Genomic DNA, 48,333 nt, shown 5'->3' with positions numbered 1-48,333 from the left:
CAGAAAATCCCAACGCACCGCGAAGGGGGGGCCAAAACTAGCCGTCACACTGGGGCCACTTCAAGTTGACATTGCCAGAAGCCGGCGGTGGCGATCCACGCCCGCAGCGATGTTGCACGGCGACACGGTAACCCGCGTCCGGTCGAACCAAGATATGCCGCGCCGTTACCGAAACGAATGAATTACGTGTTCATTTCGAATCGCGAAGCCAAACCGGCATCTCTCGGCCTCACCGATCGCGCACGCCCTCAACGTTTTCGACGGTGACAACGCCTGCAGTCTTACGAGGACCAGCCTTGACCACCCAGCCACAGCGGCGGCTCCTCGCCGTTGTACATGCTCTTGGGCCGCCACCGCTGCCTGCGCAACAGTCGGCCGGCGTGGTGCTCGGCCACGTCCTTCAGGTACTCGACGTCGTCGCTCGTACACGGGTGCTGGCCGGTACCGTCCAACCACCACCTCGGCTGGCCGTCCTGTTCGTACCGGGTTATCCGGTAGCGCGAGGCGACGTGCCTGCCCTTGGCATCTACCTGCCAGTCCAGCAGCCGCGGGCGGATGGCCTCTGGCACCGGCTCGATGAATTCCCGGGGCGGGGTTATCCGAATCTCGACGAACTCGCCACCCATGCATCGACCCTACCGCCGGCCCGCGTTTAGTGCTTCTACCTGCGGGGATGGCGTCTTTGTGATCATGCCGGTGGGTCATTTCCGAGCGGCGGGTGCTCGCCTGGGTGATAAAGCTGACGCGACTTCGTCGGACCTGCATAGCCGCTCCGGTGTCGGCCACACCTGCTAACTTTGGCGTGTGAGCTTGGGACATCGCAGAGCTCGGGACTCGGTGGAGACACCGCAGCCCCTGTCCGTCCTCATCCAGGGGGTAGCGGGCAGGGGCGTTAAGTCCCCTGGAGGCTCTGCCTTTGTCCCGCACCGATGCTCATAGTCCGCTCTGGGTTCAACTCGCCCGCGGCGATCTCGCTGCCGCACCTTTGCACGCATCTGATCACGCCGTCTGCGACCTCCCCGGCCGACCTCCGGCCAAATGGGACCGGTGGCCGCCGGCCACACCGTGCCACTGGGTTTTCCGCTACACCGGCACCAATGTCTGCTCCTGCTGGATGTGCCATGCCGGTCCGCAACACCGTCAGGAGAACCGGAACCATAGACACCGTGACCGTATAGCCCTGCGCACCGCACTTAGCCGCTGGCGTCATGGCGATCAATCGGCCTTCGATGATCTCGCGCCGCCCTCCCGTACTCATTACTGGTAGCGATATTGCCTCTGGTGAAAAAATGGAACATCGGAATCGGGTGAACGCGAAAAATCGGTAACGCACCCACGGCTCAGCGCCGCCGCGTCAGCTGCGGTTTGGCTGCTCATGCCAGAGCGGACCTCCCGGCTCGGTTGAGCCAAGGGCGTGGCCCGCCAGCCACAAGCCGTAATCCGTCTCGTACCAGTCAACCGACCCCTCGGGCACGTCGACTGCCGGGTACGGATTGCTGTCCTCGGGCTCACCACGGTGTGCGGCGGCCCGGCCAATGCAAAACGGGCACTCGTCGTGGTCACCGAGGAACTCCAGCGCCTTGCCGGTGATCCGCAACTTCCTGCCATCAGGCAACTCAAGGTGCTCGTCGTCAATGTCCTGGTCGTCGTCCATCCCGCTGTCGTCGCAGCCACCGCCGACAGGCCGGCAGAATCGATGCGACGATCACCGTTCACATCCGTTGCGTCCCGCGGAGCCTGGATCGTTACCTTGACTCTTCGCGGATCACCAAAAGCCAGAACGACGAGACCCCAGCCGCTGACGGAATTCCTGTAACTCGGAATATCACGGCTCCTTCACCCAACGACCTCGCGGACATCGGCCGTGTCACAGGGGTACTCGCCGGCGGGCAAGATGGCTGCGCTCCACTTGCCCCCGCGTTTCGACACTGTCAATTAGGCGCCGCGCGGCGAGGGCGTTGGCGCTCGTCTTGAAAGCGAAGGCCGTCCATCGACCGTCCGGGCAGCCGTGGCCGATCCAGCGTAGGACCTTGATCTGATGTTAGTTGACGAAATCACAACTGCCACAAGGCATTCCACTATTTGCTGCGCGGTGACGACGACATCAGCTCTGCGAGTTCAGGATCCGGTGGCTTGCGAGCTTCGGAACTCTTGCATCTGGTGCGCGACATCCGCGAGGATGCTGCCCCGCGCCGCCTGCTAAAGCGGCTCCTGCGGTGGCCGTTCCACCGGCTGAGGGGCACATCGTCGAAAATCGACACTCCGGCAAAACCATGAACATCGATATCTCGTACCCGTCCGGCCCATTGGGGGCGCCGCTGGCGCAGTGGTTCCTCATTCCTGAGCAAGCCAATCAACGCTTCGCCCTCGGTCGCCTCGACGACGGTTATTAGTCGAATCCGGGTGACCACACGAACACGGTCCTCGACGTCGGCAGCGTGATCAGCCACCACTTCGACCCCGACAAAGACTACTGACGCAACCAACAGAAAACCCGGCCGATGGCCGGGGCGATCTGTAGCCGATGACGCGACTCACTTGATCGGTGGGACTATCAGGACACAATTCAAAAAATAATCAAGCCCTGCTACGGCTCCTCATGTGTGACCCGGGCCAACTTTACCCGGATGATCGGCAAATTCAGCCAGTCAAAGCGTTCCAGACGCAGCGGCGTCTTACCGATGCGGAGCAAGCCGACCTGATTACAAAGTACAAGACCGGAAGCAACATGCTGCAACTTGCGCGTGAGTTCGACGTTCACCGTCGAACGGTCCGGGCGATACTTGATCGCCACGGGGTTGAGCGACGGCAGCGCGTTCTCACCAGCGCGCAGATCGACGAAGCAATCTCCATGTATCAGCAGGGCGTCTCACTTGTCCAAGTCGGCCGCCGCTTCGGTGTCGAGCACTCCACGATCCGCAAGCACCTCATCACGCGTGGGATTGCGCGGCGGGATACGCATGGTCGGCCAACTTAGGTGCAAAAGTGTGGCTCAGATCGCCGCCAGATGGCTTCGGAGTTCCTTCGGCAGCATCGCGCCGACCTCGAGCTCGGACACCACTGTCCGCAAGTTTCTCCAAAGCTGGATACGAATCATCTCTTTCGACAGACCGTGCATGGTCGCCAGAGCCATCTCGACTTCACCGACCTCGCCTGGCCGACGTACCGAGTTGGATCTTCGATCTCCAAATGGGTGGTCAGTCTCAGTGAGCAGCCGATCGAGCGGGATCGATCCGAGAACATCGTCGCGCTTCAGCATCGCCGCGTTGACCGAGAAGTAGCACCCGAGGTCGACCGCACGAATCGTCTCTATCGGCGAACCCAGCCACCAGTGCAAGACGATGCCCAGCGGCCGGACTTCGGCGATCAGATCTAGCACCTTGCCTGTCGCCGAGTAGCTGTGGACGGTGGTTATACGGGGCTTGTCGCGCAGGATCTCAAGGAGCGACCGAAACGTCGCAACCTGCGTCGTCATCGCAACCCGTGACTTCCCGTCCAGTCCTACCTCTCCTGCGAACGGGGTGGCATCCAGGAGGCCTGCGAACTTTTTGGCCGAGAAGTCCCGTTGCGCAACAACCAAGCCAGGGTGGCATCCGACACCCCAAACCGTCGTCGGGTCGTTGCGCCGCAGCGCCGCCTCTGCCTCGTCTAGCGACCGAGTAACCGCGAACACAGCGGCGTCGAGTGCGGTGAGTTCATGCGCCGCAATGGCGGGTTCGATATGGGCGTGGAGATCCAGCGCCGGCAGCGTCCTCATGTGAAGTAGTTCTCCAACTCAGCACATGCCCGCCGACACAACTCAGCAGCGGCCGAAGTCGGGTAGCTCGGCGGCAGGCTCATGGTCGCGAGGTCACGGGTTCGCACGCCGCGTCGCAGGAAGCCTTGCATGGAGCGCTCGACTGAGTTCTTTGTCAACCAGCCCTTGACCCTGGTGCTGGTGTCGAGATCGATGTAGGCGGTGGCGTCTTGGAGCCCCGCGGCCTTGAATGAAGCTCGTCGCACGACGCACCCGAAACAAACGCCACACTGTTTCGTTACCGGCACCCCAAACGCTCGCTGGCCGGTCAGGCCGCACGAGTGGGTCGCGCTCAGGTACGCCGCCGCCTCGTCGCTACCTACCAATTCGGCTGCCTTGGCAAACATTTCACCTTTCGTCATCTCGGTGAATGGGTTGTGAATCTCGCCGTGGGCTCCAACACCAGCCAGGACGTGCGCCAGGCCCTCCAGAAACGCGGGGTGCGTTGTACGGGTCGACAGGCTGCCGCGTCGGTTGGGATCGAGCGGGGGGTTGAGCGATGCGAAGCCATTCTCAGGGATCCACAGCGGCACTCTGTCGATAGATGCTGCCGCCAGACCTAGGCTAAGAAACAGTAGCGACCGCGACCGGCTGGAAGGCTCGTTGGTAAACGAGGAGCCGTCGATCTGTTTGCTGCTGCGGCGCAAACCAATCTGCAAGTGCGCTTGCGACAGGCCCGGTATCAACTTCTCGGCTATCGTGGCCACCTCACGTTGGATTGGCGCCAGGTTCTTCGCGCCGACATGCGATAACAAGAGGTGTCCTTCGTCGGCGGCCAGTTGCGAACGCGAGAGCAACGCACCAACGGCAGAGTCTGCACCACCGCTCAGGAGGACAACCCGCTTCGGAGCGACCAATGGCAGCTGCTTAGCCACGGGCTCCTTCGGTGGACGAGCGCGATAGAAGTCCAACGTCCATGCATCGCCCGTCAGAAAATTGAGCAGGTGTTCGAGCTCGGCCCTGGCAGCGAGCCACTGCTCCGGATTTCCAACAGGAACCCGCAGCCGAAATCCTCGCTGTGACCAATTTGACCCGCCGCCCGACCGCGGCGTTGTTCGGTCGGCCGCAAACACAAGCAGTGCCAACCTCACGAAGTCGGTGTTCTCTGTGCGAACTGGTCCTAGCTTGCCCAACCGAGGCCCGTACGGCCCCTCGAATGATGATGGCCCGTCTGCCGTCCAGTAGAAGTTCTCCCTCAGCTCGGCCGGCTTAGGCTCCGCGGGTACAGACAAGCGGAGTGTGAAGTCAGGCATGCTAGCTGCTCACTCCGTAGATCTGCTCCAGTGTGCCAATGCCGTCCTGGATAGCCTTCGACAGTTCGGCTTCGGTGGCCCCATTCACGGATAGCTCCGCCTTGCTGGCAAGTACTTCGGCCGCCTCGAACAACTCCGCCTCGGCCACGGCGGCGACTTCATCTGGCCGCTCGTTTAGCGCTTTGTTCATCTCCGTGACGAGAACCTCAGCAACAACCGTGGCAATCGAATGCCGAGCAATATCCTCAGGCGTGGGAGGGCTGCCTCCGTCCGCTTGTTCGAGCACCCACTCGGCGACACTGGCAGCGACATAGCGCTCTTCGTGCTCTTCCAGGGTTCCGTTGGCCAACGGTCCACAGGCGGCCTCGACGATGCGGCGCGTTACCTCGATCGGATCACCGAGCGCCCTAAGGCTGTCGAAGTCGAGCCCCAGCGCGGCTAGGCCGGCTCGGTCGCCGGTGGCGTAGGCGTATGCCGCCGCACCGGCTCGTCCGGCTGTACCGGCAGCACGAGTTGTCGAACGTCGCAGTCCACCGCTTCGGCCGCCACCACTACTGCCTGATCCCCGCACACGGCCGCCGCCAGACATCCCGCCGACTCCACTGCCACCACCGCTAGGGGCTCGTGGACGCAGCTGCGCCAGCGCACCAGACACCAACTGAGGCGGTAGCTCGACTACCTCCTTGCCATCGCTGCCATCAGTAGTTCCATCAGTATCGACACCTGTGCCGTCACTGGCATCCCCGCCGGTGAGGCTGTCGATCCACTCGTCGGCGCCAGCCGCCACATCGCGACCCGCTTTACCCCCCGCGCCGCCGTAGGCCCCACTAGTGCCCATCTAGCTAGCTCCCTGTGTCGCCAAGCCGGCGATAGCGTTCTTGAGCGGCTGATCGGACGTGCGGCTTGACCAGTCACTTAGCACTGCAGCGAACTGGGTTGCGGGCTTGCCTCTGAAAAGCAAGATGACTGGTGGACGAATGTCCGCAACGGGCAAACCCTTTAGTGCCTTCTCAGCATTGTTCACAGCGGCAGGCACGACGTTGGTGATGCGCAAAATTCCCCCGACCGCACGGCTCATCTCGGTCGGTCGGTCGCGGGCTATCCGGCCTAGATGCTCGATCAGGGTGACGGCATCGGTGCCGCCAAGCGCCCGCAGGTCGTCATCGGTCACTGCCTTTTGCTCGATGCGCGAAGAAGAGAGGAGGTTGGCCGCAATATCGCGTAGCCGCTCCGGCAAGCCGATGTCAATAAGCGGCGTACTGCCAAACGATGCGGCCAGGTGAAGGTAAGGGCTGAGGTCAATGCTCGCCATTGGGGGTGGCAACTTGGCCCACCGAACGAAGTTATCCGAAAACTCCTCGGTCTTCTCCTTGGGTGCTTCCTGGGGCGTCTTGCTGGCCGCTGTCTTCTTGCTTGCCTTTGGGGTTTCAACGTTGTCTTTCGACTCAGCCGCAACGGCTTCCTGTTCGGTCGAGGGCCCGCTATCAACCCGCCCAGCCAGACGCTCAAGCTCGGCCAGCCTGTCACGCAGCTCGCCGCGGGCCAGCCAGTCCAGGACCTTGTTGAACCCGTCCCGCAAAAGCAGTTCCAGCACCATGAGTTTCGCCACCACAGCGATGTCGAGCTCAATACCACGACGGCGGGCAATTGACGCTCGGACGTTAAGGTCATTGAGGAAGCGCTTGACCCGACGCGGGCTACCGCGCAGCTTCTCGTAGAGTATCGGTGTCAGGCGAGTCGCGAACTGCCGCTCACCGGTGATGTCGAGACCGGTTGGCACTCTTAGATCATCGAGCGAGCCCGCCTTGGTACGCAGTTCGGTGCAGCCGCTCAGGATGTCGGCAAAAGCGTCGGGGCTCAAGTCAGCCTGTGGGCGGTTCTGCAACTGCAACAGCAACAGATACGCCTCGGTGTCGAATCGGCTCAGCGCTGGCAGTTTCAGAGTTGTCTGGACGATCTTATGGAGGTAGAGCCGAGCCGGCTCCTCTTCCTCGTCGCTGGGTTCGCTTCGTGGATAGCGATCACGGAGAGCGTCCGCGACGCGGTCCTCGTCCGCCGCAATGACGAACGACATTTTGGGAACGGACAGGAAGAGGCGCATTGTTTCCAAGGTCTCGACAACCGTTTCCGGCAGGCAGCGGTCGAGGTCGTCGACCAGGACAACCACACGCTTGACGTGAACGAGTGCGTCGTCGTTGAGAAGTTCGGCGAACTCGGTCCTGAACTCGTCCAGTGTCTTGCTCTCACCCTCGTCACCATCGACAGACTCTTCGTTGATGAGGCCGCTCAGATCATCGAGGTTTGGCAACTGCAGGGTGATCGACGACCTCGCTGCAACTTTCAACGCTTTGACCCAATTGACGCGCTTGGCGAGCTTCTTTAGGAGGTTCTGTGCCTTCTCCGATGCGCCACCCTTGCGCTTCAACTCCTCCTGAAGTGCGGTCAGCACCTCGCTTATAAGCGTTGCTTTGGCCCCGACTGAGGGGTCGTAGCGCCACGGATCGCTCTGGACTACGAGAATCTGCTCGTTCTCGTGAGGGGTGCTGCGCTGTTTCAGGTCGCTCTCGATGAGCCGGAGCACCGTACTCTTGCCGCTCCCCCACGGGCCAGAAACACCAAGCGCTATCGGATCGAGGGTGTCATCGAGCACGGCCTCGACTGCCGTCTCAGCTACCGCGCCGAATGCCAGTAAGTCGACCGGCGAAGGCTCATCAGACCAGAGGCGAACAGGCCGGACGCTCACGACAGCTCTCCCGAACCGACTAGCTCCCCGCGGAAGGCTTTGGCGAGGACGGCTTGGGAGCTGCGGTCGATGATTTTCGATGCTGACCGAAACCGTCCTTCGATTCTGTCGGCTAGATCGAGTGCAGCATCGAGCCGAGACATGATCTCGGACCTCGTTGCCGAGCTAGGAAGTGGTACGGGGACCGTATTCAGCACCTTTTGATTGATCTTTGGCATGTTCCCAGCGGATCCGGTAGCACGCTGTCGCAGGTACTGTCTCGCCTGAGGCGCGAGCAGCATGTACCAGACGAAGCGTGGGTCGATGTCCTAACGAACTCGGGCTCGAATCATCAGGTCGGGATAGATGTATGCGTTCGGCTCGCCGTCGTATAGTGCTGGCACGCCGACGTATTCCGCCGTGTTCCCCCGTTGGATGACAATGTCGCCTGGCTTCAGCCAGACCGGTGAGTCTTGCGGGAATGACTCATCGGTGTACTTAAAGTGCCTACCGTCGAAGTAGCCGCTTGTGGTCGCCGTCAGCGTGAGAACACGAAAGGGGGTCTCATGGCTGACCGGCCGAGCCGAGTAACCGTTCTTGAGTGGCTCTCGAAGGATCGCAGCGAGTGGCATTAGGCCTTCGGATGCGTCGTCCTCGACCGCTCTTCTGTATGCGGTGGCGAGGACGGCTTGACGAAAGTGCTCGACCGCGCGATGTGCTACTGCGAGATGTGTCGCCGAGGACTGCCGCTTCGCCTCGATCGCGCGTACTGCTCCAGCAATTAATCGTTGCTGTGCTAGCGGAGGTATAGGCAGAAGAGAGTCGTTGAGCTTCGCCTTTGTGATGTGAGCTAATCCGACTCCCCCCTGGGCCTGCTCAATGTAAGCCCGTGTGTTTACGTCGAGGGCCAGCTTTAAGAAATCGCGGTCAAACTGCTCATCGGAGAAGTCGACACGAAAGATGTGCTGATTGATCCACGCGTCTGGGCCGTCCCAGATATGCGCACCGAAGGACGTACCCGGCGTTCCGGACCATGCGTAGAGCAGATCGCCACGCCTAGCAGCGAACTTCTCCGGTAGTACACCGTTGAAGTGGCTGAACGTCGCATCTGGTGACTTGAGATTCTGGATTCGGATGATAGGTCGTCCGTCGGACGTCCACTCATTTGCTTTGAAGGCCCAGCCATTTTGAAGTCTGAGTGCGTCACCCACACGAACGTGGTGCCATCCTCCCGGGAGAGTGTTCGCGTCGATTACGTTCACGCTGGTCCTCCGTTGCCGTTGCCTTCCAACACCTTTTGGATGTCGGCAAGGTCGTCGAGAGCAAGGTGGAGTTCCTCCATCGCCCCAGTGATGAGTTCCTCGGGGTCGAGCAGCTCGTCGGGGTCGTCGAGTTCCTCGTCGCGGATCCACTTGAAGGCGTCGAGTTTGTAGTGGTGCTCCTTGACCTCGTCGATAGTGAAGCTGCGCCAGCGCCCTTCCGCAGACTGCTTCTCAGATCGCTTGCTTAGTCCGTTGGGGTCGTCGCCGTAGCACTTTTCGAACTCGGCGAAGTGCTTGGGACTAAGCGGCCGACTCTTCTTGGTGATCTTTGGCACGTTGGAACGGGCGTCATAGATCCAAGTGCGCTCGGTCGGCCTGCCTTTGGTAAAGAAGATGACGTTGGTCTTGGTGCCCTCGGTGTACGGGCTGAATGTGCCTCGCGGACAACGCAAGACGGTGTGTACGTCGCAGTCCTCCATGAGCACATGGAACACCTCCCCAGCCTGCTGGGCAAACAGCACGTTGTCGGGTACAACCACAGCAGCGCGGCCGCCCTTCTTGAGGGTGGTCAGGATGTGTTGCAGGAAGTTGAGTTGTTTGTTGCTCGTCTGGACGACGAAGTCCTCTCGGTCTGGAGCCTGGGCCGCCCCCTTTGTGCCGAATGGCGGATTCATCAGGATGACGTCGAAGCGCTGGTTGCCCGGTGTCTCATAGATCGAATCGCCAAGCGTGATGTGCGGCTCGACCTGGTGCAGGTAGAGATTCATCAGCGCCAACCGACGAGGGCGTTGCACAAGTTCGTTGCCGTAGTAGGTCTGGGTACGGATGCGCTTGGCCGTATCACGGTCGAGCGCACCACCTTTGGTCTCAGCCTTCAGCCACTCATATGCAGCGATGAGGAATCCGCCCGTACCGACGGCCGGGTCGCAGATCTTGAAGTCCTTGCTCAGGCGAGGGTCGGGCTTCATGCAGCGCACCATCGACTGAATGAGGATGCGCGGGGTGAAGTACTGACCGGCACCCTTCTTGCCCTCGCTGGCAGCCTTCTCTAGTAGCCCCTCGAACGCTGCAGCCTTGACGTCGGTATCGATGGCAGTCCACTCGGTCTCATCGATCAGGCCGATGAGCTTTTTCAGGTTGACCGGATTTCCGAAACGATTCTGCGAGCCGGAGAAAATGTCGCCGAGAATGCCGTGTTCCTTGCCCAACGTGCGCAACGCCTCGACATAGGCGTCGAGCAGGTCACTGCCGGACTGCTTACGCAGATATGGCCAGTCGGTGTGCTCGGGTAGTTCCGCACCGCGCTCGTCCGCCATCTTGATAAACAGCAGATACGTCAGCTGCTCGATGTAGTCGCCGTAGTCGACGCCATCGTGACGCAGGACGTGGCAGAAGCCCCAAAGTTTGTTTACGACATCACCAGTTGTCATGCGGCGACAAGCTCCTTATTCAGTTCTTTGATCAGTTCATCAAGTTTTCCGTCGAACACTCGATTAGCTCGTCCCCATCCACCGCGTGCGGACAGGATGGGGATGACTTCGAAGTCCTCCCGCTCGATGCTGAGGTTTTCCACCAGGTGTTGGCGGATGTATTCCAGCCACTTGGTTTGATCGTCAGTCAGCTGACGACCGGCGGCGACTTTGGCTACGGCGGCGTTGACCCTTTCCTCGGCTGTCAGCAGCGGTGACTCGTCAATGGCTGCGCGCTTGACCATAGAGATGATGTCGACCAACGCTTTGTGATGGGTCGCTTTGAACGCCCGTTGTAAATTGTCGTCGGTGAAGTGTTCCGGCGCCTGACTCAACGCGTCTCGCAGTTCGCGTAGAGCATCCGCACTCCAGTCATTCGGCCGACCAATCAGAATCTGCACCGCTTCGATCTCGCGCTCGTGCTCCTCGACGAACCGGACGAACAGTTGCAGATAATCCTCGGGCTTGTACTCCTTGCCAATACCGGCTTTGATCATGACCTCGGATTCGACAGTGTCGGTTACGCCAGAGGCGATAACGAAGTGTGTTCTCGCGCGCGGATACTCGACACAAAGCTTGAGGAAGTCGGCGTCACGCAGGATCTTCATCGTACCCGCGAAGTCGCCGCGCAGCTTGGCGGGTAGATCCTCTGCGAAAGCAGCGACGTCGCCATCAGGGATGAAGCGGGCAAACAGCTCCCGGGCCTCGCCGCTCATATTCTTGTCGATGCGCTGCAGGCGCTTGACGAGGCGTTTGGTGTTGTAGTCGCGGTCGCGGTTTTGCCAGATGTCCTCGACGATCTGAGCGATCGTCTTGCTGTCTCCCTCGGGCGGCTCAACTGTCATGCCGGTGGTGGCCCGGAAGTACTCGAGCAGGGTGCCGTCGAAACAGTCGAAGACGACGAAGTTCGTCTTCGGTGGCAGCAAGTCAGTCGAGCGGCGGGTGCCGCGGCCGAGCATCTGCTCGAACAGGATGCGGGACTTGACCGGCCGCAGGAACACCAGGAACTCAAGATCGGGTATGTCGACGCCCGTCGTCAAAAGGTCAACCGTGACAACGATTTTCGGGTTTGGCCGATTACGAAACTCACGGATCTTCTGCAGCGGCCGATCAACGCGTCCGGTGATCTTGCCCGCGAACGACTCGCCCCGGCCAAACACATCCTTGGCCAGCTCCACCAACTGATCGGCGTGCGACACATGCGGCAAATCGTTGGCGGCAAAGATAAGCGTCTTTGGAAAGCGACCGGTTTCGGCTTCGTGCGCTTCGGCGTACTTTTTCAGTTCGGCCAGCACCTTGCGATTGCTGTCGGGTGCCGTTATTTCTCGCTCCACCTTTGAGGCGTCATAGGCACGCTCATCCTCGAGCAGATCGAGTTGCCGGGCGCCGGAATCAGGGTCCACCTGGTCGACCTGCTCGCCCTCGTTGAGGAAGACCCCGTTCATGCGTACATCGCTGCGCACGCGTACGACTTCGTAGTCCACGAGGTAGCCCTCGCGGACTGCACGCTCGTAGTCGTAGCGATAGACCAAGTTCTCGAAATAGGCCATGGTGTGGGCAGCCGGCGTTGCCGTCAGCCCAACCTTGATGGCGTCAAACCAATCCAGCGTGTCCCGCCATACCGCGAGCTCCTTGGCCGAGTATCCGCGGTGGCATTCGTCGGCCACGATGAGGTCGAAGGCGTGGATAGGGATGTCGAGCTTGTTGGCGTCCTCGTCGCCGCCGTCCCCTTCGCCAAAGTGAATCCCGGCGTCGCGACCGAACAGGTTGATACTCATCCGCTGGATGGTGCTGACGTAGACAAACGCGTCACCGAGTTTCGGGTTCGTGAGCAGTGAATTTGGCATCACGTTCGGGTCGAACTTCTCGTCCTTATCGAAGTCATTCTGTTGGAAACGCTGCGAATAAAGTGGGTAGAGCTTGTCGAACTTGAGACCCGGCTCAGCTTCGAAACTGGCGAAGGCTCGCACCGTCTGCGCGGCCAGTGCGCGGCGGTCGACCAGGAACAGCACACGACGGGCGACGCCTGACTTCATGAGTCGATAGATCTCATTGACTGTCATCAGCGTCTTGCCGGTACCTGTCGCCATCGTCACCAGCATCTTGCGCTTACCGTTGGCCATACTCTGCTCGATGGCTGTGTTGGCCTCGACCTGATACGGCCGCAGTTTCGGATTCAGCGGGATTGTGCGCAGCTTGGCGAACTCTGCCTCAACGTCGCGTTCGAGCAGCTCTCTCAGGGCGTTCGGTGTGTGAAACGCAGCCACCTTGCGCGAGCGGTTCTGCGGACGCCGTACATCGTGAAACCATGTCTCTTCGCCGTTGGTTGAGTAAAGAAACGGCACACCGAATTCACCCTGCCACGCCTGATCAATTTTTATCGCCCTGGCGTAGCGCTCGGCCTGCGGCAATATGCCTTGCGCACCGACCGTCAGCTTCTTGGCTTCTACGACGCCACGCAGTGCATGTTCATCGCAAAGCGCATAGTCAGCGGGGCCGACATCGGTCGGCCACTCTTCGACGGCCTTCCCGGAGGGAATGTCGGCAGCCATCGACGCATCGAACGGCGTGACTGCCCAGCCCGCCGCCGCTAACCGCGGGTCAATGCGGGCTTGCCGTGTCGCCTTCTCGCTCTCCATCGTTGCTATCGAGCACTCTATTCCGGTTGTTATTGATAATCATTGTCATTTAGCAAAATATCTGTCGTTTTACCAGTTCAGGGGCTGCTTGAGCGGACTCGGAGCACGCTTTAGCTCGGGCATTTGAGGGTAAACCAGCCTTGTGACATCCGAGGATGATCGGATCGGCCGCCCGATGAATCTGTTGGCGAGGACTTAGCTGCAGCTCCAACACGCATTAGGAGAGTAGATGAATAAGACGGCAAATTCAGGCGCATCGCCAACCCATGTCAAGCTGCGGCCGAATCAAGTTGCTGGCGCGGGCGAGCACTACGTTGCGGCCGAGATCACCGGCGAGGTGGCTACGCCGTGACGTTCAGCGGCAACACGCCGAGTATCGATATCCTGGCGAGCGACGTCGAACAGCGGGAAACGGTCGGCATTCAGGTCAAGACACGGCGCAGCGGATCTTTGGCACGCCTACCTCCTGCGCGATTCTGCCAAGTCCGGCGACGACCCCACGAAGAAGCACTTTTGGGTCTTTGTCGACCGCTCGGGCGAAAATCCTGAGTACTACATCGCGCCCGCTCAGTGGGTGCGGCAGGACATCCGCAGAGCACATAAGGCATGGCTCGACAAGGTTGGCGGCACCGGCCTCGTTCGCCTGATAGTCAGCACCTGCAATCACCGAGCCACGCATCCGCAAATAAAAGTCGCGCTGGGACATTCTGGGCATCTTGCCGGTCTGAGCGACTACCTGTTGACCCCGCTCCCATCGCGCCGTCAATAAAGCTTGTCAACATCTTCCTCTATTTTCGTGGTCATCATCGACAAATAATCTGCGACCACTTCGTCGTCCGGCTCGGGATCAATACGGACTGGAAATTGCTTCTCATAGATCAACTCCTCGTAGGTACGGTCGTGTTCTAAAAAGAACGTGCGAGTGACGCCTTGCGGCGTGGCGATTTCGATATGCGCCATCGGCCGGTACGGATGATGGTAGAGCCGGAAAACTGTGTTGTACCAAGTCAATTCAAGCCGCAGTCCGTCGACCGGTTCGAGCTGTACGCGGGGACTATTTCGCGGGATCGGCGGAGGTGCTTCGTCAGACCGTCGCTGATCCCTGCCGGTTCCAAAATCTGACATGGTCACGCCTCGTGTACAGATCGATTCAACTTGTGATGTCAGGAAAAAAAGGGGGGCACCCTTGTCCGTTCCGGTGCCCCCTAATCGCGTACTGATGAAGTTAATTATTGCGGTGGAATCTGCTTGAACCGCTTGATGGCAGCTTCTGCCGCCGCACGACGCTGGATGTTGTTGAACTGCTCATCCACGTAGGCGTCGGTCATCGCTTCTTCGTTGTAGCGTCGGATTCTTGCGAGTGCTTCCTGGTGTGCGCGTGCAGCTCTTTCGTCAGCCAACTGCTCATCGAAGGACTTCGGCCGCTGGAAGTCATCGTCCTTGATGAACCAATCGCCGAGTTTGAGCAGCGTCAAATAGGCGATGCACAGCACCAGCCCGATGAGGCCGATGGCGATCCCGACGTCCAGGGCACCGAACCATCGCTCGACTGTCTAGAAATCTTCCATCAGTAATCTCTCTCGTTCATTACCTTGCGGATGGTGTTCATGTTCTGGTGCGTCCGGTCGTAGGCGAGCCTCGCTGACTACAACAACGGTGTCCTTCACGGCGCGTGGATCGACGCAGCCCGCGAACCAGCCGACATCCGGGCAGACATCGACGCCATGCTGGCCGAGTCACGGCAGCCCGGCGCGGAAGAGTTCGCCATCCACGACTACGACCAGTTCGGGCAGTGGCGCATTCACGAAAACGACCCGATCGAACTTGTCGCGGGGATCGCACGTGGCATCAAGGAGCACGGCTACGCCTTCGCTGCCTGGGCGGAAGTCAACGAAGCCACCCCGGAGCGTTTCGACGACTTCACAGAGGCGTACCTCGGCCGCTACGACTCGGTGCAGGATTATGCCGAGCAGCTCATCGACGACCTCGGCTACACCGCCGAACTGGCGAAGCTGCCGGACGCGCTGCGGCGCTACTTGCGCTTCGATACCAAAGCGCTCGCCCGCGACATGGAGCAGGACGGCCAAATCCACCCGGTCGGGAGCTCCGATGATGGCGTCTGGATCTTTAAAGGCGATGTATAACCTTTTATCAGCCACCGAAGCGCCATCAATTGAGGTCGTCGTCTATTTAGCAGATACTACGCGAATTATGCGCGTTGTGAAATTGTCTTTCTTTATTGAATTAATTCAACAATCCATTGTACAATGGGACGTAGTAAGGGAGACATTTTTCATGACGCCAGAACAGACGCGACAATTAGTAGGCTTGCTCTCAAGAAAGCGTGCAGAGGCAGGCCTCAGTGTCAATGAAGTCGCTCGTAGAGCCCTTGTTGACCCTGGGACAGTATGGCGAATCGAGCAAGGCTCAATTCCCACCCCAAGAGCGGAGAGCCTCACGGCCATCGGAGGGGTCCTCGGCATCCCGGCCGTCGATCTCTTTGCAACTGTTGGATGGATTCCAAGTCGGGAGTTGCCCTCATTCGGGCCCTATCTCCGCGCCAAATACCCCCAGTTGCCCGACGGGGCACTGCGAGAGATTGAGGCGTATTTCGAAGCTGTCGCAGGCAAATGGGGCATCGTCGGCATTGATGCGGGAGAGAGTCCGCTCGGTGCCGCCTCGACATCGAGCGACGCGCTCGATTTACCGCTAAAGGAAGCCTCTCAATGAGCGATGCCCGTACAGATGAAAACTCGAGCACGCCGGCCGCCGCAGTCATCTATCTGCGCGTATCAACAAAGGACCAGGCGCAACGAGGTGGTGAAGCTGAGGGCTTTTCGATACCAGCCCAGCGCGACGCCTGCACGAAAAGGGCGGAGGCACTCGGGGCTACCGTCGTCATGGAGTTCGTAGACGCGGGTGAATCGGCCCGTTCGGCGGCTCGACCCGAACTCCAACAGATGCTCGACTTTCTCCGGAAAAGGCCCTGCGACTACGTCATCGTCTACAAGGTTGACCGACTGGCCAGAAACAGAGTCGACGACGTTGAGATCAACCTCGCGATACAGAAGGCGGGTGCAAAGCTGGTTTCCGTCACCGAGAACATCGACGAGACGCCTTCAGGGGCGCTGCTGCACGGAATTATGAGCTCCATCGCCGAGTTTTACTCCCGCAATCTTGCACAGGAGGTTGTGAAGGGTCTTACACAGAAAGCGCGCACCGGCGGCACCATCTCCCGTGCGCCGCTCGGCTACCTGAACGTCCGTGAATTCGTCAACGGGCGGGAGAATCGTCACGTCATCATTGACCCCGAGCGCGCTGACGACATCCGCTGGGCGTTCGAAGCCTATGCCACCGGCGAGTGGAGCCTCAGCCGCCTGGCTGCGGCGTTGGAGGTACGCGGCTTCACCCAACGTGCGACGCAGAAGCAGATCGAAAAGCCAATCAGGCGAACACAACTGCACGCAATGCTGCAAAACCGCTATTACGCCGGGTACGTCACCTTCCGCGGCGTCAAGCACAAAGGAAGCCACGAGCCCCTCATCGATGAAGAGACTTTCGAGCGTGTCCAGGAAGCACTGCGCTCACACAATCAAGCGGGCGTACAGCAGCGTAAGCACCTGCACTACCTAACGGGGAGCCTGTTCTGCAAGCGATGCAAATCGCGAATGTTGTACATGATCACCAAAGGGCGACGCGGCGGAACCTACGAGTACTTCGCCTGCACCGGTCGTCATAGCGGCCAGAACGGATGCGACCTGCCATACGTACCGCTTTACAAGATCGAAGAGCAGGTCGACGAACTGTGGCAACATGAGCAAGACGAATGGGAACGCGTCGGAATCCCGCAGATTTCCGAAGGGCTACGCGATCAACTGCGGGCAGCGCAGGGCGCCGCCGCCGAGCAACGTAGCGTGCTGGATCGCGAGATCGGCAAAATCAAACGGCAGCGCTACAAGTGGGCTGACCAAGCCATGGATGGCGTCGTCCCTGCAGATATTGCCCGAGAGAAGCAACAGCAGCTTGCACGCCGACTTGCAAGCCTGGAAGAGCAACGCAGCCAGATCGCTCAAGCTAATTCGGCGGGCGAAGACGTTCTGATGGGCACGATTGAGCTGATCCGAAACTGTGGAGTGGCCTACAACAAGGCCGGCGTTCAGCTGCGCCGCGTGTACAACCAGGCCTGGTTCGAACGAATCTACGTCAATGTCCAGTACCAGGACATGGCGCTAGCAGGAGAGCGCAGCGAGACCCTCGAGACCCTTCACGCGGCGGCGCGCGAAGTACGAGAACTCCAGCAACAACAACCTGCGGCAACCACAGGTCAGACTGAAAAAGAGACCAACGACCGGGGTGAGAATTCTCCTGGTTGGTCTCGTGTTCAGGGTTTGATAAGTACCTATTTGGTGGAGCTAAGGGGACTCGAACCCCTGACCCCCACACTGCCAGTGTGGTGCGCTACCAGCTGCGCCATAGCCCCAAGTCGTGCCCATCGAAGCTACACCACTGCCACGGGCCGTTCAAAGTCGCTGGTGAGGGCCGCACCGGTAGCGCATGCGCCAGCGGATTCACGGATCGCCTATGCCCGCCCTCCCAGGGGCCCGAGTGACGGATGTGACGCGACGGGCGCTCACCCGATGACCGAATTCACCACTTCCCGGGCGACCTTCTGCACCTCGGCCAGATGCTCGGGCCCGTTGAAGGACTCGGCATAGATCTTGTAGACGTCCTCGGTGCCCGACGGCCGGGCGGCGAACCACGCGTTGGCCGTCGTCACCTTCAGCCCGCCCAGCGGGGCGCCGTTGCCGGGCGCGGTCGTCAGCTTCGCGGTGATCGGCTCCCCCGCCAGCTTGGTGGCGCCCACCTCCTCCGGCGACAGCCTGGACAGCCGGGCTTTCTGCTCCCGGTCGGCCGGCGCGTCGACCCGGGCGTAGAACGGGGTGCCGTAGTTCGCGGTCAGCTCCTGGTAGCGCTGCGACGGGCTCAACCCGGTGACGGCCAGGATCTCGGAGGCCAGCAGGGCCAGGATGATGCCGTCCTTGTCGGTGGTCCACACCGACCCGTCGCGGCGCAGAAACGACGCCCCCGCCGACTCCTCGCCCCCGAAGCCGATGGTGCCGCCGATCAGGCCGTCGACGAACCACTTGAACCCGACCGGCACCTCGACCAGCTTGCGGCCCATGCCGGCGACCACCCGGTCGATGATCGACGAGCTGACCGCCGTCTTGCCCACGGCGATGCCCTCCGGCCACGACGGCCGGTGGTTGTAGAGGTAGTCGATCGCCACGGCCAGGTAATGGTTCGGGTTCAGCAACCCGCCGTCGGGCGTGACGATGCCGTGCCGGTCGGAGTCGGCGTCGTTGCCGGTGGCGATCTGGTAGCGGTCCGAGGTGGCGATTATCGAAATAAGCCCGGCCATGGCGTCCGGCGAGCTGCAGTCCATCCGGATCTTGCCATCGTGGTCCAGCGTCATGAACCGCCACGTCGCGTCCACCAGCGGGTTGATTACCGTCAGGTCCAGGCCGTGCCGCTGCGCGATCTCGCCCCAGTAGTCGACGCTGGCGCCGCCCAGCGGGTCCGCCCCGATCCGCACCTTGGCCTCGCGAACCGCGGCGATGTCCACCACGTTGGGCAGGTCGTCGACGTAGGTACCCAGGTAGTCGTAGCGCTCCACGGCGCCCAGCGCGCGGGCCAGCGGCACCCGCTTGACTCCGGATCGGCTGCGCAGAATCTCGTTGGCGCGCTTGGCGATTGCGTTCGTCGCGTCGGTGTCGGCGGGCCCGCCATTGGGCGGGTTGTACTTGAAGCCGCCATCGGACGGCGGGTTGTGCGACGGCGTGACCACGATCCCGTCGGCCAGCGCCTCGGTGCGTCCGCGGTTGTACGTCAGGATCGCGTGGCTCACGGCCGGCGTCGGCGTGTACCGGTCCCGCGAGTCGATCATGGTGAGGACGTCGTTGGCGGCCAGCACCTCCAGCGCCGACACCCACGCCGGCTCCGAGAGCCCATGGGTGTCGCGGCCGATGAACAGCGGCCCGGTGGTGCCGTGGGCCGCGCGGTACTCGACGATGGCCTGGGTGATCGCCACGATGTGGGCCTCGTTGAACGCGCCATTGAGCGCCGACCCGCGGTGACCCGACGTGCCGAACGCAACCTGCTGGGCGACGTCGTCGGGGTCGGGCTCGATCGAGTAATACGCCGTCACCAGGTGCGGCAGATCGACGAGGTCTTCGGGCTGGGCCGGTTGACCGGCGCGCGGGTGGGCCATGGTTACCAATTCTGCGCGTCGCTCGACGCGCGTGTCGCTCTATGCTGCGAAGCGTTCACCCGCCGGAAAGGATCGAGCCGTGGCACAACCCGACTATCGCGAGTTGGCCGCGGTTTTCGCAGGCGGGGCGCTGGGCGCGCTGGCCCGTGCCGCGCTGAGCACGCTGACCGTCGACGACCCGGCGAGCTGGCCGTGGCCGACGTTCGCGGTCAATATCGTCGGCGCCTTCCTGGTGGGCTACTTCACCACCCGGCTGCTGGAGCGATTGCCGTTGTCGAGCTATCGGCGCCCCCTGCTGGGCACCGGATTGTGCGGCGGGTTAACGACTTTCTCCACGATGCAGGTCGAGACGCTGAAGATGATCGAGCACGGCCACTGGGCCCTGGCCGTCGGCTACACCGCGAGCAGCATCGTGCTGGGGCTGCTGGCGGTGCACGCGGCCACCGCCCTGGTCCGCCGCGTGCGGGTGCGCCCGTGACGGCGGAGACGGCCTTGGTTTGGGCAGGGGTGGTGCTCATCGGCGGCATCGGGTCGGTGCTGCGCTTCGTGGTGGATCGCTCGGTGTCCCGGCGCCTGGCCCAGCCGTTTCCGTTCGGGACGCTGGCGGTCAACGTCAGCGGCGCCGCGCTGCTGGGCCTGATCGGCGGGTTGGCCCTCGACAAGGACGCGGCGCTGGTGGCCGGCACCGCGTTCGTCGGGGCCTACACCACCTTTTCCACGTGGATGCTCGAGACCCAGCGGCTCGGCGAGGAGCGCCAAACGTGGGCGGCGCTGCTCAACATCGTCGTCAGCGCCGTCCTGGGCTTGGCCGCCGCGCTGCTCGGACAATGGGTTGCGGAGCACCTATGAACCAGCCGTGCCTGAAGCTGACCGCCTACTTCGGCGAGCGACAGCGCGCCGCCGGCCAGGGCAGGCGGTTCCTGGCCGACGCGATGCTGGACCTGTTCGGCGCCGGCGACGTCGCGACCAGCGTAATGCTGCGTGGCATAGCCAGTTTCGGGCCACGCCACGAGTTGCGCAACGACATCTCGCTGAGCCTGTCCGAGGACCCGGCGGTGACGGTCGCCGCGGTCGACGTCGAGCCCAAGGTCCGTACCCTGCTCGACGACGTGGCCTCCATGACCGGCCGCGGGCTGATCACCCTCGAGCGGGCCCGACTGGTAAGCCGGCGACTGGGCACCGACGCCGCGCGCGACCTCGAAAGTTTGAACGACGGAAATCACGGCGACGCCGCGAAGCTCACCGTCTACGTGGGCCGACGCGAGCGCATCGCCGGAAAACCGGCGTATTACGCCATCTGCGACCTGCTGCATCGGCACGGGTTTGCCGGTGCCATCGTGCTTCTCGGCGTCGACGGCACCGCTCACGGCGAGCGCTACCGGGCCCACTTTTTCGGCCGCAACGTCAACGTCCCGCTGATGATCATCGCCATCGGGTCGACCTCCCAGGTCGCAACGGCGGCAACGGAATTGGCCGCCATGGTGCCCGACCCGCTGCTGACCGTGGAGCGGGTGCGGCTGTGCAAGCGCGACGGCGAGTTGTTCGGACGCCCCCAGCGGCTGCCCGCGACCGACGACCACGGGCGCACCTTGTGGCAAAAGCTGATGGTCTACACCGCCGAGGCCACCATGCACGACGGGCTGCCGCTGCACCGCGCGCTCGTGCAGCGACTGCTGCGCTCCCAAACGGCCCGCGGGGCCACCGTGCTGCGTGGCATCTGGGGGTTTCACGGAGACCATAAACCCCACGGCGACAAGCTGTTTCAGCTCGCGCGGCGTGTCCCGGTGGCCACCATCATCGTCGACACCCCCGAGTCGATCGCGCGCAGCTTCGACATTGTGGACGAGGTGACAAGCCGCCACGGGCTGGTGACCAGCGAGATCGTGCCCGCGGCGCTATCGCTCGACGAGAATCAACGGCTCGGCGACATCACGCTGGCACAGCACGACTACTGACGCCCGGGTGTCTGGCCGCCGCGAAGCTTGGGCACGTCGTCGGGGGTCCGGGGCAGCGCGTACAGCGCCATCCGCCGGTTCGACATGTCGTGCTCGCCCAAAAACACGCAGCCACCCGCCTCGCAGAACCGGCGCGCCATCGTGTTGCGGTGATCGGGATCGAACATGATCCGGCGGCACTGCGGCTCGGCGCCGAGCACGCTGGCCACGAAATGCGGCAGCAGGTACTGGGCGATCCCCTTGTTGGTGAATTCCAGGGTCGCGATGGCGGCGTGCAGGCCCAGGTCGTAGGGATCGCACTGGTACCGGGTGGCGATGGAATCCTTTGCGGCCCGGTATAACTCGACATATCCGTGGTCCACCCCGTCGAGGCTGGCGACGAACGGTCGCGAGTAGTCGCCCTCGAGCTGGGCCCGCAGGTATCGCCGCCAGCGCGACGCCGGCCACACCGATTCCCACGCTTGGGCCAGGTGCGGCCGGCTCATCCACTCGGCGATCATCTCGGCGTCGGCGTCCGGGTCGGCCAGCCGAAACGCGTACGGTGCTGGCACCTCTGGCATGGGTGGCGGTGGGACGTTGCGGACCTCGTCGCTGATGTCGGTCAGCTGCCGCGGCAAGATCACTTCGGTTTCGCTCATCTCAGACCGGGAGCCTACCCAAAGTGCTACAGCGCACCCATCCACCGGTCGGCGAGCGCCGAAACTTAGTCGGCGGCCAGCGCGCCAACGTCGCCGACGCTGGGGTCGCACAGCGCCGCGGACACGGATCGCTGTTGCCCCCAACCACAATCGGGATGCGACGATCGTCGTCGCGCCACAACGTCCGCATCGCCGCGACATATTCGGCGGTACGGGCGGCGCGGCGCTCGAACGGCACCCCGAGCGCGGCAAACTCCTCGCTGGACCAGCCGACGCCCACGCCGAGCGCCAGGCGCCCGTCGGTCAACCGATCCAGGCTCGCGGCCTGCTTGGCCACCACGGCCGGGTTGTGCTCCGGCAGCAGCAGGACACCCGTCGCAACGCCGACCCGCGACGAGGCGGCGGCGAAGCTCAACGCGATCAGCGGACCTAGCCAATCCGACTGCGCCGGAACGGATATCACGCCGTCGACCGAATACAGCTAGCGCGATGCGGGCCGGTCCACCATAACAACGTGCCGTCCGAGCCGCATCGCACGATCGTCTCACGACGCTCAGCCGCCCCTGAGCACCTTCGCCAGCACCGCGGCATGACTGGCGTCCACTTCGCGCGTGGCCGTCACCAGGGTCACGACGCCACGCCTGGCCAGCTTTCGCAGCTCGGCCAGTGCCGCGCTGTCGCCCAACTCCTCGGCGTAGCGGGCGGCGAATTGGTCGAACCGCTCCGGCTCGTGGTGGTACCACTCCCGCAGTTCCTTCGACGGCGCGATGTCGTTGCACCAGACGCCGACGCGCGGGTCGTCCTTGCGGATCCCGCGCGGCCAGATGCGATCCACCAGGACACGCTGGCCCTCGTCCGGGTCGATCTCGTCGTACACCCGCGCCACCCGGATCCGGCTTTTGGCGGCCATAGCGCTCAGCGTAGCGACGTCAGTGGCCCGTGCTATGGTCGAAAGTATGTTCGAATCGAGTCGGGACCCCCGCGCCGGCGAGGCCGCGCTGATCGCGCGGATCGCCGAGCTGGAGCGGGCCAAGTCGGCGGCCGCCGCAGCTCAGGCGCGTGCCGCCGCGGAGCTCGATGCGCTGCGGCGCTCGAACGAGGCCGCCGCCGGAGTGCCGGCCGCCCGGCGCGGACGCGGGGTGGCCAGCGAGATCGCCCTGGCGCGGCGGGATTCGCCCGCCCGGGGCAGCCGGCACCTCGGGTTCGCCAAAGCCCTGGTGCACGAGATGCCGCACACCCTCGCGGCGCTGGAATGCGGGGCGCTGTCGGAGTGGCGGGCCACGCTGATCGTGCGCGAGAGCGCCTGCCTGGACATCGATGCCCGCCGCGCACTGGACGCCGAGCTGTGTGCCGACCCGGCCCGGCTGGACGGCATGGGCGATGCGCGGGTAGCCGCCGCGGCCAAGTCCATCGCCTACCGGCTGGACCCACACGCCGTCGTCGAACGAGCGGCCAAGGCCGAATCCGAGCGCACGGTGACCATCCGGCCGGCCCCCGACACCATGACGTACCTGACCGCCCTCTTACCGGTCACCCAGGGTGTCGCGGTGTACGCGGCGCTCAAGCGGGCCGCCGACACCACCTTCGACGACCGCTCGCGCGGCCAGGTGATGGCCGACGCTCTCGTCGAGCGGGTCACCGGGCGCGACGCGGCGGTCCCGACTCCCATCGCCGTCAACCTGGTGCTCACCGACGAAACGCTGCTCGGCGGGGGCAGTGCGCCGGCCGACATCAGCGGCTATGGTCCGATCCCCGCGGCGGTTGCCCGATCGATGGTCTCGAACGCCATCTTTGATCGGCGCTCGAGGGCGACGCTGCGCCGGCTCTACGCGCATCCCCGGGCCGGGGCGCTGGTGGCGATGGAATCACGCGCGCGGCTGTTTCCACGCGGGCTGGCCGCGTTCATCGAGCTGCGGGACGGCCGTTGTCGCACCCCGTACTGCGATGCACCGATCCGACACCGCGACCACGCTCAACCGTGGGCCCGGGGTGGCCCCACCTCCGCGGCCAACGGTGTGGGTTCGTGCGAGCGATGCAACTACACCAAGGAAGCGCCCGGCTGGCGTGTCACCGCCGAAATCGGCGAAAACCACACGCACACAGCCGAATTCACCACACCAACGGGTGCGACCTACCGGTCGGCGGCCCCGCCCCGGGGGCCCACCGTCGAGTACAGCAGTGTCGAACTACGAATCGGCATCGCGCTGGCCAAGCACGCGGCTTAGGTCGACGACCTCGCCGCGGTTGATGCTGACCCGGTCGCGCCCGTCGAGGGTAGGGCGCCGGCCCCGTCGGCGGATCCACCAGGACGGGCCCAAGGTGGTCGAGTCGCCCAGCGCCGCATCCAAAACCGCGGCGTCGATCTCCTCGAGGCTGAAGAATTGCCCAGCTGTTGACGAACGTCGCGGCCCACAGCGAGGTCTGGTAGGCGAACGGGCACATCGGGTCGAAGTGAAAATCCACCACGGTGCTCATCGCCACGGCCTCAGCTCAGTAGTGATAGGTGTCCGTCGGCGCCGGCGAGTGCACCCGTTCCTCGTCGTCGAAGTCGGAAACCTCGATGCCGTACGCCCGCGCCAGCTCGAGGATCTTGGTGGCCCGCGCGATACGCGGCAAATCCGAGCCGTTGCGGATCTCTCCCCCGTCACGCTCGAACTCGGCGAAAAACTCCTTGGCCCAAGAAATTTCGTCTTGGGACGGCGACAGGCCCTCGTTCACAACGGCGCATTGGTCCGGCGACAGGCAGATCTTGCCCGTCATTCCGAACTCGATGGACACCGCCGTGGCCTCGATGAGCTTCAGCGCGTTAGAGCCGATCGTCGGCCCGTCGATCGCGCTGGGCAGGTTGGCCGCCTTGGCGGCGATGGTGAAGCGCGACCGCGCGTAGGCCAGGGTGGTCGGATCTTCCCCGAAACCGGTATCGCGGCGGAAGTCCCCGATGCCGAAGGCGAGCCGGAACGTGCCCTTGGCCGCGGCGATCTCGGTGATGCGCTCCAGACCGCGGGCGGTTTCCACCAGCGCAACGATGGGCACGTTGGGCAGCCGCTGGGCCGTCTCGGTCACGTGGTCGACCGATTCGACCATCGCCAGCATCACCCCGCCGACCGGGGTGCCGGCGAGCGCCGCGAGGTCGTCCGCCCACCAGGGAGTGCCGAACCCGTTGATGCGGACCCAGTCGGTGTTGTCGGCGCCCAACCACCGCACGACGTTGTGGCGCGCGGCGTCCTTGTCCTTGGGCGCGACCGCGTCTTCGATGTCGAGCACGACGATGTCGGCGCGGGAATGCGCCGCCGCCTGGAACCGGTCGAAATGAGCGCCGTTGACCAACAGCCAGCTGCGAGCCAAGACGGGGTCGATGCGTGAGCCGATGTCGGCGGGGTCCGGCGCGTGGCCGTCGACCTGGTCATACATTGCGTGGTCTGTCGTCATCTTCGTTCCCGTGGGGGCTAGCTATTGGTTTCCTAAACCGTAGCGGCAGGTCACCGCGGCCTGTGCGCGCGGCGCCACAACAGGCCGCCGATCACCAAAGCCACGACCGCCAGCAGCATCGCAAGCAAGGACTGCAGCGCGAAGACCGCAAAGTCGCTGGCGTCGTAGTAGTCGGTGTCGCCCACGCATTGGAAGCTCACGCTGGTGCCCGAGTGACCCGGTTTGTGGCCCAGGTCATGACCGCTGCCGCACACGATCGGGCTCATCCACAGCGCGGTCGACGGAAAAGCGGCCGTGACCGCCGCCGCCCCGCCCAGGCAAAGCCAGAGCCCCCCGCCGAGCCGGGACGTGGCCACAGATACGGGGTCGTGCGGGTCGCACCGGTGGTAGACGACCTGGCCCCCCACGATGATCTTGCCGCCGGCGGTCCCGGCGACCCCGCCCGCTCGGCCAGCTGGCGTTCCAGCTCGGCGATGCGCTGTTCGGCGCCCCGCTGATCCATCAGCAAATGATCGCACCGTTTATCCGCCGTAACAGGGGGTAGCCGGTACCTCGCGGCGCTAGGCCCTTGGGCCTGCGTTGCGTGTCACGGGGCTAGAACCTACTGGTCCCAAACTCTTTCTGGGTCAGTGTCGTGCGCGACGCGCCCGGAGCAGTCAATCTCAGGAGTAACCATGCGCAGGACCATCGCAGTCATTTCCACTACCGGGGCACTGTTGTTCGGTGGGGCGGGCGTCGCGAACGCCGCCGTCGAGACCGCTACGGCGCCGCAAACAACCTCAACCACGTTGGCGGACAACAACAATGACCAGCACAACGACAACTCCGGGCTGTGGGGCCTGCTCGGTCTGCTCGGCTTGGGCGGGCTCGTCGGGCTTAAGCGCCGCAAAGACACCGCCGCGGGCACCGGAATCGGGACGACCAACACCGGGCGCGGCGTCTAGCCGCATCATCGTCGGGCCCCCGTCAGGCGCTTCGCGCGTTTGGCGGGGGCTCGCGCGGGTATGTAGTGGCAAGCGGCGTACAGCCCACAGCCCGCATTCATGAATTCTTTTAATTAGTGGAGGTATCGGCGATGGCCGACATGATTGTCCAATCGCCCGAGGAAGTTGTCGCGTACCTCAAAGCGCAGCACAACCTGATCGAGGACATGTTCGACGACGTGCTGCACGCCTCGGACCCGCAAGCCCGCGAAAAGCCGTTCGTGGAGTTGCGGCAATTGCTGGCCGTGCACGAGACCGCCGAGGAGATGGTGGTCCATCCCCGCGTTCGTCGCGAGGCCGATGCGGGTGACGGCATCGTCGACGCACGGCTGAAGGAAGAGCACGAAGCCAAGGAACTGTTGTCGGAGATCGAAAAGCTCGACGTCACCTCCCAGGAGTTCATCGACCAGGTCACCAAGCTGCGCGACGCCGTCCTCGATCACGCGCGGCACGAGGAGAGCGAAGAATTTCCGATCCTGCAGCGCGAACTCGACTCCGACGACCTCAAGCGGATGGGGTCCGCGGTGCGCGCCGCCGAGGCCATCGCGCCGACCCGCCCGCACCCGGGCGTCGAATCGGCGAAGCTCAACTTCGCCGTCGGGCCGTTCGCCTCGATGCTCGACCGCGCCCGCGACCTGATCAAGCAGGCCATCGGCTAGCACGGCCTTCCGTAGTCTCGGTGCTGTGAGCGTTGCACCGGGCATGACCGTGGCGTTGCAGGACCGGTTCTTCCGGGACCTGCCCGAGATGGCCGTGCGCTGGCAAGCCGAGACCGCGCCCGACGTGCGGCTGCTCGTGCTCAACGAGCCGCTGGCCGGCCGCCTCGGCTTCGACGCCGCCTGGCTGCGCGGGCCCGATGGGCTGCGTTTCCTGGCGGGCAACCTGGTCCCCGCCGGTGCCACGCCGGTGGCCCAGGCCTATGCCGGGCACCAGTTCGGCGGGTACGTCCCGCGGCTGGGCGACGGGCGGGCCCTGCTGCTTGGCGAAGTCCTCGACGACCAGGGGCGGGTGCGCGACATCCACCTCAAGGGCTCCGGCCCCACCCCGTTCGCGCGCGGCGGCGACGGCCTGGCGGCCGTGGGCCCGATGCTGCGCGAGTACCTGGTCAGCGAGGCGATGCACGCCCTCGGGGTGCCCACGACGCGGTCCCTGGCCGTGGTGGCCACCGGGCGCCAGGTGCAACGCGACGCCCTGCTGCCCGGCGCCGTGCTCGCCCGCGTCGCCAGCAGCCACCTGCGCGTGGGCAGCTTCCAATACGCGGCAGCGAACAACCAGGACCTGCTGCGACGCCTCGCCGACCACGCGATCGCCCGCCACCACCCCGGCGCGGCCGAGGCCGAGCGGCCCTACCTGGCGTTGTTCGAAGCGGTGACCGCCGTGCAGGCGTCGCTGGTCGCGAAGTGGATGCTGATCGGGTTCGTGCACGGGGTGATGAACACCGACAACATGACGATCTCCGGGGAAACCATCGACTACGGGCCGTGCGCCTTCATGGAGGCCTACGACCCCGACACCGTCTTCAGTTCCATCGACTTCTGGGGCCGTTACGCCTACGGCAACCAGCCGGTGATCGCGGGCTGGAACCTCGCCCGCTTCGCCGAGGCGCTGCTTCCGCTGCTTTCCGATGACCTCGAGGACGCCGTCGCGCTCGCCGAGGGATCGTTCGCGGTGTTCCAAGACCGCTACGACGCCGTCTGGTCGTCGGGGATGCGCGCCAAGCTGGGCCTCTCCCCGGACCTCGACGCGCGGGCGGTCGCGTCGCTGGTCGACGAGCTGCTCGCGCTGCTGGCCGAAAGCCACGTCGACTACACCTCGTTCTTCCGCCACCTCGCCCGCGCGGCGAAGGGCGACGCCGAACCCGCGCGCGGGATGTTCATCAACCTGGCCGGCTTCGACGACTGGCTGTCACGCTGGAGGGCCCTCGATCCCGACGCCGCGCTGATGGACCGCACCAACCCGGTCTACATTCCCCGCAACCACTTGGTCGAAGAGGCGCTGACCGCCGCGACGGCCGGCGACCTCGATCCGCTCGAGCGGCTTTTAGATGCCGTCACAAACCCGTACCACGAACGGCCCGGGTTCGAGCGCTACGCCCGCCCCGCGCCCGACGATTTCGGGGCCTACCAAACCTTTTGCGGCACCTGAGCTAGCGCGCGACCAAGGTGCTGAAGAGATCCGTTCGTCTTGAAATGCGCGGCCGCACGTTCGCTGATTTGGGGTGCCCGCCAACACGAACGCGGCAACCCTGCGCATCCGATCTTGATTCGACCGAGCAAGCTTTCCGAAAGCGAGTGTGAGCATCCGCTGAGCCCGTTATTTTTATTACCTATGACAGGACCGGGGGATCCTCTCGCACGTAGGCAGCCGTATGTTGGCCATTCGCAACGCCGGAAAAAGCTCGAACCAGATCCCGATGTGCGCCGCGCCATCGTGGACGCCGCGTCACGGTCCGTGCGGGAGCAGGGCGTCCGCGGGCTGAGCGTCGCCGCGGTTTTGGAACGCGCCCAACTGAGCACACGGGCGTTCTACCGGCACTTCGACTCCAAGGATCAGCTGGTCGCGGCCGTCTTTCTGGAGATGACGCGCAGCGAGGTCGGTCGGCTGAGGGCCAGGATGGCCGAAGCCAGCGACCCGATCGAGGCGGTAGCCGCCTGGATCGACGGACGACTCGACCTGGCGTTCGACGAGGACATCAAGGCGGAGCTGCGCCAAGTCTCGCTAGAGGCGCAATCCAAGGCGTTTTCGTCCCCGGAGATGGTCGCGCCCGCCTACGGCGCGATCTTGCAACCGCTGGTCGAGCAGCTCCAGCGTGGCCTGGAGATGGGGGTGTTCCAGGACATCGTCCCGATGACCGCGGCCAAGTCGATACACGGAGTCGTCTGGGCCGGCACCCAGCGGCAGTGGGCGACGAACCATTGGGACCGCGACGAAGTGCGCGACCGGGCGCTGCGCTTTTGCCTGCGCGGGCTGGGTGTGGCGCCACAGACGATCGAACAGATCACCGCCGACGGCGCAACGGCGGGCTAGGGTCTAACCGGACTTTTCAGCCCGCACGTCAGCCGATTGAACATCCCAGGGTTTCTTGCGACCGCCTCCCTGGGTACCTAGCCACCTATGAAACCTGTGCAACCGGCCCCCTCTCGACAGGCATTCATGAGCAGCCCGCTGTCACGAAGACGAAACAAGCTGGCCCCCGACCCCGACGTCCGCGGCGCCATCGTGGCCGCGGCGTCCAGATCGGTCCAGGACCAAGGCGTTCGAGGCCTCAGCATCGCCGCCGTCCTCGAGCGCGCCCAACTGAGCACCCGCGCCTTCTACCGGCATTTCGAATCCAAGGACCAACTCGTCGCCGCCGTCTTCTTAGAGATGGCCCGCCGCGAAACACAAAGGCTCAGAAGCAAAATGGCCAGCGCGAGGTGCCCGGTGGAGGCGGTAGTGGCCTGGGTGGACGGACGGCTGGAGCTCGCATTCGGCGAGACCGCCGAATCCGATCTGCGCCGCCTGTCCCTCGAGGCTCAGTCCAAAGCGTTCTCGTCGCCCCACGTGGTCGCGCCGGCGTACAGCGCGATCCTCGAGCCGCTCACCGAGCAGCTGCAGCTCGGCCTGGAACTCGGCGTGTTCGACGACATCGCTCCCGCGACCGCGGCGAAGTCGATCCACGGCGTGGTGTGGGCGGGCACCCAGCGGCACTGGGCGAGGCACCGTTCCAACCATCGGGAAGTGCGCGACCGTGCGCTTCGCTTCTGCCTGCGCGGGCTCGGCGTGGCGCCGGACATGATCGAACGCGTCACCGCGCGCGACGCGCCCGTCGGCTAGCAGCAGCCGCCGCCGCAAGACGAAAGGATCGGCGGTGGCTACCATGGCCCTCATGGCTGAGCCGGGCCCGGCTGGCGAGGAAACGTTCGCGCTCAACCGCGCCGAGACGGTTGCCGTACCCAGTCACGCGTCTTTTAACGACGCCGACCGCACCTCCCCGCGCGACTACGGCGACAGCGTCCCGAGCGAGCCGGCCGTCGCCCGCGAATCATGGGGCGCCACTTGGCGTAAAGCCGCCGCGCTGCTGCTGGGTGGTCTCGCGCTGGCGGGCGCGATCGTGCTCGCCTTCTGGTTGCTGAGCCCGGACCCCAAAGGCCCGAAGGCGCCGCCCGCGGCCACCACCGGCCCCACCGCATCGGCGGCGCCGGCCACGCCGTCGGCCGCCCCGTCGTCGATCGTGTCCACGCCGGATCAGGACAACAAATACATCCAAGACCTCAATGACCACGGCATCTCATTCGCCAATCCGGAGGCCGCCGTCTACAACGGCAAGATCGTGTGCGACGACATCCGGCAGGGCATGACGGTGCCGCAGATTGTCGCGGCATTTCGGTCGAGTAATCCGTCGCTCGCCGATAACGCCGACACTTATGTCGCCATCTCGGTTCGCGCATACTGTCCGCAAAACGCCAACCTGGTCGGCGGCGTGCCGTAAATCGGCTATCCGGCGTCGGCGCTCGGCGATACGATCGGCCCATCGTCTACACGGACTCGAGTTGATCATGGATCGCTTACGACGCCGCCGGGCCGCCCGGGCCGTGACCGACTAGCGCGCGTGTCGAGGGCCGATGACACATATCGCTGCGAAGATGCATTGATGGCCACGGTGAGCGGACGTGGCCCGACCGGGGGAGGCAGCGCATGACTGTCGAGGGCAGCGACATCCCGACCGGATCGGTGCCCGACGATCCGGCCGTGCACGCCCGCCCCCCGGCGCCTCACCATTCGCCGGCGCCTCACCCACCGGCACCTCACCACCCACCAACACCTCACCACCCACCGGCGCCGCTGCCGTCCCCGTCGAGGCCCAACCCGCTGGGCGTCCTGGTCGCGGCCGCGTTCGTCGCGCTGGCCGGCGTCGCCGCGATCACCTCGGTCGGCATCTACCTGTCGCGGGACCGGACGGCGTCGTCGCTGGCGCCGCAGACAGTCACGGTCACCAAATCGCCCAAAATGCCGACCTCGGCCGACGGAGCGGACGGCCTGTTTTTGTCGTCGCTGGCCAACTACGGGATCGCCGACAACGGCAGCGAGGCGGTGCGTCAGCGGTTCATGGAATTCGGTCACCAGACCTGCTTCTCGCTGCTGTTGCCGCAGCCGCGGCCGCTCGAGAACATGATCACAAACATCTTGACCGCCGAGAACGAGGACATCCGCGCCGATCCGTGGGCGCCGCACTTCAGCCATGACGACGCGGAGCATCTGGCACTGGCTGCGATCGCCGCCTTTTGCCCCAACGCGCAGAAGTAGCGACGACCCGCAGCAAGGTGCGGGGTCGAATGGGCGCCGTCGATCGCGAAATACATTCGCTTGCTGCTGATCTGGTTGACCACGGCCACCGGCGTCAGGCGCAGGTTGCATTTGGGTGCGTAGCCCTCGAGCGCCGGTCGTTTCCATAGCATCCAAAAACGAAGGCGCCCAGCTGGTTTGGGCTGGGCAAGGTTTTGGCGCCGCGTTCGAACGGCATCCGGCGTCGAAATCCCAACGCCCGGCCCCGCCGGCGCGGACGGCGCCAAAACTTGGGATCGGTAGCCGGGGCCGTCAATACGATTTTGCCATCGGCGATCATCGGGCGGTCGCCGCGTGGCGGAGGTAGGAATGTCCTTTCTCAACGCAGTTCCCGAGTACATGACGGCGGCGGCCTCGGACCTGGCGAACGTCGGTTCGTCGATCGCCTCGGCCAACGCCGCGGCCGCGGGGCCCACCTCGCAGCTGGTGGCCGCCGGCGCCGACGAGGTGTCCGCTGCCGTCGCGGCGCTGTTCGAAGGTCACGCGCGGGCGTACCAGGCGATCGGTGCTCAGGCTGCGGCGTTCCACGAGCGGTTCGTCGCGCTGCTGAACGCGGGCGCGGGCTCCTACACCAGCGCCGAGGCGACCGGCGCCGCTTCCCTGCAAAACGTGCCCGAGGATTTGCTGGGAGCGGTCAACGCCCCCTTCCAGACGCTGCTGGGGCGCCCGCTGATCGGTGACGGCGCCGACGGCACACCGGGAACCGGCGCCAACGGCCAAAACGGCGGGCTGTTGTGGGGCAACGGCGGCGCGGGCGGCTCGGGCGCGCCGGGCCAGAACGGCGGCAACGGCGGCAGCGGCGGCTTCCTGTTCGGCAACGGCGGCCCCGGAGGGGCCGGCGGACCGGCCGTCGGCAGCGGCCAGGCCGGCTTCGGCGGAAACGGCGGCAGCGCCGCGGGGCTCTTCGGCAACGGCGGCGCCGGCGGCCGGGGCGGCATTAGCCCGTTGGGCGTCGCCGGCGACGGCGGCTTCGGCGGGAACGGCGGCTTCCTGCTCGGCAACGGCGGCCCCGGCGGGGCCGGGGGCGACGGCTTCGTGGCCGGCTGGGGCGGGGCCGGCGGCGACGGCGCCGGCATGCTCTACGGCCTGGGTGGCGCCGGCGGTGCCGGGGGCACGGCCACCGACGCCGTGGGGGTCGCCGGCCTCGGCGGCAGCGGCGGCAGCGGCAACATCCTGTTCAACCTGATCAGCACCGGCGCGGACGGCGGCACCGGCGGCGCGGCCGTCGGCGCCACGAACATCGGCGGGCAGGGCGGACAGGGCGGCGGCGGCGCAGGTCTGCTGTGGGGCTTCGGTGGTCACGGCGGGTCCGGCGGCGCGGCCCTGACCAGCGGCGGCACCGGAGGGCCCGGCGGATACGGCGGCGACGGCGGCGCCTTCTTCGGCGTCGGCGGCGCCGGGGGCGACGGCGGGGCGGCGATCGGCGCCGGCACCGGTGGGGCGGGCGGCCTGGGCGGACTCGGCGGCCTCCTCTTCGGGCTCGGCGGCGCGGGCGGCAACGGCTACGGTGCGCCCGGGCTGGCGTTCGGGGGTAACGGCAGCCAGGGCGGCTACGGCGGCATCCTGTTCGGCATCGGCGGCGCCGGCGGCAACGGCGGCATCGGGGTGACGCCCGGCGTGGGCGGACCCGGTGGCTTCGGCGGCTATTTCCTGTTCGGCCCGAACGGCCCGAACGGGTCCACGCCGTAGCCTGGGCACACGCCGGTTAGCGGCGCGTTGACCTGGCTATTCTCGGTCATGCGCTCACCGAGGCGCGCGCCCCGGCATCGCCGGCGCCGCGGCCATGTGATCGCGGCGGGCGCCAAGGCGCTCGCCGCGTCGGCTCTGGTGCTCGCGGTCACGGGCGGCCGCCGCGGAGCTCGACGACGAATTGGGCATCGGCGCCACCGCATCCGACAGCGTCCCCCGCGACACGGTGCGGCTGACCGTCGGGACCGACGCCTCGACGTTCGTCCGCCTCGGTCACGCTTCGACGTCGCCGACCGCCACCACCGCCGCGGAGCCGATCACCACGGTCCCGGCCACCGGCACGCGCGAACCCGCGCCGGGCAACCTCACGCGCATGGCTGCCGACGACATCCCCTGCGTGAAATGACAAGGCCCCCTGGCTATTACCGTTCGTAGAGGCTGAGCGCCCGCGCCGCCGCCGTGGCCACCTGACCGCGCAGGTTCGAGATCGGCGGGCTGCCCCGCAGATGGATCGAGTTGGTGAGCAGGACGACGTAGGTGTCCGAGCCGGGGTCCATCCATAGCGTGGTGCCGGTGAAGCCGGTGTTGCCGAAGCTGCCGATAGGAAAGACCAGGCCCCGCGGCTTGGAGAAGCCCGTATCGATGTCCCAGCCGAAACCGAACAGGTTTTGCCCGGGGATCGCCGGATAGTGCGGGGCGTTTCGCGCGATGGCGGCCCGGGCGGCGCGGTTGGCCGCGTCGACTTGTTGCGGTGTGTGTCCGGGCTGCTGGGGGCTCGTCATCACCTCGAGGGTCGCCTGCCGCAGCGGGAACGTGCTCGGGCGGCCCGCGAGCCGATCGAGCAGGGCCTGCGCGTAGCTGCCGACGTCGCGGGCCGTCGAGAACACCCCGGCGTTCCCGGCCACGCCCCCCATGCGCCGCGCCGTCGGGTCGTGCACCGTGCCCCGAAGCAGCCGGAAAAAGTCGGGGTTCTTGCTTGGGTCGGCGCGGCTCTCCTCGTCGCGCGCCGTGGGCGCGATGCGCGGCAGGAGGCTGACGCTCCAGGCGCCGTCGGGACAGGGCGCGGGCGCTTGCGAGGCGGGGGCCCAGCCGACCGCGGCTCCCCAAACCTGGTGCGGCCCACACGCTTTGGCCACCGGAAGGTAGCGGGTGTCCTGCATGCCGAGCGGCGCGAAGACGTTGCGCTGCACGTAGACGTCTTCCGCCTCGCCGGTGATCTTCTCGACCAGCGCGCCAAGCAGTATGTAGTTGATGTCGGAGTAAAGGAATCCCTGCCCCGGGCTTGACTGCAGCGGGGTGACGAGCGCGCGGTGCACGCCTTCGGTTTTGTCCGGGGGGTCGAGTCCCCACGGATCGCCGAGGCTGACGTCGATACCCTCGCCCGACGTGTTGGTCAGCAGCGTCCGAACCGTCACCCGCGCGCGCTGCGGATCGTTCGCCGGGTTGAACTCGGGCAGGTACTTCTGCACCGGATCGTCGAACTGCAGCTTGCCCTGTTCGTAGAGCTGCATGACGGCGGTCGCCGTCGCCAGGCACTTGGTCAGCGAGGCCAGGTCGAAGATGGTGTTTTCGGTCATCGGCTCCGCGGGAGCGGGCGATCCGTCGAGCCCCGGTTCGCCGGCAAGCTTGCGCGAGCCATAGGCCTGGTGGAAGACGACCCTGCCCCCGTGGCCGACCGCAACGACGGCCCCCGGCAGCTGCCGTGCCGCGATGGCGTCGTCGACGAGCTTGGAGATCGCCGCGAATTCGGGTGCGGGAGGCTGGGATTCGGGGGTGGGCAGCGTGACTGGAGCCCGCGGTGGCCCCGCGACGACGGTGGGCGCCGCGCGCGGCGCATAGCCCGGTGCGGAAGCCGCGGCAAGGGCCAGGACGACGATGACGACGGCCCAGCGGACCAGCTTGCCGACGACGGGCATATCGCAAGGGTAGGTCTACGGTTCGGCGGTCCTAAAGTTGATCCCCGATGGTTTGGCGGTTCCCGATGACGTCGCGCGGGCGGCGGGTCACGGCGCTGGCCGGCGTGGTGGCGGCCGGCGCCGTCGGGGTGCCATGCGCCGCGGCGCCGGCGGCGGCCGACCCGCCCGCCCCCGCCGGCGCGGTGGTCCGGCCAGTCACCGCCGGGGAACTCGGCGCGAGCTGGCGGCCGGGTTGCCCGGTCCAGCCGGCGCGGCTGCGTCGGGTCTCCGTGGACCACATCGGCTTCGACGGCCAGACCCATCACGGCGAGCTGATCGTGCACGAAGACGTGGCGGCGGAGGTCGTCGCGATCTTCGATCAGCTTTACCGGCTGCGCTTTCCCATCGAGAAGATGCGCACCGTCGACCACTATCCGGGTGCCGACGACGAGCTGTCCATGGAAGACGACAACACCTCGGCGTTCAACTGCCGGGGCATCCCGGGAAGCGATCACTGGTCGCAGCACGCCTACGGCCGCGCGGTCGACCTCAATCCCCTGCTCAACCCGTGCATCTACCGCGACGGCGCGATCCAGCCGCAGAACGCGGCGTCCTATCGCGACCGCGGCCGCACCGACCCCGGGCTCCTGCACGGCGGCGATCCGGCCGTCTCGGTGTTCACCGACCGCGGCTGGCGGTGGGGCGGCTCGTGGGCGGGCCCGGTCGACTACCAGCATTTCGAGCGGCCCTGAGCGCGCCCGACCGTATCGTGAGGAGCATGTGCCCGCCCCCGATCAGCCGCCGCCAGCTGCTGGGGCTGGCCGCCGGCGTGGGCGTGGCGTCCCTGGCCGGCGCGTATTCGAGCCGGACACCGACGACCGACGTCGGCCTGGCCGCCACCACCTCGGCGACCTTGCTGTGCCGGGATGCCTGGGGCGCGCGTCCCGCCCGCTCCGGCGGGCGGCCCCACACCATCACCCGCATGACCCTGCACCACGAGGCCGTGGTCCTCGGCGACAACCGCAACGCCCCGGCGCACCTGCGGGCCGACCAGCGCTACCACCAGGACCAGCACGGCTGGATCGACATCGCCTACCACGTCGGCGTCGACCGCGACGGCAACATCTACGAACTGCGCAGCACCCAACTCGCCGGCGACACGGCGACCGACTACGACACCACCGGCCATTTCCTGGTGCTTTGTGAAGGAGACTTCGATCAAGAGGCCGTGTCGGAGGCCCAGTTGCACGGGGCCGCCCTCGCGTTCGCCTGGGCCGCCCAGAACTTTCGCGTGGCGAGCAGCACGCTGGCGGGCCACCGCGACCTGGCCCAGACGTCGTGCCCGGGCGCGAACCTGTATGCCCACCTCGCCTCGGGGGACCTCAGGCGCCGCGTCGACGACCTGTTGGCCGCCGGCCGAGTGGACCTGCAGCCCTTCTGCGGACCAGACGCTGCCGCCAGGGTCGCCGCCATCGAGGCCGGCGCCTAATCCGCCACGCCGCATCGCGGAAGCCGGTGCAGCGCTTCGGGATCGCTTTGCACCCGCAGCCGGCGCCGTCCGTCCCCGTCGGCCGCGACACCGACCGGCGCCTCGTTCGGGTCCGCGGGATGTCGTCGAGGCCCATCTCGTAGGTCACGGTGAAGGTGGCCTTGAAGTCGTAGAGCTTGTTTTCGGCGCTCACGGTGCCGTCGACGACCAGCCGCCCGTCCCCGGTGCGCGGCACGATGTCGGCGTCGAGGGCGTCGAGGCTGCGGTCCTGGCCGCCGATGTTGATGGTCTTCGGACCCTCCAGCAGGCACGGCGCGCCGGGGTCGAAGTCGCTCTCGTCGAGCCCGAATCCGTTCATCACGGTGTCGCGCACCTGCCGCAGGATGCTCCAGCCGGTGACCGCCAAAGCCGCCTTCTCACATGGGTTTTCGGCGAGCACCGATGGGGGCAGCTCCTCGCGGGCCTTCGGTCTCCTCCTGCCACGGCCGCTGCTGCGAGTCGAGGACGAACCAGACGCGATCCAGCGTGACGTCGAGGGTGGCCGTGGCGGAGTAGCCGGCGCCGCCCACGGACTGGGTGTACTTGTCGCCGCTGAACAGCTCGACCGTCTGATCCCGCACGCGGTCGCGATGGATTTCGATGATCGTGTCGGGCCGATGCATGTCGGTGCTGTACCCGAAAAGCCGCGTCTCGAAGTCACCCAACGACCTCGCCGGTCGAGCCGGGGTGGATGAGTCCGGGCGGCCGGGTCACCAATGCACCGGCGACGCTGACCCTTCCTAGCTCGTCGCCTTGACCGATACGAGGTCCTCCGTGAGGGCCTCCTCGGCCAGGTCCTCGAGCTCTTTGCCTTTCGTCTCCGGTCCCAGCAGGTAGCCGAGGACCGTCAACACCCACAGACCGGCGATCGCCAGGTATGGCGTCTGTAACCCGTAATGCGTGATGCCCCAGCCAACGACAGTCGGAGCAGCGATGGATACGATCCGACCACCGCCCACCGCGATTCCGAAGCCGGTGCCGCGCAACACAGTTGGGAAAAGTTCGGAGACGTAGGTGTCGCCGACGCCCCAAAGCCAGCCGAGGGTGGCAATGGCGATCGCCCCGAAGACCAGGTACCTGTCCAGCGAGTGGGACGTCGCGGCCGAAACGGTCGAGACGATCTCGATGACCGCGGCGAGGATCGCCGACGGTCGTCGGCCCACCCAATCGGCCAGCGCGGTGCCCAGGTAGACGAACACGACCTGCAGCAGGAAGAACACCAGCGCGTAACGGATCGCGTCGATCGAGGATGCGTGGAATCTCTTCACGATGTACGTCGTCAAAAAGACTGTCACGCCCCAGTATCCGACCGCGTTGGCGGTGTAGATGAACCAGCCGGAGACCAGGCGCCGCCGCACGCCGGGAAGCTGCCAAAGCCGTGGCTTCGCTATCCCGCTGACGACCTTGGCCTGCACGTCGGTGTAGCGGTGCGACTCTTTGATGCCCCGGCGAATGAGGAACAAGGCGATGGCCGGGACGATCGCCACGATGAACGCGGATTGCCAGCCGAAGTGGGGGACCAAGGCCAGCGCGACGGCGGCGGCCAGGACGTATCCCAATGAGAAGAGGGAAAAGATCACGCCGCCGACGCCTATGGCGCGGGTCTTCGCGGGCCAGACTTCTGCGGTGTAGGGCGCGCCGACCGCCAGTTCTCCGGCGCCGCCCACACCAGTGAGGAAACGAAGTCCGGTGAAGGCGGCGATATTCGTGGTCAGTCCGGCCACCGAAGTGGTGATGCCGTAGAGCAGGATCGACGCCCCGAGCGTGGCTTTGCGCCCCCACCTGTCGGCGGCGTATCCGAAGCCGATGGTGCCGATGGTGTAGCCGAGCAAAAAGATCGATCCGATGTACCCGGCTTCGGCGTCGGTGATCTGCAACGTCTTCTTGATGTCCGGCAGCACCAAACCGTAGATGTTCACCGCATATGAATCGAAGCCATAACCCAGTCCGGCCGTCACCGCGACGAAGAGGGCCTGCTTGAAAGTCACAGGTACAGCGCGAGGCGCCTGCGTCGGCAGGCCGTTCACCTTCAATGTCACGCGCGAACGGTATGCGGCCGGGCTATCGCTGCAGAAGCGTCACGATCGAGCTGATCAAAAAGCGTTCTGAACTCCCGCAGAGTGCTGCTCGGGCTCCAGAGGGAGTTCATTCGCGACGCCACGAAGTGACGTGACGGGGTGTAATCGTTGACAGCGAGCAGTTTCAGCTCGTCACTCGGATGCCGTCGTCGCCGGAGCAGTGCCCGGAGGCGCCGGGCTCGTGGTACTCGTGGGGGTCACGGAGCTCGTAGGCCGCACAGGACTCGTCGAGCTGGTCGGGCTCGTGGAGCGTGTCGGGCTGGTAGAGCTCGTCGGGCTCGCGGGCGTCGGGGTCGTCGCGCTTGTGGGCGTGGTAGTCGCAAGGCCCGGGCCTTCGCCGCACCAGTCGGCAACATCCTTCGGGTACTGCTCGAGCGGTGGTGGACAACGCTGCCCCGGCGGAAAATTTGCACCGGCGTTGAGCAGATCGCAGGGCACGTAGACCTGCTTGCCCTTGGGGGTGTTGGTCAGGCACTTCGTCGGCGGCTCGCCGTGGGCCGTCACAGGAATGGCGGCCGCGGCCACCACGGCGCCCAGCACCCAAGCAAGACGGCGATAGGTCATGAGAGCTCCTCGTTGTGCCTGCAGACATCGATCACTGGGGTTCACCGTTGGCTATCCAAGCAAACGTGGCCGCGATGCGGTGCCGGCAGTGCACAGACGTGACTCGACGTCATCGCCGTGAACGGCACATTCTCGGTGGAGCTGCCGACTGACCGCGACGTTTCGTGAAAGGCGCTGGCGGAGGTTAAGGGCTACGCCGGGGGAGGTAAGACGAGCCACTTCCAGAAGATTGGCCGGTTCGTCGGCATCTACCAGACCCAAAATAACGGTTCACTACCTGATGCAACTTGGTACGTGGTGAATCAATACTTGGGCCGGCCGCCCGCCCGGCGCCAGAAGCCGGTCTCTTCATCGAAACCTTTCACCAGCTCAGGGTAAGGTTTCGACACTCCTGCCATATGGCATTTCGGCAGCACTTCTGCCCAGTGATCAGCGCCGGATCGCCGGCCCGGAAGTTAATTGCGTTGCCGCGTGTTGATACCCGCGTAGAATGAATTGTCCTGCCGAAGGTCGGCGGGGATGCTCGAAGAAACACAAAACAAGGGGCTGAACGGTTTCGACTTCGCGCATCGAATCAAGGGAAGCGTGCCGGTGCAGGCAAGAGACCACCGTAAGCGTCGTTGCAACCATATAAGCGCCGATTCACATCAGCGCGACTACGCTCTCGCTGCCTAAGCGACAGCTAGTCCGTCAGACCGGGAACGCCCTCGACCCGGAGCCTGGCGTCAGCTAGAGGGATCCACCGGTGAGTCCGGTCGCGGGACTCATCGGGACATACACAGCGACTGGGATCGTCATCCCGGCTGGTTCGCGTGACCGGGAGATCCGAGTAGAGGCATAGCGAACTGCGCACGGAGAAGCCTTGAGGGAATGCCGTAGGACCCGGGTTCGATTCCCGGCAGCTCCACTACGCAGGTCAACACGCGTCAGCACATCGGGCGCTGCCTGCGCCGAGGATCCCAACGATCCCGGCAAGGGCGCCCCCAGCATCGACGACTTGGGGCACATGTGCGCCTCACGGCTGATACAGGCGGGTGTTCCATCCCCTTAGATACGGGCCCATTTAGGCCACGAATCGACCAAGACGACGGTTGTACTGTTACGGCCACTTGGACCGCAGTAGTCATGTTGTCGCAGCCGACGTGATCGGCGCGATCCGGCGAAAGCCGAGCGGCCCCCCGGGGTCTTGCGACCCCGGGGGGCACTCGGTGCCGGATAAAGCGGGCTTTGCGCTAGTTGATGCCGACGACGTCCTGCGCGATGGCCGCGACGCGGGTCTGCGCCGCGGAGACGACGCGCTGACGGCTCTTGTGCGCCTCCTCGTAGGCGAGAATCGAGCGAACGTCGTCGGGCGCGGTCAGCTTCTTGATCGCGGCGATCGCGTCGGTGATGCTCAGGTCGTCGTACTTGCGGATGGGCAGTTCCTTGGCGTCCAGCACGCCGACGGCCGTGCGACTCGAATGCAGCGCGTCGGCGGCCCCGGTCGCGCCCTCGGAACGGCTGACCCGCTCGGCGGCCTTCAGCGCGGCGCTCTGCGACGCGGCCAGCGCCTTCGCGGCGACCTCACCCGCGTTGCCGCCGCGTTTGACCAGGTCGTTCAGCGCCGGACCGGTGGAGCGCAGCGTGTCTACGGCCCTGTCCACCCCGCGGGCCGACCACGCGACCGGCAGGTTGACCAGCTTTACCGCCGTGCCGGCGGCCGCCTGCAGCGGCGTGCGACGAAGGGCCGCGGGCCCGCCGAGCGCGTCCTCGGCCAGCACGGTGGTCAACCAGTCCACCGTGGCCGAGTGGGCATCGATCAGGCGGTCCGCCAGATCGACGATGTCCTGCCGCTTCGCGGCCACGGCCAGCGCCTTGGTGTAACGCGCGCGGTCCAACAGCTGGTCCTCGAGCGCAAGGTCACCCAGCAGCGCCTCGTCGAACGGTCCCGCCTGCTCGGTCAGCGCCTTGACCGCCGCGGCGGCGCGACCGAGGAACGGTCCGATCACGTCGGGGTAGCCGCCGAGCTTGCGGATCGCGGACTGCAGCGAGGCGGCCCGCTTGCGGCCATTCGCGGCGTTCTGCTTGAGTTCGCGGCGCACCGCCTCGGTGTGCGCCTGTGCGACACGCGTTTCCGCGATCTGGATTTCGGTGTTGGTCAGGTCCAGCAGCGTGCGCAGCTGGGCGAGCAAACGAGAGGTATCGGGTGCAGTCATCTGCTAAGGCCTCCTGGCGATTGAAGTTCCGGTGTTGGCGCGAGCGCGCCCTAACTGTTGGCTACCCGCTCACCGGGGGGTGACTAACATTCGCCCCGAACGTGTGACGTATGTCGCTTTCACGGGCGTGTGCGCCGGTTACGCGCTCAGATCACGAAATTGAGGTTTTCGACGATCCGGGCGGCGACGTCCGTGTCGCCGCCCAGCTGCACGTCCTGGACGCGCGCGGAGCTCATGGGCCGACCCCCGGAGAGCCTGGCGAACTGCAGCCCGTCGAGCCTGATGGTCACCGTCTGTTGCTCACCGGCGAAGTCGTCGACCACCTGGGCGCGACCGTTGACCCGGACCCGGATGCTGCGCGCCAGGGGCCCGGTCAGCTCGAACAGCACGCGGGACCCGGCGGGGGCTTTGGCCCGCTTGCCCACCACGTACCCCATGGTGGCCGCGATCTCGTCGAGCGAGAGTCGGGACGCGTTCCCGTCCAGCTCGTCGTCGGACGACGGCCGCGCCAGCGCGTCACGCACGTCCTGCTCGTGCATCCAGCAGTCGAACACGCGCACCCGCATGAACCGCCCGTAGCTCTCGGGGCCCACCGGCGTCGCCGTCACCGCGTTCCACTCCTCGTCGGGCATGAGGGTCAGCGCCGCGCGGCGGTCCTGCGTCACCGAGCGGAAGCGATCGAGAACGTCCGCGCCCGATTCCCCGCCGAGATGGCGCACCCAGCACTCGTTCATCGCCCCGATGTCGTTGCGCACGTGGTCGAGCGCCGCGACGTCGACGTCGGGCTGCGGGGCCGCAACGCCGGCCAGGAAGGATTCCGTCCCGACCATGTGCGACACGACGGCCTTCACGTCCCACCCCGGCAGCGGGGTCGGCGCCCGCCAGCGGTTCTCGGGCAGGCCGTCCAGCAGCGCGGCGATGGAGTCCCACACCGCGAAGAGCCCGGCCAACACGTCGGATTTGTCGAGGAGGGTGACGGGCCGCTCTGCCATGCTCGGATCGTAGGCCGATCACCTGCCGATGAAGCTACCGATCCGGAAAAGAAGCAGGCCGCCGACGGTCAGCACGCCGCCGACGGCGACCATCGGCGCGGGCCCCGCAAACACGCTGACCCAGGCGCCCGCCACGACGGCCACCAGCGCGTGCGCGAGGCGCAGCCCGACGAACAACTGTTCCCGCAGCACCGATGCCAGCACCGGCCGAGGAATGATGCGACCCAACCGGACGAGGATCGCGATCAGCGCCGCGGTGACCAGCCCGGCCGCCACGCGGATCGTCGCGGTCGGGTGCCCCTCGTGGCGCAGCCCGGCCGCGAAGGCGACCAGGAAACCGAGGACGGTCGCGGCGATGGTCACCAGCCGCAGCACCCGGCGCAGCACCACCCCGATATTCGCGCGAGCCAGGTCGCCCAATGCCGGGTCGAGGCCCGCCGCGCCCAGAAACCCCCGCAAGGCCGCCACGAAACCACCGCGGCGCATCCGGTTGACGGCCAGGTTGTTGAGCGCCTCGGCGTTGCCCGGGTCGAGCGCCAGCGCCTGGCGGTACGCCGCGTCCGACTCGGCGATCCTGCCCAGGTCGTGCAGGATGGAGCCGCGCAGGACCAGCGTGTCGACGTCCGTGGGCGCAAGGCGCAGCGCCTCGTCGACCGCCTGCAGCGCCGCGGCGTGTTGACGCCATTTGTGCAGCAGCCGCGCGTACAGGCGGTGGGTCATCGGCTCGTTCGGGTGGGCGACCACCGTGCGCCAGGCCATCCACATGCTGTCGTAGTAGCGGCCCAGGCCATCGAGCGACAGCGCGTAGATGCGCATCGCCAGCTCGTCCTGCGGAGCCACCGACAGGGCCGCATAGGCGCTGGACGCGGCGGCGGCGTGGTTGTCGAGCAGGTATTCGGCGCGGGCGTAGTGGGCCAATAGGCCCGGGTCGTTCGGGTGCTGCGACAACGCCTGCCGCAGGACGTCGCGACCACGCGCGTAGTTCCTGCTGTCGATATACGCCCCTGCCACCTGAACGGCGTGGTCCGCTCCGCCCAGCTCGTTGAGGCCGGAGTCCGGCATCAGCGAAATTTCCGGCGCCGCAGGTACTTCGCCAGTTCGTCGTAGGTGCCGTCGTTGTTGGAAAACTCGACGACGTTGCGGGCCGTCTCGAACCAGGGCCCGGTGCTGGGGCGGATCTGCGCGGCGGCGGCGTTGACGTCGGCCATCGTGACCGGGCGGACCTCTCCGGCCCGCATCGAGTCGGCCATCGCCAATTGCGTTGCGGTGTCACAGATGTGCGCGAGGTCCGCGCCGGAGAGGCCCTCGGTGCGGCCGGCGATCGACCGCAGGTCGATGCCGGCCACCGGCCGATCGCGCAGGTGGAAGCGGACGATGCCGGCCCTTGCCTCGGCGTCGGGCAGGCCGACGAAGATCATCCGATCGAACCGGCCGGGTCGGCGCAGGGCCGGATCGATGTCCCACGGGGCGTTGGTCGCGCCGAGCACATAGACCCCGTCGTTGCCGGAACCGGCCGAGTCCAGTTCTTCCAGCAGGGTGTTGACCACGGTGCGGAGGCCGGCGTAGCTGCTCAAGCCGGAGCGCCGGTACCCCAAGGCATCCAACTCGTCGAAGAACAGCACGCACGGGGCGTTGCGTCGGGCGGTTTCGAAGATCGCGTGCATGCTGCGTTCGGACTCGCCGAAATAGCGGTGCAGGACGTCGGCGATGCCCACCTGGTAGAAGCTCGCGCCCATCTCACCCGAAATAGCTTTGGCGATATAGGTTTTGCCGCAGCCGGGGGGCCCGTAGAGCAGCAGCCCGCCGCGGGCCGAGATTTTGTAGGCCTTCATCAGCTCGGGGTTGCGGATCGGGCCGAGCAGCGAGAGTTGAATCTGTTGTTTGACCTCGGCCATGCCCGCGACGTCGGCGAGGCGGACCTGGCTGCGCTCGACGACGTCGTAGTCGTCGTCGTTAACCGCGTCGGGGGGCGATTCGACGAAGGCGGGTTCGATGATGCCCTCGACTTCCTTCTCGGCAACCGACCAGTCGAAGTTCTCGTTCGCACCGGGGGTGCCCGCCAGCGCCGCGCTGCATCGCTGCACCAGGCTCAGGGCGGCCGCGTTGCCGGCGTCCTGGGCCAGCGCCGCGCTGCAGTGGCTGAGCGCCTCCGCGAAGCGGCCGCGGTCGGCCAGCAGGCCGGCGAGATGCACGCGCAGCTCGACCACCTCGGGGCTGCGTTCCACCGCGCCCGACAACTCCCGGATCACCGGGTCCTCGGAATCAAACCCGCCCAACGCAAGCCCCCCCGCCACGACTCTGCTGCCGACGGCACCAATCGTAAGGCGCGCCGCGGGAGCTAGTTTGCGGCAATCATCGCCACGGAGCCCATGGCCATCACCATGCCGACCCCCTGGCAGCGGCTCACCCGCTCGCGCAACACCACCATCGCCAGCACCACCGTCGCGGCCGGATACAGCGAGATCAAGATGCTGGCCAGCGAAAGCATCCAGGTGTGCAGCGCCAGCAGCATGGTCACGTTGGCGCACGTGTCCAGCAGGGCCACGCAGAGCGCCAGCTTCAGCGGCTTGCCCCTCGGCAGCCGCAGGTTCTTGCTGGCAGCGGCCATGACGAACACCACCGCGGTCGCCGACAGCCGCGCGAACACCAGCGGCCACAGCTTGCAGGCCTGCGGCGCCTGGTGCAAAAACACCAGGTTGAGCCCCATCGCCGAGCCCGCCAGGATCGTCAGCCAGGCCACCCTCGGGGTGAACCGGTACGGCGTGCCCCCTTCGGCGGTGGCCTCGCGGCTCACCAGCATGACCGCGACCAACGCCAGCGCGACGCCCAAGGACGCCGCCTGGCCCGGCCGCTCCCCCAGCGCCACCCCGACCGCCACCGGCACGGCGGCGTTGAGCACCGCCGCCAGCGGGGAGACCACCGAGATCGGGCCGGCGCCCAGCGCGGCGAAGAACGCCCACATGCCGAACGCCATGCCGATCCCGTACAGGCCACCCCACAGCACGGCGCCGGACTGGATCGGGCCGCCGACCGCGAGGGCGAGCGCGCCCATGATCAGGGTCTCGAGCGGATAGGCCACGAGCATCACCCGCAGCGCGGCCACCCGTCGAGCGGCTACACCGCCCACGAAGTCGCTGACGCCGTACGTCACGGCCGACAACTGGGCGTACGCCGCCCCAATCAGTTCATGCCCTTGGCTCGGCGACCCAGCACGCGACGCACCTCGCGCTGGGCATCGCGGCGGGCCATGTCCTGGCGCTTGTCGTAGGCTCGCTTGCCGCGCGCGAGTGCGAGCTCGACCTTGACCTTTCCTTCTGAGAAATACAAAGACATTGGCACGAGCGCGAGGTTACCATCTCGTATCTTGCCGACCAGTCTGTCGATTTGTTGCCGATGTAACAACAACTTTCGAGTGCGACGTGGGTCATGGTTGGTCCAGCTACCGTGTTGGTACTCGGGAATGTGCAAGTTACGCAACCACACTTCGCCGTCGTCGACGGTTGCGAACGCATCGACCAACGAGGCGTGCCCCTCGCGCAGGCTCTTGACTTCGGTGCCCTGTAACGCCACGCCAGCCTCGAAAACTTCGACGATCGAATAGTCGTGCCGCGCTTTGCGATTGGTGGCGATCACCTGTTTGCTGCCGCGCTTGCCGCCGGCCGCCTTGCCCCGAGGCGAGTTGCCGGCCACAGCTACCGCCGCACGTAGAGACGCAGCGCCGCGTAGGACGTCAATCCCGCCATCGACACGCCGAGCAGGAAAAGGATTGGGGAGATGTAAAGAATGTCGGCGTAGTCAACGCGCGCGATCAGGTTGGCTTGATAGAACTGGTTCAGCGCGTCGTCCAAAAACGTTGCGCGCACCAGGATCAGGCCGGCGATCGCGATCGCCACACCGACGGCCGCGGCGAACATCGCCTCGACCAGAAACGGCAGCTGCGTGTACCAGCGGCTGGCGCCGACCAGCCGCATGATCCCGATTTCCTCGCGCCGCGTATACGCCGCGACCTGGACCATATTGGCAATCAACAGGATCGCGCCGACCGCCTGCACCAGCGCGACGGCGAACGCGACGTCGCTCAAACCGTCGAGCACCGCGAACAGCCGGTCGATCAAGTCTTTCTGGTTCAGCACCGACAGCACCCCGGGCTGGCCCTGCATGGCCGAGTCGAAGTCCTTGTGCTGCTCGGGGTTGTTCAGCTTGACGATGAACGACGCGGGAAACGAATCCTTCCCGGCAACGTCCTTGTACTGCGGGAACTTCCGGATCGCATCGTCGTAAGCGTCCTGGCGGTTGAGGAATCGCACCGACTTGACGTCTTCGCGGCCTTCGATCTTTTCGCGCAACGGCTTGCACGGATTGGCGCTGCACGACGGGTCGTTGGCCGACACGTCCTCGGTGAGAAAGACCTGCGTCTCGACGCGATCGAGGTAGATGGCGCGCGAGTTGTCGGCCAGCCGAACCACCAGCAGGCCGCCGCCGAACAGGCCGATCGAGATCGCCGTCGTCAGGATCATCGCGGCCGTCATCGTGACGTTGCGACGAAGGCCGGTCAGGACCTCGTTGAGCAGGAAGCCAAAGCGCACTTAGCGGTCCATCCCATAGATGCCGCGCTGCTCGTCGCGCACGAGCCGGCCCAGCGACAGCTCGACCACCCGCTGGCGCATCGAGTCGACGATGTGGTGGTCGTGCGTGGCCATCACCACCGTCGTGCCCGTGCGGTTGATGCGCTCCAACAAATCCATGATGTCCTTACTGGTGTCGGGGTCGAGGTTGCCGGTGGGCTCGTCGGCCAGCAGCACCAGGGGCCGGTTGACGAAGGCGCGGGCGATCGCGACCCGCTGCTGCTCGCCGCCGGACAGCTCGTGCGGCAACCGGTTGGCCTTGCCGGACAGGCCCACGGTTTCGAGCACCTCGGGCACCACCCGATTGATCGCGTCTCGCCTCCTGCCGATCACTTCGAGCGCGAACGCGACGTTTTCGTAGACCGTCTTTTGCTGCAGCAGCCGGAAGTCCTGGAATACGCAGCCAATTACCTGCCGCAGCTTGGGGATGTGACGCCCGGGCAGTTTGTTGACGTGAAACTTCGAGAGCCGCACATCGCCGGCCGTCGGCGACTCCTCGCCCAGCAGGAGCCGCATGAACGTCGACTTACCCGAACCCGACGGACCGATCAGGAAGACGAACTCACCCTTGTCGATTTTGACGTTGATGTCTTCCAACGCCGGGCGCGCCGACGCCTTGTACTTCTTGCTGACATGGTCAAGGGTGATCATCACGGCACGCCAGTGTAGCGGTGAATTTCGCTGGGCAACCGAAGTCAACCGACCGGCGGTGGCGGGGTCGGCACCGGCCCGGGCCCCGGCGGGGGTGGCTGCGACGGCGACGTGGTGGGGCTGGCGCTCGGCGGGCAGAAGGGCGGCGGCAGCAGGCACGGCGGCGTCGGCAGCACGAACGGCGGCGGCGGCGTGGTGGTCGTCGTCACCGGCGGCGGCGTCGTCGTTGTCGTTGTCGTCGGCGTCGTGGTCGTCGGCGTGGGAATGATCGTGACCGTCTGCGGCGGCTGCTGGACCTCGCTGCGCGGCACCCAGGTGTAGTTCGGGTCGGGCACGAAACCGGGCGGCACCACCTGGGGGGGCGGCGGCTTGGGGGC

Annotated in this window: 50 protein-coding genes, 1 tRNA gene, 1 other RNA gene and 5 pseudogenes; 22 read left to right on the top strand and 35 right to left on the bottom strand. The window is 65.6% G+C overall.

Annotated features, from left to right (window positions below):
* Window positions 1-281: 281 nt before the first annotated feature.
* On the bottom strand, window positions 282-626 hold the full coding sequence (locus AWC19_RS28685; protein ID WP_085081442.1) for a hypothetical protein: 345 nt from the start codon (window positions 624-626) through the stop codon (window positions 282-284).
* 728 nt (window positions 627-1,354) lie between these two features.
* Window positions 1,355-1,654, bottom strand: coding sequence for a hypothetical protein (locus AWC19_RS28680; protein WP_085081441.1), 300 nt, complete (start codon window positions 1,652-1,654; stop codon window positions 1,355-1,357).
* Window positions 1,655-2,216: 562 nt separating this feature from the next.
* Here AWC19_RS28680 and AWC19_RS29790 point away from each other — a divergent pair.
* Together AWC19_RS29790 and AWC19_RS30195 are read left to right on the top strand one after the other, a co-directional pair.
* On the top strand, window positions 2,217-2,393 hold the full coding sequence (locus tag AWC19_RS29790; protein WP_158090947.1) for an RICIN domain-containing protein: 177 nt from the start codon (window positions 2,217-2,219) through the stop codon (window positions 2,391-2,393).
* 152 nt (window positions 2,394-2,545) lie between these two features.
* Window positions 2,546-2,977: a helix-turn-helix domain-containing protein gene (locus AWC19_RS30195; protein ID WP_211285026.1), complete on the top strand. Its 432-nt coding sequence runs from the start codon at window positions 2,546-2,548 to the stop codon at window positions 2,975-2,977.
* 15 nt (window positions 2,978-2,992) lie between these two features.
* Here the strand turns inward: AWC19_RS30195 and AWC19_RS28670 are convergent, their stop codons facing one another.
* From AWC19_RS28670 to AWC19_RS28640, 7 genes are all read right to left on the bottom strand, one after another.
* Window positions 2,993-3,757 (bottom strand): TatD family hydrolase, encoded by a 765-nt coding sequence (locus AWC19_RS28670; protein ID WP_211285025.1) that lies wholly within the window; start codon window positions 3,755-3,757, stop codon window positions 2,993-2,995.
* A complete protein-coding gene (locus AWC19_RS28665) occupies window positions 3,754-4,671 on the bottom strand; it encodes a 7-cyano-7-deazaguanine synthase (protein ID WP_245849418.1) in 918 nt (305 codons plus the stop codon). Before AWC19_RS28665 ends, AWC19_RS28670 begins: the two co-directional genes overlap by 4 nt.
* A 379-nt stretch (window positions 4,672-5,050) precedes the next feature.
* Window positions 5,051-5,638 carry a hypothetical protein gene (locus AWC19_RS28660; RefSeq protein WP_245849417.1) on the bottom strand — a complete coding sequence of 196 codons (588 nt, stop codon included), beginning with the start codon at window positions 5,636-5,638 and terminating at the stop codon, window positions 5,051-5,053.
* Between the two features lie 249 nt (window positions 5,639-5,887).
* Window positions 5,888-7,792 (bottom strand): KAP family P-loop NTPase fold protein, encoded by a 1,905-nt coding sequence (locus AWC19_RS28655; protein ID WP_245849413.1) that lies wholly within the window; start codon window positions 7,790-7,792, stop codon window positions 5,888-5,890.
* A gap of 308 nt (window positions 7,793-8,100) precedes the next feature.
* Window positions 8,101-9,033 (bottom strand): restriction endonuclease subunit S, encoded by a 933-nt coding sequence (locus AWC19_RS28650; RefSeq protein ID WP_085081438.1) that lies wholly within the window; start codon window positions 9,031-9,033, stop codon window positions 8,101-8,103.
* The gene (locus AWC19_RS28645) at window positions 9,030-10,463 is read right to left on the bottom strand and encodes a class I SAM-dependent DNA methyltransferase (protein ID WP_085081437.1); all 1,434 of its coding nucleotides are present in this window, start codon (window positions 10,461-10,463) and stop codon (window positions 9,030-9,032) included. The genes AWC19_RS28650 and AWC19_RS28645 overlap by 4 nt, the downstream gene beginning before the upstream one ends.
* Window positions 10,460-13,054: a type I restriction endonuclease subunit R gene (locus tag AWC19_RS28640; protein ID WP_085081436.1), complete on the bottom strand. Its 2,595-nt coding sequence runs from the start codon at window positions 13,052-13,054 to the stop codon at window positions 10,460-10,462. Before AWC19_RS28640 ends, AWC19_RS28645 begins: the two co-directional genes overlap by 4 nt.
* Before the next feature lie 316 nt (window positions 13,055-13,370).
* On the opposite strand from AWC19_RS28640, the gene AWC19_RS31350 reads away from it, so the two are divergent.
* Window positions 13,371-13,493 carry a hypothetical protein gene (locus AWC19_RS31350; RefSeq protein ID WP_264072595.1) on the top strand — a complete coding sequence of 41 codons (123 nt, stop codon included), beginning with the start codon at window positions 13,371-13,373 and terminating at the stop codon, window positions 13,491-13,493.
* A 75-nt stretch (window positions 13,494-13,568) separates the two neighbouring features.
* Here AWC19_RS31350 and AWC19_RS29530 read toward each other — a convergent pair whose 3' ends face one another.
* The 3 genes from AWC19_RS29530 to AWC19_RS28630 all read right to left on the bottom strand — a co-directional run bounded on the left by AWC19_RS29530 (window position 13,569) and on the right by AWC19_RS28630 (window position 14,634).
* Window positions 13,569-13,847 (bottom strand): hypothetical protein, encoded by a 279-nt coding sequence (locus tag AWC19_RS29530; protein ID WP_142281472.1) that lies wholly within the window; start codon window positions 13,845-13,847, stop codon window positions 13,569-13,571.
* A gap of 56 nt (window positions 13,848-13,903) precedes the next feature.
* Window positions 13,904-14,266: a hypothetical protein gene (locus AWC19_RS29525; protein WP_142281471.1), complete on the bottom strand. Its 363-nt coding sequence runs from the start codon at window positions 14,264-14,266 to the stop codon at window positions 13,904-13,906.
* Window positions 14,267-14,370: 104 nt separating this feature from the next.
* Window positions 14,371-14,634, bottom strand: a complete 264-nt coding sequence (locus AWC19_RS28630) for a hypothetical protein (protein WP_085081434.1) — start codon at window positions 14,632-14,634, stop codon at window positions 14,371-14,373.
* Between the two features lie 150 nt (window positions 14,635-14,784).
* Here AWC19_RS28630 and AWC19_RS28625 point away from each other — a divergent pair.
* The 3 genes and pseudogenes from AWC19_RS28625 to AWC19_RS31720 form a co-directional block, all read left to right on the top strand.
* A pseudogene (locus AWC19_RS28625) lies at window positions 14,785-15,285 on the top strand (antirestriction protein ArdA); the annotation flags it as partial.
* Window positions 15,251-15,871, top strand: a complete 621-nt coding sequence (locus AWC19_RS28620; protein WP_245849410.1) for a helix-turn-helix domain-containing protein — start codon at window positions 15,251-15,253, stop codon at window positions 15,869-15,871. The pseudogene AWC19_RS28625 and the gene AWC19_RS28620, both read left to right, overlap by 35 nt.
* A pseudogene (locus AWC19_RS31720) lies at window positions 15,868-16,932 on the top strand (recombinase family protein); the annotation flags it as partial. The gene AWC19_RS28620 and the pseudogene AWC19_RS31720, both read left to right, overlap by 4 nt.
* 72 nt (window positions 16,933-17,004) lie before the next feature.
* Here the strand turns inward: AWC19_RS31720 and AWC19_RS29505 are convergent.
* The 3 genes from AWC19_RS29505 to pgm form a co-directional block, all read right to left on the bottom strand.
* Window positions 17,005-17,214 (bottom strand): hypothetical protein, encoded by a 210-nt coding sequence (locus AWC19_RS29505; protein WP_142281469.1) that lies wholly within the window; start codon window positions 17,212-17,214, stop codon window positions 17,005-17,007.
* A gap of 331 nt (window positions 17,215-17,545) precedes the next feature.
* Window positions 17,546-17,621 (bottom strand) — tRNA-Ala (locus AWC19_RS28610).
* A 150-nt stretch (window positions 17,622-17,771) separates the two neighbouring features.
* Window positions 17,772-19,409: a phosphoglucomutase (alpha-D-glucose-1,6-bisphosphate-dependent) gene (gene pgm / locus AWC19_RS28605; protein ID WP_085081431.1), complete on the bottom strand. Its 1,638-nt coding sequence runs from the start codon at window positions 19,407-19,409 to the stop codon at window positions 17,772-17,774.
* A 79-nt stretch (window positions 19,410-19,488) separates the two neighbouring features.
* Here pgm and crcB (AWC19_RS28600) point away from each other — a divergent pair, with 79 nt between their 5' ends.
* Genes crcB (AWC19_RS28600) through AWC19_RS28590 form a run of 3 tightly spaced genes read left to right on the top strand, consistent with a single transcriptional unit; the run spans window position 19,489 to window position 21,364 of the window.
* Window positions 19,489-19,887, top strand: coding sequence for a fluoride efflux transporter CrcB (gene crcB, locus AWC19_RS28600; protein ID WP_085081430.1), 399 nt, complete (start codon window positions 19,489-19,491; stop codon window positions 19,885-19,887).
* Window positions 19,884-20,258, top strand: a complete 375-nt coding sequence (gene crcB / locus AWC19_RS28595; protein ID WP_085081429.1) for a fluoride efflux transporter CrcB — start codon at window positions 19,884-19,886, stop codon at window positions 20,256-20,258. Before crcB (AWC19_RS28600) ends, crcB (AWC19_RS28595) begins: the two co-directional genes overlap by 4 nt.
* Entirely contained in the window at window positions 20,255-21,364 is a 1,110-nt protein-coding gene (locus tag AWC19_RS28590; RefSeq protein WP_085081428.1) for a DUF190 domain-containing protein, read from the top strand. The genes crcB (AWC19_RS28595) and AWC19_RS28590 overlap by 4 nt, the downstream gene beginning before the upstream one ends.
* Here the strand turns inward: AWC19_RS28590 and AWC19_RS28585 are convergent.
* The 3 genes and pseudogenes from AWC19_RS28585 to AWC19_RS28575 all read right to left on the bottom strand — a co-directional run bounded on the left by AWC19_RS28585 (window position 21,358) and on the right by AWC19_RS28575 (window position 22,912).
* A complete protein-coding gene (locus AWC19_RS28585; protein ID WP_085081427.1) occupies window positions 21,358-22,002 on the bottom strand; it encodes a GNAT family N-acetyltransferase in 645 nt (214 codons plus the stop codon). The two genes, AWC19_RS28590 and AWC19_RS28585, sit on opposite strands and share 7 nt — an antisense overlap.
* A gap of 106 nt (window positions 22,003-22,108) precedes the next feature.
* Window positions 22,109-22,525 (bottom strand): annotated as a pseudogene (locus AWC19_RS28580) (LLM class flavin-dependent oxidoreductase); the annotation flags it as partial.
* A 30-nt stretch (window positions 22,526-22,555) separates the two neighbouring features.
* On the bottom strand, window positions 22,556-22,912 hold the full coding sequence (locus AWC19_RS28575) for a DUF488 domain-containing protein (RefSeq protein WP_085081426.1): 357 nt from the start codon (window positions 22,910-22,912) through the stop codon (window positions 22,556-22,558).
* A gap of 46 nt (window positions 22,913-22,958) precedes the next feature.
* On the opposite strand from AWC19_RS28575, the gene AWC19_RS28570 reads away from it, so the two are divergent.
* The gene (locus AWC19_RS28570; RefSeq protein WP_085081425.1) at window positions 22,959-24,227 is read left to right on the top strand and encodes an HNH endonuclease; all 1,269 of its coding nucleotides are present in this window, start codon (window positions 22,959-22,961) and stop codon (window positions 24,225-24,227) included.
* Between the two features lie 158 nt (window positions 24,228-24,385).
* On the opposite strand, the pseudogene AWC19_RS31715 reads toward AWC19_RS28570, so the two are convergent.
* The 3 genes and pseudogenes from AWC19_RS31715 to AWC19_RS28555 form a co-directional block, all read right to left on the bottom strand.
* Window positions 24,386-24,477, bottom strand: a pseudogene (locus AWC19_RS31715) (mycothiol-dependent nitroreductase Rv2466c family protein); the annotation flags it as partial.
* A gap of 15 nt (window positions 24,478-24,492) precedes the next feature.
* On the bottom strand, window positions 24,493-25,413 hold the full coding sequence (locus AWC19_RS28560; protein ID WP_085081424.1) for an HpcH/HpaI aldolase/citrate lyase family protein: 921 nt from the start codon (window positions 25,411-25,413) through the stop codon (window positions 24,493-24,495).
* A 68-nt stretch (window positions 25,414-25,481) separates the two neighbouring features.
* Window positions 25,482-25,787, bottom strand: a complete 306-nt coding sequence (locus AWC19_RS28555) for a hypothetical protein (protein WP_142281467.1) — start codon at window positions 25,785-25,787, stop codon at window positions 25,482-25,484.
* A 318-nt stretch (window positions 25,788-26,105) separates the two neighbouring features.
* Between AWC19_RS28555 and AWC19_RS28550 the strand changes: the two genes are divergently transcribed.
* From AWC19_RS28550 to AWC19_RS28510, 9 genes are all read left to right on the top strand, one after another.
* Window positions 26,106-26,375: a WGxxGxxG family protein gene (locus tag AWC19_RS28550; RefSeq protein WP_085081422.1), complete on the top strand. Its 270-nt coding sequence runs from the start codon at window positions 26,106-26,108 to the stop codon at window positions 26,373-26,375.
* A gap of 131 nt (window positions 26,376-26,506) precedes the next feature.
* Window positions 26,507-27,073 carry a hemerythrin domain-containing protein gene (locus AWC19_RS28545; protein WP_085081421.1) on the top strand — a complete coding sequence of 189 codons (567 nt, stop codon included), beginning with the start codon at window positions 26,507-26,509 and terminating at the stop codon, window positions 27,071-27,073.
* A 25-nt stretch (window positions 27,074-27,098) separates the two neighbouring features.
* The gene (locus AWC19_RS28540) at window positions 27,099-28,559 is read left to right on the top strand and encodes a protein adenylyltransferase SelO (protein WP_085081420.1); all 1,461 of its coding nucleotides are present in this window, start codon (window positions 27,099-27,101) and stop codon (window positions 28,557-28,559) included.
* Window positions 28,560-28,742: 183 nt separating this feature from the next.
* A complete protein-coding gene (locus AWC19_RS28535) occupies window positions 28,743-29,441 on the top strand; it encodes a TetR/AcrR family transcriptional regulator (RefSeq protein WP_085081419.1) in 699 nt (232 codons plus the stop codon).
* A gap of 126 nt (window positions 29,442-29,567) precedes the next feature.
* Window positions 29,568-30,230 carry a TetR/AcrR family transcriptional regulator gene (locus AWC19_RS28530; RefSeq protein ID WP_085081418.1) on the top strand — a complete coding sequence of 221 codons (663 nt, stop codon included), beginning with the start codon at window positions 29,568-29,570 and terminating at the stop codon, window positions 30,228-30,230.
* A 52-nt stretch (window positions 30,231-30,282) separates the two neighbouring features.
* Window positions 30,283-30,885: a DUF732 domain-containing protein gene (locus AWC19_RS28525; protein WP_245849406.1), complete on the top strand. Its 603-nt coding sequence runs from the start codon at window positions 30,283-30,285 to the stop codon at window positions 30,883-30,885.
* Between the two features lie 206 nt (window positions 30,886-31,091).
* Entirely contained in the window at window positions 31,092-31,700 is a 609-nt protein-coding gene (locus AWC19_RS28520; protein ID WP_085081416.1) for a DUF732 domain-containing protein, read from the top strand.
* 348 nt (window positions 31,701-32,048) lie between these two features.
* On the top strand, window positions 32,049-33,428 hold the full coding sequence (locus AWC19_RS31345; RefSeq protein WP_085081415.1) for a PE family protein: 1,380 nt from the start codon (window positions 32,049-32,051) through the stop codon (window positions 33,426-33,428).
* Between the two features lie 181 nt (window positions 33,429-33,609).
* The gene (locus AWC19_RS28510; RefSeq protein WP_085081414.1) at window positions 33,610-33,834 is read left to right on the top strand and encodes a hypothetical protein; all 225 of its coding nucleotides are present in this window, start codon (window positions 33,610-33,612) and stop codon (window positions 33,832-33,834) included.
* Between the two features lie 16 nt (window positions 33,835-33,850).
* On the opposite strand, the gene AWC19_RS28505 is transcribed toward AWC19_RS28510, so the two are convergent.
* Window positions 33,851-35,344, bottom strand: a complete 1,494-nt coding sequence (locus AWC19_RS28505) for a serine hydrolase domain-containing protein (RefSeq protein ID WP_085081413.1) — start codon at window positions 35,342-35,344, stop codon at window positions 33,851-33,853.
* A 47-nt stretch (window positions 35,345-35,391) separates the two neighbouring features.
* Here AWC19_RS28505 and AWC19_RS28500 point away from each other — a divergent pair, with 47 nt between their 5' ends.
* Complete coding sequence (locus AWC19_RS28500) at window positions 35,392-36,075, top strand: M15 family metallopeptidase (protein WP_211285024.1); 684 nt, start codon at window positions 35,392-35,394, stop codon at window positions 36,073-36,075.
* Window positions 36,076-36,101: 26 nt separating this feature from the next.
* Window positions 36,102-36,812 (top strand): N-acetylmuramoyl-L-alanine amidase, encoded by a 711-nt coding sequence (locus AWC19_RS28495; RefSeq protein WP_245849403.1) that lies wholly within the window; start codon window positions 36,102-36,104, stop codon window positions 36,810-36,812.
* Here the strand turns inward: AWC19_RS28495 and AWC19_RS28490 are convergent.
* The 4 genes from AWC19_RS28490 to AWC19_RS29785 all read right to left on the bottom strand — a co-directional run bounded on the left by AWC19_RS28490 (window position 36,706) and on the right by AWC19_RS29785 (window position 39,272).
* On the bottom strand, window positions 36,706-37,251 hold the full coding sequence (locus tag AWC19_RS28490) for a hypothetical protein (RefSeq protein ID WP_142281466.1): 546 nt from the start codon (window positions 37,249-37,251) through the stop codon (window positions 36,706-36,708). The genes AWC19_RS28495 and AWC19_RS28490 overlap by 107 nt on opposite strands.
* Window positions 37,229-37,474, bottom strand: a complete 246-nt coding sequence (locus tag AWC19_RS28485) for a hypothetical protein (protein ID WP_142281465.1) — start codon at window positions 37,472-37,474, stop codon at window positions 37,229-37,231. The genes AWC19_RS28490 and AWC19_RS28485 overlap by 23 nt, the downstream gene beginning before the upstream one ends.
* 117 nt (window positions 37,475-37,591) lie before the next feature.
* Window positions 37,592-38,839, bottom strand: a complete 1,248-nt coding sequence (locus AWC19_RS28480) for an MFS transporter (protein WP_085081410.1) — start codon at window positions 38,837-38,839, stop codon at window positions 37,592-37,594.
* A 214-nt stretch (window positions 38,840-39,053) separates the two neighbouring features.
* Complete coding sequence (locus tag AWC19_RS29785) at window positions 39,054-39,272, bottom strand: hypothetical protein (protein WP_085081409.1); 219 nt, start codon at window positions 39,270-39,272, stop codon at window positions 39,054-39,056.
* Between the two features lie 763 nt (window positions 39,273-40,035).
* Between AWC19_RS29785 and ssrA the strand changes: the two genes are divergently transcribed.
* Window positions 40,036-40,403, top strand: a transfer-messenger RNA (tmRNA) gene (gene ssrA / locus AWC19_RS28470).
* Between the two features lie 322 nt (window positions 40,404-40,725).
* On the opposite strand, the gene AWC19_RS28465 is transcribed toward ssrA, so the two are convergent.
* The 9 genes and pseudogenes from AWC19_RS28465 to AWC19_RS28425 all read right to left on the bottom strand — a co-directional run.
* Window positions 40,726-41,688: a hypothetical protein gene (locus AWC19_RS28465; protein ID WP_085081408.1), complete on the bottom strand. Its 963-nt coding sequence runs from the start codon at window positions 41,686-41,688 to the stop codon at window positions 40,726-40,728.
* 146 nt (window positions 41,689-41,834) lie between these two features.
* Window positions 41,835-42,680, bottom strand: a complete 846-nt coding sequence (locus AWC19_RS28460) for a maleylpyruvate isomerase family mycothiol-dependent enzyme (protein WP_085081407.1) — start codon at window positions 42,678-42,680, stop codon at window positions 41,835-41,837.
* An 18-nt stretch (window positions 42,681-42,698) separates the two neighbouring features.
* The gene (locus AWC19_RS28455; protein ID WP_085081406.1) at window positions 42,699-43,742 is read right to left on the bottom strand and encodes a tetratricopeptide repeat protein; all 1,044 of its coding nucleotides are present in this window, start codon (window positions 43,740-43,742) and stop codon (window positions 42,699-42,701) included.
* A complete protein-coding gene (locus AWC19_RS28450; RefSeq protein WP_085081405.1) occupies window positions 43,742-44,974 on the bottom strand; it encodes an AAA family ATPase in 1,233 nt (410 codons plus the stop codon). The genes AWC19_RS28455 and AWC19_RS28450 overlap by 1 nt, the downstream gene beginning before the upstream one ends.
* 44 nt (window positions 44,975-45,018) lie before the next feature.
* On the bottom strand, window positions 45,019-45,864 hold the full coding sequence (locus AWC19_RS28445) for an EamA family transporter (protein ID WP_483869939.1): 846 nt from the start codon (window positions 45,862-45,864) through the stop codon (window positions 45,019-45,021).
* The gene (smpB, locus tag AWC19_RS28440; protein WP_085081404.1) at window positions 45,861-46,370 is read right to left on the bottom strand and encodes an SsrA-binding protein SmpB; all 510 of its coding nucleotides are present in this window, start codon (window positions 46,368-46,370) and stop codon (window positions 45,861-45,863) included. Before smpB ends, AWC19_RS28445 begins: the two co-directional genes overlap by 4 nt.
* A gap of 2 nt (window positions 46,371-46,372) precedes the next feature.
* Complete coding sequence (ftsX, locus tag AWC19_RS28435; protein ID WP_085081403.1) at window positions 46,373-47,266, bottom strand: permease-like cell division protein FtsX; 894 nt, start codon at window positions 47,264-47,266, stop codon at window positions 46,373-46,375.
* The gene (gene ftsE / locus AWC19_RS28430) at window positions 47,267-47,956 is read right to left on the bottom strand and encodes a cell division ATP-binding protein FtsE (RefSeq protein WP_085081443.1); all 690 of its coding nucleotides are present in this window, start codon (window positions 47,954-47,956) and stop codon (window positions 47,267-47,269) included.
* Window positions 47,957-48,000: 44 nt separating this feature from the next.
* Window positions 48,001-48,333 (bottom strand): annotated as a pseudogene (locus tag AWC19_RS28425) (hypothetical protein); the annotation flags it as partial.

The sequence above is a fragment of the Mycobacterium palustre genome, assembly GCF_002101785.1.
Taxonomy (GTDB): Bacteria; Actinomycetota; Actinomycetes; order Mycobacteriales; family Mycobacteriaceae; genus Mycobacterium; species Mycobacterium palustre.
Note: the sequence above shows the minus strand (reverse complement) of the source record. Positions and strands in the feature narration are given on the sequence as shown.

Bases quoted from the DNA above. Each gene is read 5' to 3' on its own strand.
- AWC19_RS28685 (WP_085081442.1), bottom strand. From the start codon at position 626: ATGGGTGGCGAGTTCGTCGAGATTCGGATAACCCCGCCCCGGGAATTC.
- AWC19_RS28680 (WP_085081441.1), bottom strand. From the start codon at position 1,654: ATGGACGACGACCAGGACATTGACGACGAGCACCTTGAGTTGCCTGAT.
- AWC19_RS28670 (WP_211285025.1), bottom strand. From the start codon at position 3,757: ATGAGGACGCTGCCGGCGCTGGATCTCCACGCCCATATCGAACCCGCC.
- AWC19_RS28660 (WP_245849417.1), bottom strand. From the start codon at position 5,638: ATGTCTGGCGGCGGCCGTGTGCGGGGATCAGGCAGTAGTGGTGGCGGC.
- AWC19_RS28645 (WP_085081437.1), bottom strand. From the start codon at position 10,463: ATGACAACTGGTGATGTCGTAAACAAACTTTGGGGCTTCTGCCACGTC.
- AWC19_RS28640 (WP_085081436.1), bottom strand. From the start codon at position 13,054: ATGGCTGCCGACATTCCCTCCGGGAAGGCCGTCGAAGAGTGGCCGACC.
- AWC19_RS31350 (WP_264072595.1), top strand. From the start codon at position 13,371: ATGAATAAGACGGCAAATTCAGGCGCATCGCCAACCCATGTCAAGCTG.
- AWC19_RS29530 (WP_142281472.1), bottom strand. From the start codon at position 13,847: ATGTCCCAGCGCGACTTTTATTTGCGGATGCGTGGCTCGGTGATTGCA.
- AWC19_RS29525 (WP_142281471.1), bottom strand. From the start codon at position 14,266: ATGTCAGATTTTGGAACCGGCAGGGATCAGCGACGGTCTGACGAAGCA.
- AWC19_RS28620 (WP_245849410.1), top strand. From the start codon at position 15,251: ATGATGGCGTCTGGATCTTTAAAGGCGATGTATAACCTTTTATCAGCC.
- pgm (WP_085081431.1), bottom strand. From the start codon at position 19,409: ATGGCCCACCCGCGCGCCGGTCAACCGGCCCAGCCCGAAGACCTCGTC.
- AWC19_RS28590 (WP_085081428.1), top strand. From the start codon at position 20,255: ATGAACCAGCCGTGCCTGAAGCTGACCGCCTACTTCGGCGAGCGACAG.
- AWC19_RS28585 (WP_085081427.1), bottom strand. From the start codon at position 22,002: ATGAGCGAAACCGAAGTGATCTTGCCGCGGCAGCTGACCGACATCAGC.
- AWC19_RS28575 (WP_085081426.1), bottom strand. From the start codon at position 22,912: ATGGCCGCCAAAAGCCGGATCCGGGTGGCGCGGGTGTACGACGAGATC.
- AWC19_RS28570 (WP_085081425.1), top strand. From the start codon at position 22,959: ATGTTCGAATCGAGTCGGGACCCCCGCGCCGGCGAGGCCGCGCTGATC.
- AWC19_RS28560 (WP_085081424.1), bottom strand. From the start codon at position 25,413: ATGTATGACCAGGTCGACGGCCACGCGCCGGACCCCGCCGACATCGGC.
- AWC19_RS28550 (WP_085081422.1), top strand. From the start codon at position 26,106: ATGCGCAGGACCATCGCAGTCATTTCCACTACCGGGGCACTGTTGTTC.
- AWC19_RS28545 (WP_085081421.1), top strand. From the start codon at position 26,507: ATGGCCGACATGATTGTCCAATCGCCCGAGGAAGTTGTCGCGTACCTC.
- AWC19_RS28535 (WP_085081419.1), top strand. From the start codon at position 28,743: ATGACAGGACCGGGGGATCCTCTCGCACGTAGGCAGCCGTATGTTGGC.
- AWC19_RS28530 (WP_085081418.1), top strand. From the start codon at position 29,568: ATGAGCAGCCCGCTGTCACGAAGACGAAACAAGCTGGCCCCCGACCCC.
- AWC19_RS28525 (WP_245849406.1), top strand. From the start codon at position 30,283: ATGGCTGAGCCGGGCCCGGCTGGCGAGGAAACGTTCGCGCTCAACCGC.
- AWC19_RS28520 (WP_085081416.1), top strand. From the start codon at position 31,092: ATGACTGTCGAGGGCAGCGACATCCCGACCGGATCGGTGCCCGACGAT.
- AWC19_RS31345 (WP_085081415.1), top strand. From the start codon at position 32,049: ATGTCCTTTCTCAACGCAGTTCCCGAGTACATGACGGCGGCGGCCTCG.
- AWC19_RS28505 (WP_085081413.1), bottom strand. From the start codon at position 35,344: ATGCCCGTCGTCGGCAAGCTGGTCCGCTGGGCCGTCGTCATCGTCGTC.
- AWC19_RS28500 (WP_211285024.1), top strand. From the start codon at position 35,392: ATGGTTTGGCGGTTCCCGATGACGTCGCGCGGGCGGCGGGTCACGGCG.
- AWC19_RS28495 (WP_245849403.1), top strand. From the start codon at position 36,102: ATGTGCCCGCCCCCGATCAGCCGCCGCCAGCTGCTGGGGCTGGCCGCC.
- AWC19_RS28485 (WP_142281465.1), bottom strand. From the start codon at position 37,474: ATGCATCGGCCCGACACGATCATCGAAATCCATCGCGACCGCGTGCGG.
- AWC19_RS28465 (WP_085081408.1), bottom strand. From the start codon at position 41,688: ATGACTGCACCCGATACCTCTCGTTTGCTCGCCCAGCTGCGCACGCTG.
- AWC19_RS28460 (WP_085081407.1), bottom strand. From the start codon at position 42,680: ATGGCAGAGCGGCCCGTCACCCTCCTCGACAAATCCGACGTGTTGGCC.
- AWC19_RS28455 (WP_085081406.1), bottom strand. From the start codon at position 43,742: ATGCCGGACTCCGGCCTCAACGAGCTGGGCGGAGCGGACCACGCCGTT.
- ftsE (WP_085081443.1), bottom strand. From the start codon at position 47,956: ATGATCACCCTTGACCATGTCAGCAAGAAGTACAAGGCGTCGGCGCGC.